Source organism: Afipia broomeae ATCC 49717 (assembly GCF_000314675.2).
GTDB classification, from domain to species: Bacteria; Pseudomonadota; Alphaproteobacteria; order Rhizobiales; family Xanthobacteraceae; genus Afipia; species Afipia broomeae.
Map to the genome: position 1 here is coordinate 145,001 of NZ_KB375282.1, position 55,777 is coordinate 200,777.

Annotated in this window: 58 protein-coding genes and 1 tRNA gene (2 of these 59 cut by a window edge); 29 read left to right on the plus strand and 30 right to left on the minus strand. The window is 62.4% G+C overall.

The window, feature by feature from the left end; genetic code table 11:
* Positions 1-187, plus strand: the 3' end of a protein-coding gene (locus HMPREF9695_RS00740; RefSeq protein ID WP_041710959.1) for a DUF5996 family protein. The gene continues 737 nt to the left of window position 1, outside the view; 187 of the gene's 924 nt are visible here — the last part of the coding sequence; its start codon lies off the left edge, out of view; the stop codon is at positions 185-187.
* A 304-nt stretch (positions 188-491) separates the two neighbouring features.
* On the opposite strand, the gene HMPREF9695_RS00745 is transcribed toward HMPREF9695_RS00740, so the two are convergent.
* The 7 genes from HMPREF9695_RS00745 to HMPREF9695_RS00775 form a co-directional block, all read right to left on the minus strand.
* The gene (locus HMPREF9695_RS00745) at positions 492-1,583 is read right to left on the minus strand and encodes a hypothetical protein (protein WP_006018838.1); all 1,092 of its coding nucleotides are present in this window, start codon (positions 1,581-1,583) and stop codon (positions 492-494) included.
* Between the two features lie 13 nt (positions 1,584-1,596).
* A complete protein-coding gene (locus HMPREF9695_RS00750; RefSeq protein ID WP_006018839.1) occupies positions 1,597-2,214 on the minus strand; it encodes a glutathione S-transferase family protein in 618 nt (205 codons plus the stop codon).
* A gap of 71 nt (positions 2,215-2,285) precedes the next feature.
* Positions 2,286-3,128: a fumarylacetoacetate hydrolase family protein gene (locus tag HMPREF9695_RS00755; RefSeq protein ID WP_006018840.1), complete on the minus strand. Its 843-nt coding sequence runs from the start codon at positions 3,126-3,128 to the stop codon at positions 2,286-2,288.
* 106 nt (positions 3,129-3,234) lie between these two features.
* Complete coding sequence (locus HMPREF9695_RS00760; protein WP_006018841.1) at positions 3,235-4,092, minus strand: MBL fold metallo-hydrolase; 858 nt, start codon at positions 4,090-4,092, stop codon at positions 3,235-3,237.
* Positions 4,093-4,182: 90 nt separating this feature from the next.
* Positions 4,183-4,968: an SDR family oxidoreductase gene (locus HMPREF9695_RS00765; protein WP_006018842.1), complete on the minus strand. Its 786-nt coding sequence runs from the start codon at positions 4,966-4,968 to the stop codon at positions 4,183-4,185.
* Between the two features lie 111 nt (positions 4,969-5,079).
* Positions 5,080-6,687, minus strand: a complete 1,608-nt coding sequence (locus HMPREF9695_RS00770) for a GMC family oxidoreductase (RefSeq protein ID WP_006018843.1) — start codon at positions 6,685-6,687, stop codon at positions 5,080-5,082.
* Positions 6,688-6,752: 65 nt separating this feature from the next.
* The gene (locus HMPREF9695_RS00775; protein ID WP_006018844.1) at positions 6,753-8,183 is read right to left on the minus strand and encodes a coniferyl aldehyde dehydrogenase; all 1,431 of its coding nucleotides are present in this window, start codon (positions 8,181-8,183) and stop codon (positions 6,753-6,755) included.
* Between the two features lie 323 nt (positions 8,184-8,506).
* On the opposite strand from HMPREF9695_RS00775, the gene HMPREF9695_RS00780 reads away from it, so the two are divergent.
* Positions 8,507-8,583, plus strand: a tRNA-Met gene (locus HMPREF9695_RS00780).
* A gap of 66 nt (positions 8,584-8,649) precedes the next feature.
* Here HMPREF9695_RS00780 and HMPREF9695_RS00785 read toward each other — a convergent pair.
* From HMPREF9695_RS00785 to HMPREF9695_RS00795, 3 genes are all read right to left on the minus strand, one after another.
* Positions 8,650-9,711: a ketopantoate reductase family protein gene (locus HMPREF9695_RS00785; RefSeq protein WP_006018845.1), complete on the minus strand. Its 1,062-nt coding sequence runs from the start codon at positions 9,709-9,711 to the stop codon at positions 8,650-8,652.
* A 301-nt stretch (positions 9,712-10,012) separates the two neighbouring features.
* Entirely contained in the window at positions 10,013-10,498 is a 486-nt protein-coding gene (locus HMPREF9695_RS00790) for a cupin domain-containing protein (RefSeq protein WP_006018846.1), read from the minus strand.
* A 109-nt stretch (positions 10,499-10,607) separates the two neighbouring features.
* Positions 10,608-11,132 (minus strand): GNAT family N-acetyltransferase, encoded by a 525-nt coding sequence (locus tag HMPREF9695_RS00795; protein WP_006018847.1) that lies wholly within the window; start codon positions 11,130-11,132, stop codon positions 10,608-10,610.
* 107 nt (positions 11,133-11,239) lie between these two features.
* Between HMPREF9695_RS00795 and HMPREF9695_RS00800 the strand changes: the two genes are divergently transcribed.
* The 14 genes from HMPREF9695_RS00800 (at position 11,240) to HMPREF9695_RS00860 (ending at position 21,863) form a co-directional block, all read left to right on the plus strand.
* Positions 11,240-12,481, plus strand: a complete 1,242-nt coding sequence (locus tag HMPREF9695_RS00800; protein WP_006018848.1) for an MFS transporter — start codon at positions 11,240-11,242, stop codon at positions 12,479-12,481.
* A gap of 186 nt (positions 12,482-12,667) precedes the next feature.
* Positions 12,668-13,264 (plus strand): superoxide dismutase, encoded by a 597-nt coding sequence (locus HMPREF9695_RS00805; RefSeq protein ID WP_006018849.1) that lies wholly within the window; start codon positions 12,668-12,670, stop codon positions 13,262-13,264.
* A gap of 75 nt (positions 13,265-13,339) precedes the next feature.
* Positions 13,340-13,714 carry a fluoride efflux transporter CrcB gene (gene crcB, locus HMPREF9695_RS00810; protein ID WP_006018850.1) on the plus strand — a complete coding sequence of 125 codons (375 nt, stop codon included), beginning with the start codon at positions 13,340-13,342 and terminating at the stop codon, positions 13,712-13,714.
* A gap of 13 nt (positions 13,715-13,727) precedes the next feature.
* Complete coding sequence (locus HMPREF9695_RS00815) at positions 13,728-14,321, plus strand: permease (RefSeq protein WP_006018852.1); 594 nt, start codon at positions 13,728-13,730, stop codon at positions 14,319-14,321.
* Entirely contained in the window at positions 14,318-14,815 is a 498-nt protein-coding gene (locus HMPREF9695_RS00820; protein WP_006018853.1) for a hypothetical protein, read from the plus strand. The genes HMPREF9695_RS00815 and HMPREF9695_RS00820 overlap by 4 nt, the downstream gene beginning before the upstream one ends.
* A gap of 133 nt (positions 14,816-14,948) precedes the next feature.
* Positions 14,949-15,146: a hypothetical protein gene (locus tag HMPREF9695_RS25380; RefSeq protein WP_083875139.1), complete on the plus strand. Its 198-nt coding sequence runs from the start codon at positions 14,949-14,951 to the stop codon at positions 15,144-15,146.
* A 2-nt stretch (positions 15,147-15,148) separates the two neighbouring features.
* Complete coding sequence (locus HMPREF9695_RS00825; protein WP_006018854.1) at positions 15,149-15,904, plus strand: metal ABC transporter ATP-binding protein; 756 nt, start codon at positions 15,149-15,151, stop codon at positions 15,902-15,904.
* A gap of 7 nt (positions 15,905-15,911) precedes the next feature.
* A complete protein-coding gene (locus tag HMPREF9695_RS00830) occupies positions 15,912-16,781 on the plus strand; it encodes a metal ABC transporter permease (protein ID WP_006018855.1) in 870 nt (289 codons plus the stop codon).
* Positions 16,782-16,790: 9 nt separating this feature from the next.
* Entirely contained in the window at positions 16,791-17,693 is a 903-nt protein-coding gene (locus HMPREF9695_RS00835) for a metal ABC transporter substrate-binding protein (protein WP_006018856.1), read from the plus strand.
* A 51-nt stretch (positions 17,694-17,744) separates the two neighbouring features.
* Positions 17,745-18,797 (plus strand): CobW family GTP-binding protein, encoded by a 1,053-nt coding sequence (locus HMPREF9695_RS00840; RefSeq protein ID WP_006018857.1) that lies wholly within the window; start codon positions 17,745-17,747, stop codon positions 18,795-18,797.
* Positions 18,797-19,816 (plus strand): WD40 repeat domain-containing protein, encoded by a 1,020-nt coding sequence (locus HMPREF9695_RS00845; protein ID WP_006018858.1) that lies wholly within the window; start codon positions 18,797-18,799, stop codon positions 19,814-19,816. The genes HMPREF9695_RS00840 and HMPREF9695_RS00845 overlap by 1 nt, the downstream gene beginning before the upstream one ends.
* 16 nt (positions 19,817-19,832) lie before the next feature.
* The gene (locus HMPREF9695_RS00850) at positions 19,833-20,549 is read left to right on the plus strand and encodes an MgtC/SapB family protein (protein WP_006018859.1); all 717 of its coding nucleotides are present in this window, start codon (positions 19,833-19,835) and stop codon (positions 20,547-20,549) included.
* A 132-nt stretch (positions 20,550-20,681) separates the two neighbouring features.
* Positions 20,682-21,014, plus strand: coding sequence for a hypothetical protein (locus tag HMPREF9695_RS00855; protein ID WP_006018860.1), 333 nt, complete (start codon positions 20,682-20,684; stop codon positions 21,012-21,014).
* Between the two features lie 108 nt (positions 21,015-21,122).
* Positions 21,123-21,863: an acetoacetate decarboxylase gene (locus tag HMPREF9695_RS00860; RefSeq protein WP_006018861.1), complete on the plus strand. Its 741-nt coding sequence runs from the start codon at positions 21,123-21,125 to the stop codon at positions 21,861-21,863.
* Positions 21,864-21,938: 75 nt separating this feature from the next.
* Here the strand turns inward: HMPREF9695_RS00860 and HMPREF9695_RS00865 are convergent, their stop codons facing one another.
* The 7 genes from HMPREF9695_RS00865 to HMPREF9695_RS00895 all read right to left on the minus strand — a co-directional run bounded on the left by HMPREF9695_RS00865 (position 21,939) and on the right by HMPREF9695_RS00895 (position 27,944).
* A complete protein-coding gene (locus tag HMPREF9695_RS00865; RefSeq protein ID WP_051054983.1) occupies positions 21,939-23,333 on the minus strand; it encodes a homospermidine synthase in 1,395 nt (464 codons plus the stop codon).
* A 163-nt stretch (positions 23,334-23,496) separates the two neighbouring features.
* A complete protein-coding gene (rnk, locus tag HMPREF9695_RS00870) occupies positions 23,497-23,901 on the minus strand; it encodes a nucleoside diphosphate kinase regulator (RefSeq protein ID WP_006018863.1) in 405 nt (134 codons plus the stop codon).
* An 11-nt stretch (positions 23,902-23,912) separates the two neighbouring features.
* Positions 23,913-24,389, minus strand: coding sequence for a GreA/GreB family elongation factor (locus HMPREF9695_RS00875; protein WP_245258689.1), 477 nt, complete (start codon positions 24,387-24,389; stop codon positions 23,913-23,915).
* A 289-nt stretch (positions 24,390-24,678) separates the two neighbouring features.
* Positions 24,679-25,065 (minus strand): RidA family protein, encoded by a 387-nt coding sequence (locus HMPREF9695_RS00880; protein WP_006018865.1) that lies wholly within the window; start codon positions 25,063-25,065, stop codon positions 24,679-24,681.
* 73 nt (positions 25,066-25,138) lie between these two features.
* Entirely contained in the window at positions 25,139-25,741 is a 603-nt protein-coding gene (locus HMPREF9695_RS00885) for a GNAT family N-acetyltransferase (RefSeq protein ID WP_006018866.1), read from the minus strand.
* Between the two features lie 166 nt (positions 25,742-25,907).
* Positions 25,908-27,050 carry a type III PLP-dependent enzyme gene (locus HMPREF9695_RS00890; protein ID WP_006018867.1) on the minus strand — a complete coding sequence of 381 codons (1,143 nt, stop codon included), beginning with the start codon at positions 27,048-27,050 and terminating at the stop codon, positions 25,908-25,910.
* 633 nt (positions 27,051-27,683) lie between these two features.
* On the minus strand, positions 27,684-27,944 hold the full coding sequence (locus HMPREF9695_RS00895) for a hypothetical protein (RefSeq protein ID WP_006018868.1): 261 nt from the start codon (positions 27,942-27,944) through the stop codon (positions 27,684-27,686).
* Positions 27,945-28,074: 130 nt separating this feature from the next.
* On the opposite strand from HMPREF9695_RS00895, the gene HMPREF9695_RS00900 reads away from it, so the two are divergent.
* The 6 genes from HMPREF9695_RS00900 to HMPREF9695_RS00925 all read left to right on the plus strand — a co-directional run bounded on the left by HMPREF9695_RS00900 (position 28,075) and on the right by HMPREF9695_RS00925 (position 34,646).
* Positions 28,075-30,159: a M3 family metallopeptidase gene (locus HMPREF9695_RS00900; RefSeq protein ID WP_006018869.1), complete on the plus strand. Its 2,085-nt coding sequence runs from the start codon at positions 28,075-28,077 to the stop codon at positions 30,157-30,159.
* A 12-nt stretch (positions 30,160-30,171) separates the two neighbouring features.
* Positions 30,172-30,819 (plus strand): DUF1007 family protein, encoded by a 648-nt coding sequence (locus tag HMPREF9695_RS00905; RefSeq protein ID WP_006018870.1) that lies wholly within the window; start codon positions 30,172-30,174, stop codon positions 30,817-30,819.
* Positions 30,819-31,943 (plus strand): nickel/cobalt transporter, encoded by a 1,125-nt coding sequence (locus HMPREF9695_RS00910; protein ID WP_006018871.1) that lies wholly within the window; start codon positions 30,819-30,821, stop codon positions 31,941-31,943. Before HMPREF9695_RS00905 ends, HMPREF9695_RS00910 begins: the two co-directional genes overlap by 1 nt.
* 49 nt (positions 31,944-31,992) lie before the next feature.
* Positions 31,993-33,030 carry a ferrochelatase gene (gene hemH / locus HMPREF9695_RS00915; protein WP_006018872.1) on the plus strand — a complete coding sequence of 346 codons (1,038 nt, stop codon included), beginning with the start codon at positions 31,993-31,995 and terminating at the stop codon, positions 33,028-33,030.
* A gap of 186 nt (positions 33,031-33,216) precedes the next feature.
* A complete protein-coding gene (locus HMPREF9695_RS00920; protein WP_006018873.1) occupies positions 33,217-34,197 on the plus strand; it encodes an SPFH domain-containing protein in 981 nt (326 codons plus the stop codon).
* 5 nt (positions 34,198-34,202) lie between these two features.
* Entirely contained in the window at positions 34,203-34,646 is a 444-nt protein-coding gene (locus tag HMPREF9695_RS00925; protein WP_006018874.1) for an NfeD family protein, read from the plus strand.
* 99 nt (positions 34,647-34,745) lie between these two features.
* Here HMPREF9695_RS00925 and HMPREF9695_RS00930 read toward each other — a convergent pair whose 3' ends face one another.
* Positions 34,746-35,759 (minus strand): KpsF/GutQ family sugar-phosphate isomerase, encoded by a 1,014-nt coding sequence (locus tag HMPREF9695_RS00930; RefSeq protein ID WP_006018875.1) that lies wholly within the window; start codon positions 35,757-35,759, stop codon positions 34,746-34,748.
* A 250-nt stretch (positions 35,760-36,009) separates the two neighbouring features.
* Between HMPREF9695_RS00930 and HMPREF9695_RS00935 the strand changes: the two genes are divergently transcribed.
* The 3 genes from HMPREF9695_RS00935 to HMPREF9695_RS00945 all read left to right on the plus strand — a co-directional run bounded on the left by HMPREF9695_RS00935 (position 36,010) and on the right by HMPREF9695_RS00945 (position 40,373).
* Complete coding sequence (locus tag HMPREF9695_RS00935; RefSeq protein WP_208856375.1) at positions 36,010-37,671, plus strand: outer membrane beta-barrel protein; 1,662 nt, start codon at positions 36,010-36,012, stop codon at positions 37,669-37,671.
* 154 nt (positions 37,672-37,825) lie between these two features.
* Positions 37,826-39,313, plus strand: a complete 1,488-nt coding sequence (locus HMPREF9695_RS00940) for a sensor domain-containing diguanylate cyclase (RefSeq protein WP_006018877.1) — start codon at positions 37,826-37,828, stop codon at positions 39,311-39,313.
* Positions 39,314-40,169: 856 nt separating this feature from the next.
* Positions 40,170-40,373 (plus strand): hypothetical protein, encoded by a 204-nt coding sequence (locus HMPREF9695_RS00945; protein ID WP_006018879.1) that lies wholly within the window; start codon positions 40,170-40,172, stop codon positions 40,371-40,373.
* A gap of 229 nt (positions 40,374-40,602) precedes the next feature.
* Here HMPREF9695_RS00945 and HMPREF9695_RS00950 read toward each other — a convergent pair whose 3' ends face one another.
* From HMPREF9695_RS00950 to HMPREF9695_RS00965, 4 genes are all read right to left on the minus strand, one after another.
* Positions 40,603-41,931 carry a serine hydrolase domain-containing protein gene (locus HMPREF9695_RS00950; RefSeq protein ID WP_006018880.1) on the minus strand — a complete coding sequence of 443 codons (1,329 nt, stop codon included), beginning with the start codon at positions 41,929-41,931 and terminating at the stop codon, positions 40,603-40,605.
* Between the two features lie 146 nt (positions 41,932-42,077).
* A complete protein-coding gene (locus tag HMPREF9695_RS00955; protein WP_006018881.1) occupies positions 42,078-42,488 on the minus strand; it encodes a BA14K family protein in 411 nt (136 codons plus the stop codon).
* Positions 42,489-42,665: 177 nt separating this feature from the next.
* Positions 42,666-44,351, minus strand: a complete 1,686-nt coding sequence (locus HMPREF9695_RS00960) for a hypothetical protein (RefSeq protein WP_006018882.1) — start codon at positions 44,349-44,351, stop codon at positions 42,666-42,668.
* Between the two features lie 144 nt (positions 44,352-44,495).
* The gene (locus HMPREF9695_RS00965) at positions 44,496-45,605 is read right to left on the minus strand and encodes an ATP-dependent DNA helicase (protein WP_006018883.1); all 1,110 of its coding nucleotides are present in this window, start codon (positions 45,603-45,605) and stop codon (positions 44,496-44,498) included.
* A gap of 194 nt (positions 45,606-45,799) precedes the next feature.
* Here HMPREF9695_RS00965 and HMPREF9695_RS00970 point away from each other — a divergent pair, with 194 nt between their 5' ends.
* From HMPREF9695_RS00970 to HMPREF9695_RS00980, 4 genes are all read left to right on the plus strand, one after another.
* Complete coding sequence (locus tag HMPREF9695_RS00970) at positions 45,800-46,192, plus strand: DUF4345 domain-containing protein (protein WP_006018884.1); 393 nt, start codon at positions 45,800-45,802, stop codon at positions 46,190-46,192.
* Positions 46,193-46,212: 20 nt separating this feature from the next.
* Complete coding sequence (locus HMPREF9695_RS26550) at positions 46,213-46,374, plus strand: hypothetical protein (protein ID WP_006018885.1); 162 nt, start codon at positions 46,213-46,215, stop codon at positions 46,372-46,374.
* Between the two features lie 118 nt (positions 46,375-46,492).
* Positions 46,493-47,734, plus strand: a complete 1,242-nt coding sequence (locus HMPREF9695_RS00975) for an aminotransferase-like domain-containing protein (protein ID WP_006018886.1) — start codon at positions 46,493-46,495, stop codon at positions 47,732-47,734.
* A 5-nt stretch (positions 47,735-47,739) separates the two neighbouring features.
* Positions 47,740-48,291, plus strand: coding sequence for an SRPBCC family protein (locus HMPREF9695_RS00980; protein ID WP_006018887.1), 552 nt, complete (start codon positions 47,740-47,742; stop codon positions 48,289-48,291).
* Positions 48,292-48,458: 167 nt separating this feature from the next.
* Here HMPREF9695_RS00980 and flbD read toward each other — a convergent pair whose 3' ends face one another.
* From flbD to HMPREF9695_RS01020, 8 genes are all read right to left on the minus strand, one after another.
* The gene (gene flbD, locus HMPREF9695_RS00985) at positions 48,459-49,835 is read right to left on the minus strand and encodes a sigma-54-dependent transcriptional regulator FlbD (protein WP_006018888.1); all 1,377 of its coding nucleotides are present in this window, start codon (positions 49,833-49,835) and stop codon (positions 48,459-48,461) included.
* 68 nt (positions 49,836-49,903) lie between these two features.
* The gene (gene fliN / locus HMPREF9695_RS00990; protein ID WP_006018889.1) at positions 49,904-50,257 is read right to left on the minus strand and encodes a flagellar motor switch protein FliN; all 354 of its coding nucleotides are present in this window, start codon (positions 50,255-50,257) and stop codon (positions 49,904-49,906) included.
* The gene (locus tag HMPREF9695_RS00995; RefSeq protein WP_006018890.1) at positions 50,254-50,901 is read right to left on the minus strand and encodes a FliH/SctL family protein; all 648 of its coding nucleotides are present in this window, start codon (positions 50,899-50,901) and stop codon (positions 50,254-50,256) included. Before HMPREF9695_RS00995 ends, fliN begins: the two co-directional genes overlap by 4 nt.
* Positions 50,901-52,001, minus strand: a complete 1,101-nt coding sequence (gene fliG / locus HMPREF9695_RS01000) for a flagellar motor switch protein FliG (RefSeq protein ID WP_006018891.1) — start codon at positions 51,999-52,001, stop codon at positions 50,901-50,903. Before fliG ends, HMPREF9695_RS00995 begins: the two co-directional genes overlap by 1 nt.
* A gap of 6 nt (positions 52,002-52,007) precedes the next feature.
* The gene (gene fliF, locus HMPREF9695_RS01005) at positions 52,008-53,624 is read right to left on the minus strand and encodes a flagellar basal-body MS-ring/collar protein FliF (RefSeq protein WP_041710971.1); all 1,617 of its coding nucleotides are present in this window, start codon (positions 53,622-53,624) and stop codon (positions 52,008-52,010) included.
* 173 nt (positions 53,625-53,797) lie between these two features.
* Positions 53,798-54,073, minus strand: a complete 276-nt coding sequence (gene sciP, locus HMPREF9695_RS01010; protein ID WP_002714638.1) for a CtrA inhibitor SciP — start codon at positions 54,071-54,073, stop codon at positions 53,798-53,800.
* A 201-nt stretch (positions 54,074-54,274) separates the two neighbouring features.
* Complete coding sequence (locus HMPREF9695_RS01015) at positions 54,275-54,979, minus strand: flagellar hook assembly protein FlgD (RefSeq protein ID WP_006018897.1); 705 nt, start codon at positions 54,977-54,979, stop codon at positions 54,275-54,277.
* Between the two features lie 10 nt (positions 54,980-54,989).
* Positions 54,990-55,777, minus strand: partial view of a flagellar hook-length control protein FliK gene (locus HMPREF9695_RS01020; RefSeq protein WP_006018898.1) — the 3' portion only. It continues 742 nt past the right edge of the window; the window shows 788 of its 1,530 coding nt (coding positions 743-1,530); its start codon lies off the right edge, out of view — the gene reads right to left on this strand; it ends in the stop codon at positions 54,990-54,992.

Sequence of the window (55,777 nt, forward strand, 5' to 3'; positions counted from 1 at the left end):
TGCCGCCGCGCCGCTGCGGCCGCCGCAGGCGTCGTTCGATCCGAATCTTCAGGAGTTCGTTCTGGATTACGATGCGGTGCGGATGTCCGCCGATCCCGATGCGATGCTGCTCGCGTTTTTCCAGAGCACCTATGAGGCGGCCGCCAATGCCGGCAAATGGGACCGCGCCGCGCTGGAGCGGGCTTGACTTCTTTTGCCTGAGATTATATTCCTATTAAATACAGACCGCGATGTTTCATGAGCACCGCGGTTTGGCCCTGAGTGACGACGGTGGAGCGCCGGGAGGCGCAGCGCCTGTCGCATCAGGCGCGCGCGGCCCTCGCAAGGCTGCGCGGCGAACCCGATCGCAAGGGTTCGCCAAAGGTGCCTCGCAAGCACCTTGGCGCCTCCCGCCGCTCCACCGCCCGCTTGGCGGGATGAGCAGCTCGGACGCATTGATTTGCGCCGCGAGAGTAATTTCGTGCGCTTGCGCGAGAACGAGCGGAAAGACGCTACGCCGGAAACCGTCCGTCATCGGTCGCTGCAAGCGGCTTCTGTGTGATGGTCCATGTCAGCGGACCCGGCGCGCGATCTGAATCGGCCGAGAAATCCAGCGACAGGCGGCGGTCACGTGCAGTCATCAGGCCTTCGATCAATCCGCTCAGCGCGCGCAGGCACATCGGATGATAATCGGGAACGCCCGCGATCAGTCCCCATTGCCTCTGTGAGACCGTGATTCCGCCACGCGTCTGAGCGAGATCGGCCTCGTCGCCTTCGGCGCGCAGGAATTCGAGCAGGAAGGCGCCGAAGCCTTGCGGACCGGCGTCATGTGCTGCGGGGAAACTTGCGGCGATGTCGGGGTAGAACTGCATGCCGACGAGCTTGCCGGTCAGATACAACAAATGACCCGCATCGGAGGGGCTGAACTGGTTGACGATCACCGGCAGCGCGGAGCGGACATATTCCATCGCATAGTTGCGGTAGGCTTTTTCCAGCCGCGCGCGCGGCCATGTATCGGTCGTGAGCTTCGGCGCAGCAGCCGGATCGAACAGCGGGGCTTCGAGATGCCGCGCGAATACCAGCCGCTCATCGGGCCGAAGATCGCGGTCATATTCGTAGTAGAAACCTTCGAGCCCGTTCTGGCCGTCGACGGTCTGCTTGGTGCAGACAAAGCCCATGCGCGGATTGTTGAGTGAAACACCGTTATGGGCGTGCCAGCCGCGAAGCATCCCGGCGGACACTTCGCCCGGAATCGCGCAGATCGCGGTGCCACGCCAGACCCAGCGCGGCGGCGGATAGCGGATCCAAGCCTTGCGATCGGACTCGCGCATATACTCGACGTTCACGCCGCCGATCTGGTTGCTGAGATAATGATACTGCGCGGCGGCCACCGCATGCGGCGCCTTGCTCAGGCCGAACTTCTCGATGCCGGCAAGAAAGCGCTCGTGGTGCTGGCGCCGGAAAACGCGGAACACAAACGCCGCGGCGTCGGCGGTGCTGCGCCGTGTCACCAGCGACATGATCAGCCCGGTGAAATAGGCGTGGTAGAGATCGGCGACCGCGTGCCAGGCTCTGAAATCGGTGTCGTCTGCGCGGTCGCTCATCGCCCGTCCTCGATCAGGCCGGCGGCGGAACGGTGCTCTTCACGGAGTCTCGCTGCATCATTTTTTCATGGAACGAGTCGAGCTTCGGAAAGGTTTTGCGCCAGCCGCAATCGGGAAATCGGAAGTCGAGATAGCCGAGCACGCAGACGATGCCGATTTGCACGATGTCCAGCGGGCGGGTCAGCACGTCGGGATGCGCCTCGTAGCGCGCCAGACCATCCCATGCGCGCTTGAACTGATCGTCCGCCCATCCGGCCCAGAGCAATTCCTTCGGCCGCAGCATTCTCTCGTAGCGGCACAGCAGCAGCGCATCGAGCATGCCCTGTAGAATGGAATGGTCGGTCTTGACCTGCCACTTCGCGGGTCCCGATGCGGGGATCAGCTTCCCGCCGCCGAGTTCGTCGAGATACTCGGCGATCACGTAGGAATCCACGATGACCTGACCACTGTCGAGGATCAGCGCCGGAATCTTGCGCAGCGGACTGACGTTGCGTGCGTATTCTTCGTTCTCGGTGACCGGGATCGCCTTGATCGGAACGATAAACTCGATCCTGTCGAACAGCCCAAGCTCCATGGCGGCGATGCGGATCTTGCGTGCGAACGGCGATGCCGGCGAATAGGCAAGCTTCATGGAGCGTCCCTGAATCCGAGAAATGAGCAACGGCTCCGGCGCGCACGCCGGAGCCATGAACGTGTTGGCGATCAGGCCGCGACGATTTCCTGACGCTGCGCGCCGAGGCCATCGATGCCGAGGGTGACGACGTCGCCGACATTGAGGAATTTCTGCGGCTTCATGCCCATGCCGACGCCGGGCGGCGTGCCGGTGGTGATGATGTCGCCGGGATACAGCGTCATGATTTCAGAGACGTAGGACACGATCTTCGCCACACCGAAGATCATGGTTGCAGTCGAACCGGTCTGGCAGCGCGTGCCGTTGACATCGAGCCACATGCCGAGTTTCTGCGGGTCGGGGATTTCGTCGGCTGTCGCAATCCACGGGCCGACAGGGCCGAAGGTGTCGTGGGACTTGCCCTTGGTCCACTGTCCGCCGCGCTCGATCTGAAAGAACCGCTCCGAGACATCGTTGCAGACCGCATAGCCCGCGACGTGCTTCAGGGCGTCGGCTTCGGTGACATACTTTGCCTTGGTGCCGATGATGATCGCGAGTTCGACTTCCCAGTCGAGCTTGGTCGATCCGCGCGGCTTTTCGATATTGTCGTTCGGCCCGCAAAGGCTGGTGTTGGCCTTGATGAAAACGATCGGCTCGGACGGGATTGCCATGCCGGCTTCGGCGGCATGGTCGGCATAGTTGAGGCCGATGGCGACGAATTTGGTGATGCCTGTGACCGGAGAACCGAGGCGCGGATTGCCATCCACCAGCGGCAGCGACGCCGGATCGACAGCGGCGATCTTGGCAAGAGCGGCGGGCGAGAGCGCATCGCCATTGATATCCTTGACCAGAGCCGACAGGTCGCGAATGCGGCCCGAGCGGTCGAGCAATCCGGGCTTCTCCTGGCCCATGGCGCCATAACGAACCAATTTCATAGGCAGTTCCTCTTTGTTTTCGTCCGATAATTCATTCGTCGGATGTTTCATGCGACACGGCGCGGGGAAATTCAACCTTTAGAGGCGTTGTGCAGCGCCCTCATTTTCAGGGGCTCTCTGGGGCTGCAATCAGCCTGAAGGCATCGCCGTCGCGCACGATGTGTCCGGGGTCGTAGTGACCGCCGAATACCAGCGTGGGCGTGTCCGCAAAGCGCGAAAACAGCATTTTCCGGGCCTCAATGGACTGGATCGGATCGGAATCCGCCGTCGATGACCAGTCGAGGTGCGCCATCTGGCAGGGATGGTGGGCGACGTCGCCGGTCAGCAGCGCCTGCTGGCCGTCGGATGTGACGAGAACACTCATGTGGCCGGGGCTGTGTCCGGGGGTTGCGATCAGCGATACTTCGTCACCTATGCGGTGATCGCCGCCGATCAGATCGGCGCGTCCGGCATCGACGATCGGTTGCACCGAATCCTCGAACACCGCCTTGTGTTCGCCAGCAGGACTGTGCGCGGCCCAGTAATCGTATTCGGTCCTGCCGAACAGATAGCGGGCATTGGCAAACGTCGGCACCCACTTGCCGTCGACAAGCTTCGTATTCCAGCCGACATGATCGACATGAAGATGCGTGCAGAGAACCGTATCGATCGTCTCCGCCGGATAACCCGCAGCAGCGAAGTCATTCAGGAACGGCCTGTCGAGATTATTCCACACCGGTACGGATCGGCCCGTCTTGTTGTTGCCGATGCAGGTGTCGACAATGATTTTGTTCGTCGGCGTCTCCACGATCCACGACTGCACATTGAGCCTCAAGCGGCCTTCGGCGTTCGCATAATGCGGCACCAGCCATGGTAGCTTCCGGGCTTCTTCAGGTGTGGCCTGCGGAAGAATGAATCGCGTGCCGCCCGTCGCTCCGATTTCCACGACGTTGGTGATTTTGACGCGGCCCACGGTCCATTGCATCAAGCCTGCTCCCGGTCGCTTCGACGTATTGTTTTCACCCTCGGGTTTTCAACCCGAGGGTTTGTTCTGCGTTGATCGCGTGGGGCGCGCTTACATCGTGCCCGGATAGGCGCCGCCATCGAGCAGGATGTTCTGGCCGGTGATGAAGCCGGACTTGGCGCCGCACAGGAACGCGCAGGCAAGACCGAACTCCTCCGGATCGCCGAAGCGTCCGGCCGGGTTCTGCTTGGCGCGCTGCTTCAGCAGATCCTCGACGGAAATGCCTTGCGCATCCGCGGCCTTCTGCGCAATCGGCCCGCGAATGCGGTCGGTGTCGAACGGTCCCGGCAGCAGGCCGTTGATGGTGACATTGGCGATCACGGTCTTGCGCGCGATGCCGGCGACGAAACCGGTGAGACCGCTGCGCGCGCCGTTCGACAATCCCAGCACGTCGATCGGCGCCTTCACCGCGGCGGATGTGATATTGACGATGCGGCCGAACTTGCGCGCCATCATGCCGTCGACTGTCGCCTTGATCAGTTCGATCGGCGTCAGCATGTTGGCGTCGAGCGCCTTGATCCAGTCGTCGCGGGACCAGTCGCGAAAATCGCCCGGCGGCGGCCCGCCGGCGTTGTTGATCAGGATGTCCGGATCGGGACAAGCCTTCAGCGCGGCTTCGCGTCCGGCCGGTGTGGTGATGTCGCCGACGACTTCCGTCACCGTCACCTTGGGGCTGGCTTTGCGAATGTCCGCTGCGGTCCTGGCGAGGGCTTCCGCGCCGCGCGCCGTGATCGTGACATGCACGCCTTCATTCGCGAGCGCGATCGCGCAGGCGCGGCCCAGACCCTTGCTTGCTGCGCACACAATCGCGCGCCGTCCTGAAATTCCGAGATCCACTGGTTACTCCCGTTTTTGCTGGGTTTCTTGTCTCCGCCGCAAACCGGTCACGGAACTGTCGGCGGTATTGGGTAGATAAGCCGTCATGCCTGATCTATGCGGCGCGCGCAATCAAGAGGCGCGCATCTCTGCCTTGATCATGTCGGCGGCCTTCTCGCCGATCATGATGGTGGGGGCATTGGTATTGCCGCCGATCACTTCGGGCATGATCGATGCGTCCGCGATGCGCAGGCCCTCGATGCCGTAGACCTTGAGCCTTGGATCGACCACGGCCATCGGATCATTGACGCCCATCTTGCAGGTACCGACCGGGTGATAGACCGTGTCGGTCCGCGCACGCAAAGCCTCGCGAATCTGGTCGTCGGATTCCACGCCGGCGGTGAACGGATCGGATGTTTGAAGGGCTTTCAGCGCGGGCGCATCGAGCAGGCGCTTGGTTGTCTTGAAGCCTGCGACCATCGCCTCGAGATCGTCGGGATCGCCAAAGAAATTCGGGTCGATGGCGGGTGGCTGCATCGGATCGGCGCTTTGCAGCCAGACGCTGCCGCGGCTTTTCGGCCGCAGCAGGCAGACGTGGCAGGAAAAGCCGCTGCCGAAGAACGGCGTGCGGCCATGGTTGTTCACCACCGCCATGCAGAAGTGCAGTTGAATGTCCGGCAAATCCAGATCGGGCCGGGTTTTGAGAAACCCGCCGCATTCGGCGATGTTCGATGTCATCGGGCCGCGGCGCTCGCGGCGATACTGGAAGATCGATTTGATGATGCGTTTGATGCCCGGAAGCGTCAATCCGGTGAAGTTCGGATTGTCCGAGCGGAAGCCGAACACGAAGTCCGGGTGATCGTGCAGGTTCTTGCCGACGCCTGGCAAATGATGCACCGGCGCGATGCCGTGCCTGGCGAGTTCGGATTGATCGCCGACGCCGGACAGCATCAGCAGTTGCGGGGTCTGGAAAGCGCCGAGGCCGAGAACGATTTCGCGCCGCGCCTTGACCTGCCTCGTCTCCTTGCCCCGGCGATACGCGATGCCGGTCGCACGCTTGCCGTCGAACAGGATGCGCGTGGCATGCGCGCCGGTGATCACATGCAGGTTCTTGCGTGTATCCATGAACGGATGGATGTAGCCGCGCGCGGCACTCCAGCGTTCGCCGTTCTTCTGCGTGACCTGATAAACGCCGAGCCCTTCCTGTTCCTCGCCGTTGAAGTCCTCGTTAATCCGGAACTGTGCCTCGCGCGCGGCCTGCAGGTAGATGTCCTGAACCGGATTGTCGGTTTGCAGCTTGGTGACGCTGAGCGGGCCGCCCTTGCCGTGATAGAAGCCGTCCAGTTCGTTGTTGTCTTCGGACCGCTTGAAGTAGGGCAGCACGTCGGCATACGACCATCCCGTGTTGCCGAGCGAGGCCCAGCGATCGTAGTCGGCCTTGTGGCCACGGATGTAGCACATCGCGTTGATCGATGACGATCCGCCGAGGCCCTTGCCGCGCGGCTGGTAGCCTTTGCGGCCGTTGAGGCCGGGCTGCGGGACCGTTTCGAACGCCCAGTTGTTGACCGGGCCGGACACCATGAAAATCAGCGCGCCGGGCGTGGTCACGACCCAGTTGTCGTCCTTGCCGCCGGCTTCCAGCAGCGCGACCGAGACATTGGGGTCTTCCGACAGGCGGCTTGCCACCGCGCAGCCTCCCGAGCCCGCTCCCACAACCACGTAATCGAACGTGTCCGCCATGATCTTCCCCCTGACAGCATTGTTTACGCCGGCATTGATGCCGGTCGTCTTGATCTGAAAAGAATTTACGACATGAAACGCAGCAGCTTGATCAGGCGCGCGATCCTGCTGCCATAGGGCGGGTACAGGTCGGCGAGCCGGTTGAACGGTGAGCGATAGAACACCGGCTTCATCTTGCTCAACGTGCGGAAGCCCCATTCGCCGTGATAGGCGCCGGTGCCTGATGCGCCGACGCCGCCCATCGGCTGATTGGCCTGCACGAAATGAAACAGGCAATCATTGATGGTGACACCGCCGGAGACGGTGCGTGCGAGCACCTGATCCCGCGCGGCGTCGTCCTTGCCGAACCAGTACAGTGCCAGCGGACGATCATTGGCGTTGATATGAGCGATGGCTGCGTCGGTGGTATCACAGGCGAACACCGGCAGGATCGGCCCGAAGATTTCCTCCTGCATCACCTTCATGTCGGTTGTGGCGCCGCTGATGAAAGTTGGCGGGAATTTCCGTTGTGCTTTCCACGCCGGATTGTCTGCGCTCGCCGGCTGCACGATTTTGCCGCCCCGCGCGGCGGCGTCCTGAACAAGGCTTTCGAGCCGGGCGTAATGCTTGTCCGAAACGATCGAGGTGTAATCCTTGTTGTCGGGGCTGGTGCCGAACATCCGCGCGACCGCGCTGTTCGCCCTGGCGACGAACTCGTCCATGTTGCCTCGTGCGATCAGGACGTAATCCGGCGCGATGCAGGTTTGTCCGGCGTTCATCAGCTTGCCGTAGACGATCCGCTCGGCGGCTTCGTTGATGTCGGCGGACCGATCGATGATGGCCGGCGACTTGCCGCCGAGTTCGAGCGTCACCGGCGTCAGGTTGCGGCCCGCGGCCTCGGCGACCAATCGCCCGACGCGGGTCGAGCCGGTGAAGATCAGATGATCGAACGGCAGCGCCGCGAACCGCTCGGATATATCGCCGTCGATGCCGGTGACCGTCACCTCGGTATCGTCGAATTTTTCGGCGATCAGCTTCTGTAGCAGCGCGGAAAACCGCGGCACCAGTTCGCTCGGCTTGATCATCACGCGGTTGCCGGCGGCGATGGCCGCGACGGCAGGGGCGAGCGTGAGCTGCAATGGATAATTCCACGGCGCGATGATGCCGACCACGCCGAGCGGCTGCGGCAGCAGTTTGTTCTTCGCCGGGAAGTATTGCAGTTCGGTCACGACATGCTTCGGCGCCATCCACCGGCCGAGATTTTTGGTCGCGTGCTTGATCTCCGCGAGGACGAACAGCGTCTCGGCGATCAGGGTCTCCGTCCTGGAGCGATTGCCGAAATCTGCCGAGATCACCTCGTCGAATCGGGTTTCATTCTCCACCACAAGGGCGCGCAGCCGGGCGAGCCGGTCGCGGCGCTCTGCAAGGGAAGGTTCTGCCGCACGCGACAGCGCCACGGCGCGGCGGAACACATCCTCGATGGCGCCTGCGGCGGGATTCCTGACGGCCTGATTCATTGGTCTCCCCGGGTTTCCTCGTGGCCGGCTTTTGGATGCCATGCCTTATTTGGATTGACTGAAGGCTGATATGTCGCGGCCCTGTTGGCAAGCCCGCTTGGACCCAAGCCGCAGAAACGCCGTGGCATCAGTCCCTTGGACGGCCGTCATAAAATCGTGAAAAAGATCGCCCGCAGGCCTTTCCAAAGCGGGGTGTCGTTGGTACATACGCCTCGCACCACGGGCGTCTTGCCCTGGTAGCCTTCTCTCGCCTCCGGACGGGTTGGAACGACGCTTTTGGCGTTGAACTGTCGTCGGTCGTGTGAAGGTGCGCACCGGTTTATCGCGGGGTGGAGCAGCCCGGTAGCTCGTCAGGCTCATAACCTGAAGGTCATAGGTTCAAATCCTATCCCCGCAACCAAACAAAAAACCCTTCCAGATCAATGATCTGGAAGGGTTTTTCTTTGGCCGGTTACGGCAGCGGCCGCTATCCTGCGGATCCACCCGGCACGATCTTCTCGCCCAGTTTCATATCGACGACTTCGACCGTACGATCGATATCGGCATTGGGCATTCCAAGCTGATGCGAGATCAACTTCACCAAGAGATCGACCCGCTCAATGAAAGGCGCGCCGCTGGCCACCGCGCGTGCGGCTGACGACGGCTTGAGCAGGCTTTCCGCGGCCTTGGCGTATTTCTCGAACGGCACCTGATCTTCCGGGTCCGCGCCGAGCTTTCGCGCGACCGCATCGACATGGTTGTAGATCGACTTCGAGAGATTCAGATCGCCATGCACGGCCTCGCGGATCGGCTGGGGATCGTTGGGCGTGATGCAGCGATAGTTTCCGGTCAGCAGCATCGACCACTTCGCCAGCGGGACGAACAGCGAGTCGAACACCTTCAGCTTCACCGGAACGTCCTTGCCGTCGAGCGTCACCGCGTCGATATCGGCTTCGAGTTCGCGCAGCAGTTTGTTGTGCGCGTCATCTGCAAATGTCGCAGCCTTGAAATTTGTCGGCAGGCCGACATGAAGGACATTCGCCGGCTCCTCCGGCGGACGGAAGGCCTGCGGATCGGGCGAGCAGAGCGTCACCAGGCCCGGCTCAAACCGTTCCCAGACCTGCGCATTGGTGTAGGCCTCTTCGAGGTCCATGCTAGCCAGAGCGTCGATCCGCTTGAGATAGGGCAGCGGCGGCATGTTCATGATCGACAGACACGGCAGCTTCGCCGCGGCGATCTTGATCATCAGAACGCGGATCGTGTGGTTGGTGTACTGCGGCTCCTGCATGGCAAGAGCGACGAGATCATAACGCGACAGATCGACCTTGTCGGGCGAGGTGGCATCCAGTTTCCCGGGCAGGTCGCGCGAAAAGATCGAGCGGTGCGCCGGTTCGCCGCGAAGCTGGATGCGGACTTCGGTGCCGTCACGGTTGATGAGTTCTGCGGTGTTCTTGCGGCAAACCAGCGTCACATTGTGACCGGCCATCAGCAGCTTTGTTCCCAGCAGCGAGCCGTACGAGGCTCCAAGAATCAGAATGTTGCGCGCCATGCTTGCTCGTCCTCAAAATTACGCCGTCACGTCTCAACACAAACCGGGCTGAGAGTGTCTGTCACATCAGAAGTCCTGCCGGGGCAAAGAACGGCGCAGGCCAGATCCTTAACATCGCAGGGGAAATAGCCCTTCGGGTGGAAGGGCGACCGTATCTAACGCAAGTTGGTATACATAACAATCATATACCAGCCCGTTTTGGGCCTTTTGGGCAGGCTATTGGCCGCGAGGGCCGTGTGGATTGTCGTGCGCCTGCCTCAGGAAAAAGCCGCCCGATTGGGGCGGCTTTTATTTGGTCTTGTCAGTTGGTTTTGCCGAATTGCGGCTCATCCGGTTTGCTGAAGGCGTTTCCGCTTGGTCCATATCCCGTGATCTGGATGATCGCGCCTTCCTCGCGCGTGCCGTCCCAGTGCACCTTGCCGTTCGGATGCATCATGTAGGCGCCGGTCTTGAGCGGGATTGCCTTCTGCGGCTCGAACGCTTCGCCTGTGCCGGTGTACCAGGTGCCGGACAGCACCACGACATGCCGGTCTTCGGGATGCTTGTGCGGCTTGCTCATGATGCCCGGTGGCCACTTGATGCGCAGCACATAAATGCCGGGCTTCGAGGGATCGCCGAACAGTGTCGCCACCTCGACGCCGACACCGAACGGATTCTTGTACTGCTCTTCGCCCTGCTTGATTCGAATGAAGCCATCGGCATCTGTTTCGGCCTGCGCTGCCGGCTGAAACATCATCGCGACAGCGGCACATCCCGCGATCGTCAAAGCAGTTCTGATTTTTTTCATGGTGGTTCGCTCCCTTGCTTTTCTTGTTGTGAAGGGAGGCTAGCCCGGCCTTTCAGAACGGGCAATGGAGAGAGCCCTTTTTAAAACTCTTCAGGCGTATTCGCTTCGCTCACCAGGGCAGGCCGCAGAGGTCGATCGTGCCTTCGCGCAGCAGGCGCTTGATCTTGAAGACATAGGGCGCCATCGCCGTGAACGGCGCGCGTCCGCCGGGCTGCTCTGCGTACACGGTGCCGTTGAAAGTCTGCCAGCCGAGTTTTTCGTAAAATGCAGTGTTGTGCGGTTCGCAGAACAGCATTCCGAAGTCGGTGGCACGTTCCTCGGTCAGGGTGTGGATCGCCGCATTGATGGCGAGCGTCGCGTAGCCGCGACCGCGGCGATCCTCGCGCGTCGCCACGCCGCCGATTCCGCCGATGATGACCTTGCGGCCGTTCCAGGTGCCGGTGCGGCGATAAATCCCGGCATGGCAGACGACATCGCCGTCCAGTTCGATCATCACCCGCAGGTCGGCATGGGCGAAGACGATGTGGCCCCACGGTGCTGCTTTCACGACCTCCGGCGGCCAGACCGCCGACAACAGCGGCTTGACCGCGGGCCACGCCGTATTACCGGTCGCGATATCGATTTCGATGCTCATCCGATCGCCTTGTCCTTGGGGCGCGCACATCAGCCTTGTTCTTTGCGCAGATGTAAAATGCCGATTCCGATGCGACTATGAACGCCATATCGGGAGAATTTTCTACAATGCAGGCCTCTCAGCTCAGCTCCTACCAGAAGTGGTCGATCCTGATCGGCGCATCCGTCATGTTGAGCCTGTCGATGGGTATGCGGCAGAGCTTCGGGCTTTTCCAGCCCTCGATCCTGCATGATACCCAGATCACCAGCGCCGATTTCTCGCTGGCCACCGCGATCCAGAACATCATGTGGGGCATCACCCAGCCCTTCGTCGGCATGTTCGCCGACCGCTACGGCTCCCGTTACGTGATGCTCATCGGTGTCCTTGTCTACATTCTCGGCCTCGTCACCATGATCTTCGCGACCACGGCGCTGGCCTTCACGTTCGGCTGTGGCATCTGCGTCGGCATCGCGCTGTCGTGCACGGCGTCGAGCATGAGCATGACCGTCTCGGCGCGGGCGGTGTCCGCGGCCAAGCGCAGCGTCACCATGGGCGCGATTTCCGCCGCCGGTTCGATCGGTCTGGTGATCGCCTCGCCATTGGCCCAGACCCTGATTTCGACATCCGGCTGGCAGATCGCTCTGGTCGGTTTCATCGGTCTGGCCTGTGTCATGCTTCCGTCAGCCTTCAGCGCGGGCAAGGCCGACAAGATCGAGATCGACAAGGCGGACGATGTGAACCAGTCGCTTGGCGCGGTGGTCCAGTCGGCGCTCGGACATTCCGGCTACGTCATCATGGCGCTCGCGTTCTTCGTGTGCGGGCTGCAGCTTGTCTTCATCACGACACATCTGCCGAATTATCTTGCGATCTGCGGCCTTGATCCGTCGCTCGGCGCAACGGCGCTGGCGCTGGTCGGGCTGTTCAATGTGTTCGGGTCCTACGCGTTCGGCTGGCTGGGAGGACGTTATCCCAAGCAACTGCTGCTCGGCGGCATTTACATTGTGCGTTCGCTTGCGATCGCGGTGTATTTCCTCCTTCCCGCCACGCCGACATCGACGCTGATTTTCGCGGCGGTGATGGGCTCGCTCTGGCTCGGGGTTGTGCCGCTGGTGAACGGTCTCGTCGCGCAATTGTTCGGACTGCGCTACATGGCGACCCTGACCGGTATCGCCTTCCTCAGCCATCAGGTGGGATCGTTTATCGGCGCCTGGGGCAGCGGCCTGATTTTCGATCGTCTCGGCAGCTATGATCTGGCCTGGAAGGGCGCGGTTATCATCGGCCTGATCGCGGGGTCGTTCCAGATGCTGATGAATGTGCGGCCGCCGAAGGCCAAGAACGAACTGGCCGGAGCGCTGCCCGAGGCTGCTTGAGAAGGCCGCTTAAGAGACTGTCCGAATAAGGCGATTTGTAAAAACGATGGTCCGGCACTACCCGCTCTGCGGGGCGATCCGGCCATCATCGCGATTCAGTGCGGCAACCCTGTTTCCCTCTCCGGGAAACCTTCTATAGTGCGCCGCGTTGACACCTCGTCACCCACAATTTCCGGAAGTTGACCCATGACCTTCACGCTCGCGAATTTGCCTTACGCTCATGATGCGCTCCAGCCGTACATGTCGAAGGAGACGCTCGAATATCATCACGACAAGCATCACCAGGCTTACGTGACCAACCTCAACAATCTGATCAAGGGCACCGAGTTTGAGGGCAAGTCCCTTGAAGACATCGTGAAGGGCTCGTTCGGCAAGAACGCGCCGATCTTCAACAACGCCGGCCAGGACTATAACCACAACCATTTCTGGAACTGGATGAAGCCCAACGGCGGTGGCGACAAGCTTCCCGGCAAGCTCGCCAAGAAGATCGACGAGGATCTCGGCGGTCTTGAGAAGTTCAAGACCGACTTCATCGCGGCCGGTGTCGGCCAGTTCGGCTCGGGCTGGGCGTGGCTTTCGGTGAAGAACGGCAAGCTCGAAATTTCCAAGACGCTGAACGGCGAAAGCCCGCTGGTCCATGGCGCGACGCCGATCCTCGGCGTCGACGTGTGGGAGCATTCCTACTACATCGATTACCGCAATCGCCGCCCTGACTATCTCAAGGCGTTCGTCGATCACCTCGTGAACTGGGAATACGTCGAGTCCCTGTTCGAGAAGGCCTAAGCGGCGCATTAAACTCAAGGGGCCGCAATTTGCGGCCCCTTTTTTAGAACGACATTCAGGCGAACCTGAATTCCCATGAACTATGTTCTTGTCTTTGTCGGCGGTGGTCTGGGCGCGTCGCTTCGCCATGCGGTCAATGTCGGCTGCGCCCGTGCATGCGGCCTCAATTTTCCCTACGGCACATTCGTGATCAACATCACCGGCTCGCTGGTGATGGGGCTCATCGCCGGTTATCTCGCCTTCAAGGGTGAGGCATCGCAGCCGTGGCGGCTGTTCGTCATGACCGGGATTCTCGGTGGCTACACCACGTTTTCGGCATTCTCGCTCGATGCGGTGACGCTGTATGAGCGCGGCGAAATGGGACTGGCCCTGTTCTACGTGGTCGGATCGGTGGTGCTGTCGATTGCGGGACTCATCGGCGGTCTCGCGCTGGTCCGGCATTTCGCCTGAGCGAAAGTTCTTCTTGTCCAAACTCCCGAAAACCGAACCTGCCGACGACGAAGAGGGCGCTGAAACCGTCTCGCGCAGCAAGCGCAAACCGTTCGGCTGGTCGACGTTCATCATCGCTGCGCTTGTGGTGATCAGCGCCGCGCTGGTGTGGCGGCGCGACGGCCTCGACGGCGTCTGGACCATCCTTTCCCACGATGTCTCGCTGTTCGGCGAGATCATGCCGCGCGTCCTCGCCGGCTGCCTGCTCGGCGGGTTGATCGCCGCCGTGCTGCCGCACGACAAGGTATCGAAATCGCTCGGGCCTGAATCCGGCCTGAAGGGTTTGCTGATCGGGACGGCGTTCGGCGCGATCCTGCCCGGCGGACCGTTCACCGCCTATCCTGTCGCCAGCGCCTTGCTCGCAGTCGGTGCGGATTTCGGTGCGACCATCGCCATGGTGGTGAGCTGGACGCTGATCGGCTACGGCCGCGCGGTGGCGTGGGAAATGCCGATCATGGGCGCGGACTTCACGCTCTGGCGCATCGTGATCTCGCTGCCGATGCCGATCCTCGCCGGCGCGCTCGGGCGCTTCGTCTATGTCCGCGTGCGGCACAGGTTCAAGCTGTGACCGCGCTGATCATCGACATCCTGCTGTGGGGCTCGCTGGTCGGCGTGAGCGTCATTGCGTGGCGGCAGGACAAGACCGTGCTGGGCTCGGCGCTCCGCAACGGCGGGATGGATTTCATCAACATTGTGCCGCGCATTGCGCTCGGCGTGATCGGGTCAGGATTCATTGCCGCGATCATCCCGTCGGAAGCGATCGTCGGGGGGCTGGGGCCGGACACCGGATGGCTTGGCGTCGCCACCGCGGTGGTTGCCGGTGCAGCGACGCCGGGAGGGCCGGTGGTCGGCTTTTCGATCGGGGCGGTTGCGCTCAAGAGCGGCGGCGGAACCCCACAGGTGGTCGCCTATGTCGTTGCCTGGGCCCTGTTTGCGTTCCAGCGGGTGATCTTGTGGGAAATCCCCTTCATGCCGGCCCGGTTTGTCTGGTTCCGGTGCGTGGTGTCGATCCCGTTCCCGTTCCTGGCTGCCGCCATCGTGATGGTGGTTGGTAAGCCTTGAAGCCGTAACGGCCCTGTGGAGGTCCAGAAGGCTTGCGGGCCTGTGGACGCGGGTTATGTTATAATATAACATTTCTGAGCAATTTGAGGGGTCCAGCGCCTCTCAGCCTCACTGGACCTGGAAAGCGGACCTCATGGCCCATTCGCACGGGCATTCCCACCCTCACCACCATTCACACGGTTCTCATCCGCACAGCCATGGCCCGGCATCGCCGCATCCGGCCCAGCCGGTCCATTGGTCGATCCTGCGGATGACGCTGGCGGCACGACTGACAGCCGCCGTGGCGATCAGTGCCGGCTTGTGGGCCGTGGTGCTGCTGGCGATGAGGTGAGCATGTCGGCGCAACTGACATTCCGCGACGTCACGCTGGGCTATGACCGGCATCCGGCTGTGCATCATCTGAGCGGCGAGGTCGCCGCCGGTGCGCTGGTGGCGGTGGTCGGGCCAAATGGCGCCGGCAAGTCCACGCTGTTTCGGGGCATTGTCGGCATTCTCAAGCCGCTGGCAGGGGTCATCGGCCTCGGCAGCCTGAACCCGCGCGACATCGCCTATCTGCCCCAAACCGCCGACATCGATCGCAGTTTCCCGATCTCGGTCTACGATTTCGTTGGCGCGGGCCTCTGGCGCCGCAAGGGCATTTTCGGCGGGCTCGGCAAGCACGAGCAGCATCGAATCCGCGAGGCGTTGGCAGCGGTGGGATTGAGCGGCTTCGAGAACCGTCCGATCGGAACACTGTCCGGCGGGCAGATGCAGCGCATGCTGTTTGCCCGAGTGCTGTTGCAGGACGCGCGCGTGATCGTGCTGGATGAGCCGTTCAACGCCATCGATGCGAAAACCTCCGCCGACCTGATTGCGCTGGTGCGGCGCTGGCACACCGAGAAACGCACCGTCCTGGCGGCATTGCACGATATGGAACTGGTGCGCGCGAATTTCCCCGAAACACTGTTGCTGGCGCGCTCACCCGTGGCGTGGGGCGCGACGCCGGATGTACTGACGGCCGAAAATCTTCTGGCCGCGCGTCACATGTGCGAAGCGTTCGATGATGCGGCTGTGCCGTGCGCCGAGCACGCACCGTCGCAGGCGGCGTGAGTTTGTCATGATCTATGACGCGCTGATCGCGCCTTTCATCGAATTCGAGTTCATGCGCCGCGCGCTGGCCGGCGTGATTGCGCTGTCGCTCGGCGGCGCGCCGATCGGCGTGTTCCTGATGCTGCGGCGGATGAGCCTTGTCGGCGACGCCATGGCACACGCGATCCTGCCTGGCGCGGCGGTCGGCTTTCTGCTGTCGGGTCTCAACCTGTTCGCGATGACATTCGGTGGCCTGATTGCTGGCTTTACGGTTGCGCTTCTGTCGGGCCTTGTCGCGCGCAGCACCGAACTGAAGGAGGACGCCTCGCTGGCAGCGTTCTATCTGGTGTCGCTGGCGCTCGGCGTCACCATCGTTTCGGTCAAGGGCACGAATATTGATCTGCTGCATGTGCTGTTCGGCAACATTCTGGCGATGGACGACCAGACGCTGCTGGTGATCGCGTTCAACGCCACCATCACGCTGCTTGTGCTGGCGGTGATCTATCGCCCGCTGGTGATCGAGTGCGTCGATCCGGTGTTCCTGCGCACCGTGAGCCGTGCAGGCGCGCCCGCACATCTGGCGTTTCTGGCGCTCGTCGTCATCAATCTGGTCAACGGCTTTCACGCGCTGGGCACGCTCCTTGCGGTCGGCTTGATGATTTTGCCCGCGGGCATCGCGCGGTTCTGGTCACGCGATATCACCGGCATGATTGGCATTGCGGTCGCAAGCGCGGCGCTGTCGGGTTTTGCGGGGTTGCTGGTGTCGTTCCACACCAAGGTGCCGTCGGGACCGGCGATCATCCTCGTCTGTGCTGGTCTCTATGTCGTGTCGGTCCTGTTCGGGAGCGTCAGCGGTCTGGTGCGGCAGCTCTTTCCGGGCCGCCATCTCGAAGCGTGAGGAGAGACTGTGCTTCGATTTGTATCCATCTTTGTTGTTGCTCTGGTCGCGCTCGTAGGTCCCGCCTCTGCGAATGCTGATGCCGCACGCCTGAACATCGTCGCGACATTTTCGATCCTTGGCGACTTAGCAAAAAATGTCGGCGGCGAGCGCGTGAACGTGACGACGCTGGTTGGACCCAACAGCGATACTCACGTCTATACGCCGACACCGTCGGACGCGAAAAAGATCACCGACGCCAAGCTGGTGATCGTCAATGGCCTCGGCCTCGAAGGCTGGCTGCCGCGTCTGGTCAAATCGTCAGGCAGCAAGGCCGCGACCGTTGTCGCCACCAAAGGCATCGCCACACGCAAGATCGAGGATGGCCACAGCCATGATCCTTCCGATGCCGACCCGCATGCCTGGCAATCGGTGGTCAACGCAAAAACCTACGTCACCAACATCCGCGATGCGCTGATCGCCGCGGACCCGGCGGGAGCGGAGGCCTACAAGGCCAATGCCGCTTCGTATCTCTCAAAGCTCGATGCGCTGGATCGTGATGTCCGGGAAGCGGTGGCAAAAATTCCACCCGAGCGGCGCAGCGTGATCTCGACCCATGATGCCTTCGGCTATTTTGCCGCCGCCTACGGGATCAAATTCATCGCCCCGCAGGGCGTCTCGACCGAATCCGAGCCCAGCGCCCGCGACATTGCAGCCATCATTTCCCAGATCAAAAAGCAGAAAATTCCGGCTGTTTTTCTGGAAAATGTCAGCGATCCTCGCCTGATGCGGCGGATCGCCGCCGAGACCGGGGCCAATATCGGCGGAACGCTCTATTCGGACAGTTTGACCGACGAAAAGGGCCCGGCCCCCACTTACATTGATATGGTCCGGCACAATATAAAGGCCCTGACGAGCGCGCTTTCGAGCTAGGGCAGGGGCCACCCCGCCGCCGGGCGTGTTCCTGATTTGCCTGGAGATTCCATGTCTGAAGCCGCTGCCAACAAGATCCCCGTGACCGTTCTCACCGGCTACCTCGGTGCGGGCAAAACCACGCTGCTGAATCGCATCCTGTCCGAGAACCACGGCAAGAAATACGCCGTGATCGTCAACGAATTCGGCGAGATCGGCATCGACAACGATCTGATCGTCGGCGCGGACGAGGAAGTGTTCGAGATGAACAACGGGTGCGTCTGCTGCACGGTGCGCGGCGACCTCGTGCGTATCATCGACGGCCTGATGAAGCGCAAGGGCAAGTTCGACGCTATCATTCTGGAAACCACCGGTCTCGCCGACCCGGCGCCGGTGGCGCAGACCTTCTTCGTCGATGAAGACGTGCGCGAGAAGACCATGCTTGATGCCGTGGTGACGGTGGCCGACGCCAAGTGGCTGAGCGACCGCCTCAAGGATGCGCCGGAAGCCAAGAACCAGATCGCGTTTGCCGACGTCATCGTGCTGAACAAGACCGATCTTGTGACCAAGCCGGAACTGGCCGAAGTCGAGGCCCGGATCCGTGCGATCAATCCCTATGCGACGCTGCACCGGACCGAACGTGCACAGGTGAAACTGTCGGATGTGCTGGAACGCGGCGCGTTCGATCTGGACCGGATCCTCGAGATCGAACCGGAATTCCTGGACGACGGCGGTCACGACCACGATCATCATCACCATGATCATGATGGCCACGACCATCATCACGACCATGGTCATTCCCACGGCGGCATGAAGCACTATCACGACGAGGACATGCAGTCGCTGTCGCTGCGGACCGACAAGCTGATCGACCCGACCAAGTTCATGCCGTGGCTGCAGGAACTGGTCGCCAAGGATGGCGAGAAGATCTTGCGCTCCAAAGGCATTCTCTCGTTCAAGGGTGATGACGACCGATATGTGTTCCAAGGCGTCCACATGATGCTGGAGGGTGACCATCAGCGGAAATGGCGCAATGACGAGAAGCGTGAAAGCCGTCTGGTGTTCATCGGCCGCGAATTGCCCGAGCAGGCGATCCGCGACGGCTTCGCGAAAACCATCGCGTGATGAAAGACTTCAATCCGGCCCCGGAAACGGCCTCCATCGTTTCCGTCACTGATCGCGTCACCAACGTGAAGCTCGATGCGCCTGCGACTGCCGTGCATTTTCTCGGCGACGTCGCAGCGTTTGTCGGCGCGGAAGAGAGCGTCACCTTCGCGGGCAGCGACGGCGAGGCAACGCCGGTCGCAGTGCACGGCGGCGGCATCCTGTGCTCGGCCTCAGACGGCAAGCGCATCGTCATGGGCGGCGATGACGGCAAGCTGATCTCTCTCGATGCCAAGTCGAACATCGTGACGCTCGCCACCGATCCCAAGCGCCGCTGGATCGACAATGTCGCGCTGCATTCCGATGGCGCAGTGGCGTGGTCGGCAGGAAAGACGGCTTATGTGAAAGCGCCGAAGGGCGACGAGAAGTCGCTCGACGTGCCATCGACCGTCGGCGGGCTGGCCTTCGCGCCGAAGGGCGTCCGGCTTGCGATCGCACATTACAACGGCGTGACGCTGTGGTTTCCCAACATGGGCGCGAAGCCCGAATTTCTGGAATGGAAGGGCTCGCATCTCGGCGTCACTTTCAGCGCCGACAACCGCTTTCTTGTCACCTCGATGCATGAAGCGGCGCTGCACGGCTGGCGGCTGGCGGATTCGCGCCATATGCGGATGACCGGATATCCGGCGCGGGTGCGTTCGATGTCATGGAGCGCCGGCGGAAAATTCCTCGCCACCTCCGGCTCGGATAGTGTGATCCTGTGGCCGTTCGCCAGCAAGGACGGCCCGATGGGCAAGGAGCCGGGAATGTTGGCGCCGCTGCAGGCCAAGGCGACGGTGGTTGCATGCCATCCCAAGGACGATATTTTCGCAGTCGGCTACAGCGACGGTACCATCCTGATGGTGCGCATCGAGGACGGCGCGGAAATCCTGGTGCGCAGGAATGCGGGCGAGCCGGTGGCCGCGCTGGCATGGAATGCAAAGGGATCGCTGCTGGCCTTTGCCAGCGAAGACGGCGACGCTGGACTGCTCACGCTGTAGTGAGTAAGCAATCGTCATGCGGTTCCTGACGACATTCCAGGTTTTTGATTTTCTCGACACTCTCGTCAGCCTGACGGCGGCGTTCGTGCTCGGCACCCTGATCGGCGCCGAGCGTCAGTACCGTCTGCGCACAGCGGGACTGCGCACCAATGTGCTGGTCGCGGTGAGCGCGGCGGCTTTTGTCGATCTCGCCATGCAGCTCGCCGATGCCGACGGGGCCGTGCGCGTGATTGCCTATGTGGTGTCGGGGATCGGCTTTCTCGGTGCCGGCGTGATCATGAAAGAAGGCATGAATGTCCGCGGCCTGAACACGGCTGCAACATTATGGGGCTCGGCGGCGGTCGGGTGCTGCGCGGGGGCTGATATGCTGGCGCAGGCGGTGACGCTCACGGCCTTCGTGCTGGCGGGCAACACGCTGCTGCGGCCGCTCGTCAACGCCATCAACCGCAGCCCGCTGGACGAGCGTGCGTCGGAAGCGACATACGAAATCAGGCTCACGGTGGATACTGAATCGATGGACGCGGTGCGTGACCTTCTGGTCGAGAGACTGGAGGCGGCAAATTATCCGGTCAGCGACGTCAATGTGATCGAGCGCGCGGAAGATGTCGTGGAGATGGTCGCCACCCTGGTGAGTACTGCGGTGGACGCAAAGGAACTCGATGCGGTCACGGCCGATCTTGCGCGGCGGCCGGGCGTTCGTCACGCGACATGGGACGTCAGCACCAAGGACTGATTACGTGCGTCTGCCGGGTTCCTTTTTTTCAATCACAATTCATTGAGTGCGACATCGCGCACGCGGGCATATCCCGGAACCATCGTTGTGACCATCCGTTGGCTCTTGCAATGGCAATCAACGGGTGCCGAGATGACTCCTGATCACAAGCGGGCCAATCGAACCGATCTCATCCTGTCCGCGATCCTGATCGCCGCCGGTCTGACGCTGTCCGGAATTTCGCTGATGCAACTGGCATCACGCGGCGAGATTCATCTGGCGCAAACAACGCAGCCGACGGAATCTCAGCCTTTGGTTCCGGCCGGAAAAAGTGATGGCCCGGCGGAATCGATGCCGGGCGGCACAAGGCCGACAACGCCTGCGCCAGAACCAGCGCGGCCGAATGCCGACGCACAAAAGGCGGGCGCGAAACCCGCGCTGCCGCCCGCCCCTGCGGAAAAGACCGGTGAGCCGATCAAGAACTAGTTTATCGCGCCGGAAACTTTTTGCCGCTTTTTGAGCCTCGCCAGCGCTTGGATCCGCAGCCATACTTGTGCCGCGACAAATGTGACGCACAGATATGGGGCATCAAAGATGAAAATCGATGACGTCAGGCGCACGGCCTATGCCATGCCGCTCACCAATCCTTCGTTTCCGCCCGGGCCCTATCGTTTCTTCAATCGCGAGTTTTTTGTCATCACCTATCGTACCGATCCCGAGGCGTTGCGGGCAGTCGTGCCCGAGCCGCTCGAGGTGACTGGCGATCTGGTGAAGTATGAATTCATCCGCATGCCCGACTCCACCGGCTTCGGCGACTACACCGAAACAGGTCAGGTGATTCCGGTTCGCTTCAAGGGCGAAGAGGGCGCCTACGTCCATTCGATGTATCTCGACGATGATGCGCCGATCGCGGGCGGACGCGAACTATGGGGATTTCCCAAGAAGCTCGCGTCACCAAAGCTCGTGGTGGAGACCGATGTCCTCGTCGGTACGCTGCACTACGGTTCTGTACTCTGCGCCAGCGCGACCATGGGCTACAAGCACCGCGCGTTTGACCACGATACTTTGGTGAAGGGGCTGGCAGCGCCGAACTTCATGCTGAAGATCATTCCGCATGTGGACGGGACACCACGCATCTGCGAGCTGGTCCGCTATTATCTGGAAGATGTGACGCTGAAGGAGGCCTGGACCGGCCCGGGAGCGCTGGGCCTGTTTCCCCATGCACTCGCCGATGTCGCGCGCCTGCCGGTGCGGGAGGTGGTCTCCGCGCTTCACTACAAGACCGATCTGACGCTGGGGCTCGGTACGGTCGCGTTCGACTATCTGGCGAAGTAAAGGCGAGATGCGACGCTCAAGAACAAATGGCCGGGGCAAGCCCGGCCATTGCAACATTCCAGATCCGTCAGGTGTTCACCGGACCAGAACGTTCTTGAACTGCCAGGGATCGCTGGTGTCGATGTCTTCCGGAAAGAGACCCGGCCGATCCGTCAGCGGCGTCCAGTCGGTGTAGTAACCCTTCACCGGGCCGAGATACGGCATCTGGATTTCCAGCAGGCGGTCGAAATCCATCTCGTCGGCTTCGACGATGCCTTCGTTCGGGTTTTCCAGCGCCCACACCATGCCGCCGAGTACGGCGGAGGTCACCTGGAGGCCGGTGGCGTTCTGATAGGGTGCGAGTTTGCGCGTCTCCTCGATGGAGAGCTGCGAGCCATACCAGTAGGCATTGTTGTCGTGGCCGAACAGCAGCACGCCGAGTTCGTCGATGCCGTCGACGATCTCGTTTTCATCAAGGATGTGATGCTTCTCCTGCATCTTCGCCGCGCGGCCAAACATTTCGTGCAGCGAGAGCACAGCGTCATCGGCGGGATGATAGGCATAGTGGCAGGTCGGCCGATACATGACCGTGCCCGATGCGTCGCGCACCGTGAAGTAGTCGGAGATCGAGATCGACTCGTTATGGGTGACGAGGAAGCCGTATTGCGCGCCGCGGGTCGGGCACCAGGTGCGCACGCGCGTGTTGGCGCCGGGCTGCATCAGATAAATCGCCGCGCCGCAGCCGGCTTCGTGGGTGTGTGCGTTTTCCGGCATCCACTTTTCATGGGTGCCCCAGCCGAGTTCGGAGGGCTGCACGCCTTCCGACAGGAAGCCTTCCACCGACCATGTGTTGACGAACACATCCGGCTCCTTCGGCTTCTTCGAGCGCTGGGTGTCGCGTTCGGCGATGTGGATGCCCTTGATGCCGGCCTGGCGCATCAGGTCCGCCCATTCAGCCTTGGTCTTCGGCTTCGGGGCATTGAGCTTGAGGTCGGAGGCGACGTTCAGCAGCGCCTGCTTGACGAAAAAAGAGACCATGCCGGGATTGGCGCCGCAGCAGGAGACGGCCGTGGTCGAGCCTGGCGGACGAGCCCGCTTGGCGGCCAGCGTGTTCTCGCGCAGGGCGTAGTTGGAGCGCGCTTCCGGGCCCTTCGATGCGTCGAAGTAGAAGCCCAGCCAAGGCTCATTGACGGTGTCGATGTAGAGCGCGCCGAGCTCGTTGCAGAGCTCCATGATATCGGTGGAGCCGGTATCGACCGAGAGATTGACGCAGAAACCCTGGCCGCCGCCTTCGGTGAGCAGCGGGGTCAGCAGTTCGCGGTAATTGTCTTTGGTCACGGCCTGCTGGATGAAGCGCACATTGTGCTTTTCGCAATGCGCCTTGCGGCCTTCATCCTTGGGATCGATCACCGTGATGCGCGACTTGTCGTAGTCGAGATGCCGTTCGATCATCGGCAGCGTGCCTTTGCCGATCGAGCCGAAGCCGACCATGACGATGGGGCCGGTGATGCGCGCGTAAACGGGGAATTTGCTCAAAATCAGAACTCCGGGTCACAGGGAAATGCTGCCGCGCAGAAGAACTACGGCAACTCAGGCGTGGCGGCAACGGTGCTTTGCCGCCGGGATTTTCATAAAGGTGTCTTATGACGCCGTGTTATCGGGGCTGCTGAACCCTGAGCACGGTCAGCGAGCGCCAACGCCCCCCGGGTGTCTGGAACTCGATGGTCTGTCCCACCGACAGGCCGATGAGGGCGGCACCGATCGGGGTCAGAATCGAAATCCTGCCAGCATCGACGTCGGCAGCCTCGGGATAGACCAGCGTCACCGCTCGCTCCTGCAGGCTGATGTCATCCCGGAAGGTCACCTCTGAATCCATCGTGACAAGACCGGGCAGCAATCGCGCGTCTGGCAGGATTTCTGCGCGCTCGATTTCCCGTGCGAGGAATTCGGTGGTCTGCGGATATTTCTCGGACGCGGCCTCGGCAATGTTGCGAAGCCGATTGGCGTCGCACATGCGCAAGGAAATCGGGGGCAGTTCGGGCTGCAAGTGGCTCACCATGGTATTCTCCTTCAAGCTGCTGTTGGACCGGGCCGGTCGGGATCGTTGCCGCCGCCGCGCGCGGCGAATTTCATGGCGCGGTGTTGCTGCAGCGAAACGACGCCGGCCGGCGGGTCGAGATTTTCGACTGTGACGATGTGACGAACACCGTCGATTCCCACGTAGGGCATGCTCGATCCGGCATGCAGACCGATCAGCGCCGCGCCCAGCGGCGACAGCACCGAGACATGCAGGTGGCTGCTGCGGAATTTCGCAGGCAGAACCAGCATACGGCTATCCAGCGGCATTCCTTGGTCGGCGCGAAACGTGACCCAGTCGTCGAGACGCACGCAGCGCAACGGCGCCGTGTCGTGAACGTCCGCGCGGTTCAGTTCCGAAACCAGAAAACTGCTCACCGGGTGGCGCTCCTCGAGTGCCCGAACCGCGATCTGTCTCAGAAGATAAAAGTCCTCCGACGCGATGCTGATCGGAGGAACAGGTGCCGACATCATGACGTGCCTCACAATGAAATCGCGCGGCACGGATGTGCCGAGCGATGCCCGTGACCAAAATTCTATGAATGGGGAAGTGCGAACGATAAACGACCCGGGACGGCGCTGACGCGCGTCCGCCCGGGTCACCTTCGGGTTTGAAGGCGACCTGCGTGAAGCAGCAATCGGTTGTTACAAACGTTCGACATGATGGTCTTAAGCTATGGCGTGCGGCAGGAAAGTCAACGCACCAACTGCGACATGTTGGCTCGCATGCAAGCCAACATGTCATGCGCCGTATCGATTATCAGCTACGGCGCTTCGCGGTGACCTCGATCTCAACCTTCATTTCCGGCTTGTAGAGCGCGGAGACCGCAACGATCGTCGCGGCTGGACGGATGTCGCCGAGCGTTTCGCCGCACACGGCGAACACCGCGTCGAAATCCTTGGCGTCGGTGACGTAGTAGGTCGCACGCACGAGATCGGCCATCTCGAAGCCGCCTTCCTTCAGCGCGATGCCGATGGTCTTGAAGCAGTTGCGGGTCTGCTCGGCCACGTCTTCGGGCAGGACCTTTGTCACAGGGTCATAGCCTGTGGTGCCGGCGACGAAACACATGTCGCCCTCGACCACGGCGCGGCTGTAGCCGGCGATCTTCTCGAAGGGCGATCCGGATGAAATCAGGCGGCGGGACATCGGCAGTTTCCTTGTAACAGCAAAATTGCGGGGCTTATTTCAGGCCCCGCAATGCCGGGTCTTTGCGCTCAAATCAAGCGGCCTGGATGAGAAGCTTTCGCGCCTTGCCGTTCACACGCGGCGCAGGGCGGCGCAGCTTGTCGCCGGTGGCGACAATCATGCCGAAGGCGTCGTCCAGTGCGCCTTGGCGCAGTTCGACGGCGAGCAACCGCTCGCGCTCGAACGGGCCGGGCAGCGCAAGCTCGCCGGTCTTGTCGGCCGAAAAGCCAAAGCGGGCGTAGTAGGCCGCGTCGCCGCGCAGGATCACCGCGCCATGGCCGCGCGCCTTGGCGGCAGCCAGTGCATGCTCCATCAGCGCCGCGCCGACGCCGAGCGAGCGGCACGGCGCATCCACGGCCAGCGGGCCGAGCACGAGCGCCGGGATGCCCCCGGCGCTGACGTGCCACAACCGCACGGTGCCGACCACACGGCCCTCACGCACCGCCGTGAAGGCGAGGCCTTCGGCGGGCGCGCGTCCGTCGCGCAGGCGCTGGCAGGTGCGGGCAAACCGGCCTTCGCCGAAGCTCGCATCCAGCAGCGCTTCACGCGCAACGACGTCCGAGGCTCGTTCCGCACGGATCGCGAACGGAGCGGCTTCGAGGGTGAGGGCAGTGGTCTTTTTCCAAACAGCAGTCATGGCACGTCAGTCCCCACTCCAGACGGCAAGGCAGCCGCGGAGCGTTGTCAGCAAAATAGCGATGTGACGGGATGGGAGCCGGCGGACCGGCTCCCGTTTTCTCGAAAGAACCGGATGCGCTCGGGCGCAAAACCGGTCCCCACTTTTGCTAGCGCATCCGGCTAGATCAGATGTGGTAGGTCTTCAGCGGCGGGATGCCGTTGAAAGCCACCGACGAGTACGTCGACGTATACGCACCCGTGCCTTCGATCAGCAGCTTGTCGCCGATCTCGAGCGTGACGGGCAGCGGGTACGGCACCTTCTCGTACAGCACGTCTGCGGAGTCGCAGGTCGGGCCGGCGAGAATGCACGGAGCCATATCCGCGCCGTCATGCGGCGTGCGGATCGCGTAACGGATCGACTCGTCCATCGTCTCGGCGAGGCCGCCGAACTTGCCGATGTCGAGGTAGACCCAGCGGTTCTCGTCGTCGTCGCTCTTCTTCGAAATCAGAACGACTTCGGTCTCGATGATGCCCGCATTGCCGACCATGCCGCGGCCCGGCTCGATGATGGTCTCCGGGATCTGGTTGCCGAAGTGCTTGCGAAGCGCACGGAAGATCGACCGGCCGTACTGCACCACCGGAGGAACGTCCTTGAGGTACTTCGTCGGGAATCCGCCGCCCATGTTGACCATGGACAGGTTGATTCCACGCTCGGCACAGTCACGGAACACCGTCGAGGCCATCGCCAGCGCACGGTCCCACGCCTTCACCTTGCGCTGCTGCGAGCCGACATGGAACGAGATGCCATATGGCTCCAGGCCCAGACGCTTGGCGAGTTCGAGCACGTCGACAGCCATTTCCGGATCGCAACCGAACTTGCGCGACAGCGGCCACTCGGCGCCTGCGCAATCGTAAAGAATGCGGCAGAACACCTTCGCGCCGGGTGCAGCACGGGCGATCTTCTCGACTTCGGCGGAGCAATCGACCGCGAACATGCGGATGCCGAGCGCGTAGGCGCGCGCGATATCACGCTCCTTCTTGATCGTGTTGCCGAACGAGACGCGGTCAGGCGTCGCACCGGCGGCCAGCGCCATTTCGATTTCGGCGACGGTCGCGGTGTCGAAGCACGAGCCCATCGAGGCCAGCAGCGACAGCACCTCAGGCGACGGGTTCGCCTTCACCGCGTAGAACACGCGGGAGTCCGGCAGCGCCTTCGCGAAGGTCTGATAGTTGTCGCGCACGACCTCGAGGTCGACGACGAGACATGGCTCGGTGTCGAGGCCCTCGCTGCGGCGGTTGCGCAGGAATTCCTGGATACGATCGGTCATAGCACCCTCCCAAACGGCCCTGCGACGGGACGTCCAAAAATGATGTCGGTATGAGCGATAAGCCTTTGTCGCGAGATGGAAGCGCGACAGAGCCTAAAACTCAGACCAAACTGTGCTGCCGTGGATTGGTTGGGAAAGCTCCCGCCCGCACACCTGGCAATGAAGGACAAGCCTTTTCAGTAGCCCGCGCCGGCGGTGGAATGCCGGTAGAGACCAAAAAAGCCCGATCCGTCGTTGCTTTAAGTCGCGTCCCCCGTTGAGAGCGGGGTGCGCCGGTTCGCCTCCGGCTGCCAGTCACGGTTGCAAGGAGCAAAGTCACCTTCAACGGCATCTCTGGAGAGAGATGCTGGCCTCTTAGTCTGAGCTAAGCGACCCTCGGCTTCTTCGTCCCTTGGCGGCTGTCCGGCCTCTTGTCCGGATACCTACCGACTGACACACGACCACAGGCACGTGCGAAATTGGGCAAGGGTGAAATATGAGTTTTGACTCGGGGGTGCAAGTTTTTTTTTGCCCGCGAGACAACTTTCCACGCATCGTGATCGAAATGCCGCGCGCGGGTTAACGAACTGAGAGAAAGATGAATGCGCGTTAATTTTTCGGCGTGCAAGAAGCGCCTGCGGCGCAGCCGGAATCTCAGATCTTGCGGGTGAAGGGCTCGACGCGCTGAGCGCCGCGCACGAAGGCGATCATGATCGCGACGCCGATCAGGAAGAGCACGATCTGGACGATGTGCGCGGCGGTGTCGCTGAGGCCGAACAGGATCGCGAGCGCCCAGCCGCCGGCGAAGGCCGCACCGAACACCTCGGCGCCGATCAGGATGGCGGCGCTGATGACGGTGATGACGCTGGGCCACGCGATTTCGCGGGCGTTGGCTTCGAGCTTCTTGGCGTTCATGACTTTGTGATCCCGTTTCGGGCCGCAATCTCTGCGAAATCGGCGCGTCAATCAAGCGGCAAGGGCGCAAAAAAGCCCCACCGGATGCTATAGAGAATGCCTTGGAAATCGCTGGAAATAAGGCCTCACCATGTCAGAAGCGTCCTCAACGGCTGTCGACTCCCATACCAACCCGCTGCTGGCGGCCTGGCAGACACCGTTCCAGACGCCGCCCTTCGCCGACATCCGTCCCGAGCACTTCCTGCCGGCCTTCGACAAGGCTTTTGCCGATCACTCCGCCGAGATCGAGGCGATCAAGGCGAACCCGGCCGAGCCGACGTTCGAAAATACCGTCACCGCGCTAGAGCGCGCCGGCAAGCTGCTCTCCAAGGTGTCGGCGGTGTTCTATGACCTCGTGGGGGCCCACTCCAATCCCGAGCTTCTTAAGATCGAGTCCGAAGTGGCGCTGAAGCAGGCGCGGCACTGGAATCCGATCTCCATGGATGCCGCGCTGTTTGGCCGCGTCTCGAAGCTGCGCGACAAGGCGGCGTCGCTCAATCTGACGGGTGAGCAGGCGCGGCTGCTGGAGCGGACCTGGACCAGCTTCCATCGCTCCGGCGCGGGCCTCAGCGAGGCCGCCAAGGCCCGGACCGCGGAGATCAACGAGCGGCTGGCGCATCTGGCGACATCTTTCAGCCACCATCTGCTCGGCGACGAGCAGGAGTGGACCATGGAGCTGGGCGCGGACGATCTGGCAGGCCTGCCGGACAGCTTTGTCGCCGCCACGAAGGCTGCGGCGGACGAGCGCGGCATGCCCGGCAAGATGGTGGTGACGCTGTCGCGCTCCTTCGTTGAGCCGTTCCTGAAGGATTCCGCCCGCCGCGATCTGCGCGAAAAGGTCTACAAGGCCTTCATCGCGCGCGGCGATAACGGCAATGCCAACGACAACAATGCCGTCATCTTGGAAGTGCTCAAGCTGCGCGAGGAGCGGGCGAAAATCCTCGGCTATCCGAGCTTCGCCGCCTACCGGCTGGAGGATTCCATGGCCAAGACGCCGGAGGCCGTGCGTGGCCTCTTGGAGCGGGTCTGGAAGCCGGCCCGTGCCCGCGCCATGGCCGATCGCGACGCCTTGCAGGCGCTGATCGCCGAGGAGGGCGGCAACTTCAAACTCGCCGCCTGGGACTGGCGCTACTACGCCGAGAAGCTGCGCCAGCGCCGCGCCAATTTCGACGACGCCGCGATCAAGCCATATCTGACGCTCGACAACATGATCGACGCCGCCTTCGACGTCGCGACCCGGCTGTTCGGGGTGACCTTCGTTAAGCGCAAGGACATCCCGGTCTGGCATCCGGACGTGCGGGTGTGGGAGGTCAAGGACGCCATGGGCAACCACAAGGCGCTGTTCTATGGCGACTACTTCGCGCGGCCCTCCAAGCGTTCCGGCGCGTGGATGACGTCGCTGCGCGACCAGCAGAAGCTCGACGGCGATATCGCGCCGCTGGTCATCAATGTCTGCAACTTCTCCAAGGGCACCGACGGCCAGCCGTCGCTGCTGTCGCCCGACGATGCCCGCACCTTGTTCCATGAATTCGGCCACGGGCTGCATGGCATGCTGTCGAACGTGATGTACCCGTCGCTGTCCGGGACCAGCGTGTTCACCGACTTTGTCGAACTGCCGTCGCAGCTTTACGAACACTGGCAGGAACGGCCCGAGGTGCTGCAGAAGTTCGCGCGGCACTATCAGACCGGCGAACCGTTGCCGGAGGATTTGCTCAAGCGCTTCATCGCCGCGCGCAAGTTCAATCAGGGCTTTGCCACGGTGGAGTTCGTGTCGTCGGCCCTGATGGATCTCGAATTCCACACCCAGCCGGCGGCGTCGATCACCGACGTACGTGCGTTCGAGAAGCAGGAACTTGAGAAAATCGGCATGCCTGCCGAAATCGCGTTGCGCCACCGGCCGCAGCAGTTCGGTCATATCTTCTCCGGCGATCACTATGCGTCGGGCTACTACAGCTACATGTGGTCCGAGGTGATGGATGCGGACGCGTTCGGCGCGTTCGAGGAAGCGCATGACATCTTCGATCCGGCGGTCGCGAAGCGCTTACATGACGACATTTATTCGTCGGGCGGATCACGCGATCCGGAAGATGCCTACATTGCCTTCCGCGGACGCAAACCTGAACCCGACGCGCTGCTGCGCCGCCGGGGTCTGCTCAACGAACCTGAAGCCGCATAGGACCGGATAACGATGCGTCGTCTTATTCAGTGTTTCTTCGCTATGGCTATGCTGGCAGTCACCGCCGGTGCGGCGCAGGCGCATCCGCATGTCTGGATCGTGGCCAAGAGCGAAGTGATCTACGCGCCGGACGGATCGATCACCGGCATACGTCACGCATGGACCTTCGACGACATGTTCTCGACCTATGCCTTGCAGGGCATCGAGAGCAAGACCAAGGGCGTTTACACCCGCGACGAGCTGAAACCGCTGGCGCAGACCAATGTCGAGTCGCTGAAGGAATATGCCTTCTTCACCTTCGCCAAGGCAGGCGGCGCGGGCAGCCAGAAGAAGGAAAAATTCAACGATCCGATCGACTACTATCTCGAATACAAGGACTCGGCGCTGACGCTGCACTTCACGCTGCCGTTCAAGGCGCCGGTCAAGACTTCCGCGCTCGCGCTGGAGGTGTTCGATCCGTCCTACTTCATCGATTTTCAGTTGAACGAAAAGGACCCGGTAACGCTGGTCGGCGCCCCGGCGACCTGCAAGCTGACGGTCCAGCGTCCGACCGACGGCAGCGCGCAGGCGCAGAAGCTCAACGAGGACACCTTCCTCAACGGCGATAATTCGAACTATGGCGCGATGTTCGCGAACAAGATCGCGGTGGATTGCCCCTGATGGATATCTCTCGTCTCATGCTGAAGCGGATCGCGATGGCCGGTGTTGTGACGCTGGCTCTCGCGGGTCTGGTTGATGTCCTGCTGCATGCGGCGTGGGCGCAGAACCCGTTCGGCGCTCCGAAGGGAGCCGTTGCCGAGCCGCAGGTCGGCGGCATCATCGGATGGCTGCTCGCCAAGCAATCCGAATTCTATCTCCAGATGTCGAAGACCATTCGTGCCGCCAAGACCGATGGCAGCGCGGTGTGGGCGCTGCTCGGCATTTCCTTCGCCTATGGCGTTTTTCATGCGGCCGGCCCGGGACACGGCAAGGCGGTGATTTCGTCCTACCTCGTCGCCAACGAGGAGACGGCCAGGCGTGGCATCGTGCTGTCCTTCGCCTCCGCCCTGATGCAGGCGCTGATGGCGATTGCCATCGTCGGCATCGGCGCAGCCGTCTTGAATGTGACAGCGGGTCAGATGTGCGGCGCTGAGCGTGTCATTGAAATCGCCAGCTACGGTCTGATCGCGGCGTTCGGTGCGCGGCTGGTCTGGAGCAAAGGCGGCGGATTTTTCCGCGCGCTGCGGTCATGGCGCGGTGCGCCGTCGCCGCTCGTTCCTGCGATGGCGCATGCGCACGGTCACGATCATGCCCATCACGATCATGGGCATTCCCACGATACGCATGAGCGAGTTGCCCACGGTCACGCGCATGCCCACCACCATGATCACAATCATCCGGATCATGTTCACGATGAGCACTGCGGTCATTCCCATGGCCCGGAGCCGAGCGCGCTGGCCGGCCCCGGCGGCTGGTCGCGCGGATTGAGCGCGGTTCTGACGGTTGGCATCCGGCCGTGCTCCGGCGCAATTCTGGTGCTGGTGTTCGCTCTGGCGCAGGGCCTGTTCTGGGCCGGCGTGGCGGCAACGCTGCTGATGGGGCTCGGCACCGCGATCACCGTCTCGGCCATCGCGATCATCGCGGTATCGGCCAAGGGGCTCGCCGGCCGGATGGCTGCCGGCCGCGATGGCGGCGGGGCGATCCTGCTGCGCGGGATCGAGTTTGGCGCCGCGGCCTTGGTGCTGCTGTTCGGCGTCGGCCTGCTGCTGGGATACATTGCCGCGGAACGCGTCACCTGTTTCTGATCCCGGTCGCCTTGACAACATTTCTGCAACGCGCGATGCCAGACCAATCATGACAGCCGTCATTCCCCTCGATGCACATCGGCCCGCCGCGCAACCGGCGCGGTCGCGCGTCGGCGTGCTGCTGGTCAATCTCGGGACGCCTGACACAGCCGACGCGAAGGGTGTCCGCGTTTATCTGCGCGAGTTCCTGTCCGATCCGCGCGTGATCGAGAACAACGGATTGATCTGGCAAATCATTCTCAACGGCATCGTGTTGCAGATTCGTCCGGCCAAGAAGGCCAAGGATTATCTGAAGATCTGGAACACCGAGAAGAACGAGTCGCCGCTCAAGACGATTACGCGCGGACAAGCCGAGAAGCTGGCTGCGTCGATTGCGGATCAGAAGCATGTCGTTGTCGACTGGGGCATGCGCTACGGCAATCCGTCGATCAAGTCGCGGATCGATGCGCTGATGGCGCAGGGCTGTGACCGGATTCTGGTGATGCCGCTCTATCCGCAATATTCAGCGTCGACCTCGGCGACGGTGGTGGACAAGGTTGCCGCCGCGCTCAAGGACATGCGTGCACAGCCGACGGTGCGGTTCACGCCGCCGTATTATGACGACCCGGGTTACATCGATGCCCTTGCGGTCTCGATCGAGCGTCATCTGGCGACGTTATCTTACAAGCCTGAGACCATCGTGGCGTCGTTCCACGGCATGCCGCAGTCGTATATCGACAAGGGCGACCCCTATCAGGCGCAGTGCGTTGCGACGGTGAATGCGCTGCGCACGCGCATGGGTCTCGACGAGAAGAGTTTGATGCTCACCTTCCAGTCGCGGTTCGGGTATGAGAAATGGCTGCAGCCCTATACCGCCCAGACTGTCGAACAGCTTGCGAAGGACGGTGTGCGGCGGATTGCCGTTGTAACGCCGGGCTTCGCGGCCGACTGCATTGAAACGCTTGAAGAGATCGTGATGGAAAATGCCGAGATCTTCCACAAGGCGGGTGGTCAGGAATTCTCGGCCATTCCGTGTCTCAACGACAGCGACGAGGGCATGGATGTGATCCGCCAGGTCGTGCTGCGCGAGCTGCAAGGCTGGATTTAAAGGGCTGGACCTGAGCGGCCGCGATTTAATCGCCCGGCCCGCCCGTTTCAAGGCGCGACTTTTCCTCTCTTTCGAACCGCATCCCCGCTTAAATCGACCAAGCGACGGAGCGGTTGTCGCGTGCCCGTGCTAGGCTGCCCGCATCTCAGGTCTTGCGCTTCGTGGGTTATTTGCAGGGAGTTTTAAATGTCCGGTTTCGATATTTTTGCGATCGCGTTCGTTCTGCTGGTGATCTTCACGCTGTTTGCCGGCGTGAAAACGGTGTCGCAGGGCTACGACTGGACCATCGAACGGTTCGGTAAATACACCCGCACATTGGGTCCGGGCCTCAACATCATCATTCCCTACTTCGACCGCGTCGGGCGTAAGGTGAACATGATGGAGCAGGTGATCGAGATCCCGCAGCAGGAGGTCATCACCAAGGACAATGCCACCGTCACGGTGGATGGCGTCACCTTCTACCAGGTGTTTGATGCCGCCAAGGCAAGCTACGAAGTCTCCAATCTCAATCAGGCCATCGTGACGCTGACCATGACCAATATCCGCTCAGTGATGGGCTCGATGGATCTCGATCAGGTGCTGTCGCACCGCGATGAAATCAACGAGCGGCTGCTGCGCGTGGTCGATGCCGCCGTTTCGCCGTGGGGCGTCAAGGTCAACCGCATCGAGATCAAGGACATTGTTCCGCCGCACGATCTGGTCGAGGCGATGGGCCGGCAAATGAAGGCCGAGCGCGTCAAGCGCGCTGACATTCTTCAGGCCGAGGGCCAGCGGCAGTCTGAAATCCTGCGCGCAGAAGGCGCCAAGCAGTCGCAGATTCTTCAGGCCGAAGGCCGCCGAGAGGCTGCATTCCGTGATGCCGAGGCTCGCGAACGCGCGGCGGAAGCCGAAGCGAAAGCGACGGAGATGGTCAGCAATGCCATCGCCAGCGGCGATGTCGCTTCGCTCAACTATTTCATCGCGGACAAGTACATCAAAGCATTTGGCCAGCTTGCGGAGTCGCCGAACCAAAAGATCATCATGCTGCCGATCGAAGCGACCGGCATGCTCGGGTCGCTTGCGGGCATCGGAGAGATCGCAAAGGCGACCTTTGGCGAGAGCGCGACGTCCGCTGCCGCAGGAGTTCGCCGTCCGCCCACCGTGCCGAACACCAATCCGAAAGCGTGATCGATATGGTGGAACTCCTGTCGAAACTCGGGACGTGGAACTGGCTCATCATCGGCCTGGTGCTGATGTCGATCGAGACGTTTGCGCCCGGCGTGTTCATGCTGTGGCTCGGCCTTGCGGCGCTGATCGTCGGGCTGCTGTCATTTGGCATCGCGTGGTCGTGGCAGGCGCAGGTCATTGCGTTTGCCGCGCTGTCGATCGCGATGGTGCCGCTGTGGCGATACTACTCGGTACGAAATGCCCGGCCGACCGACAAGCCGTTTCTCAACAGGCGCGCGGAAGGCCTGATCGGCCGCGTCTTCACGCTCGAGAAGCCAATCGTGGACGGCGTCGGCACGGTGAGGATCGACGATACGGTCTGGCGCGTTTCGGGCCCGGATGCACCTTCCGGCAGCCGTGTGAAGATCGTCAGCGCCGATGGGGCGAGTCTGAAAGTCGATGCAGCCTAGGTTCAATTGCCGTCATTGCGAGGAATATGGCGGCGAAGCAATCCAGTTTTATCCATAAGATGGATTGCTTCGCTTCGCTCGCAATGATGGCAAGGGATGTTACGCTACGCCTGCGCGCAGAATATCGTGCAGATGCACGATCCCGACAGGCGTCCTGCCCTCGGTCACGATCAACGCGGTGATCTTTGATGCGTTGAGAATTTCCAGCGCCTCGCTGGCAAGCAGATCCGGGCTGATGGTCTTTGGATTTTTCGTCATCACCTCGTCGACGCTTGCCGTCATCAGGTCGGGCCGCATGTGACGCCGTAAATCGCCATCGGTCACGATGCCGGCGATCTCGCCGCGCGCATCGACGATGCCGACACAGCCGAAGCCCTTGGACGTCATCTCCACCAGCGCGTCGGACATCTTGGTGCCGAGCGGCTTCACCGGCACCGCCTCGGCCTTGTGCATTAGGTCGCGCACAAATTTCAGCATGGCGCCGAGCTTGCCGGACGGATGCAGGGCGCTGAAATCGAGCGCGGTGAAACCTCGGCTTTCCAGCAGCGCCACGGCAAGCGCGTCGCCGAGCGCAAGCTGCATTAGCGACGACGTGGTCGGGGCGAGATTGTGCGGGCAGGCCTCGCGCGCCTTCGGCAAGGTCAGCACGATGTCGGCGGCGGCGCCCAGCGTGGAGTCCGCCTCCGACGTGACCGCAATCAATCCGATCCGGAAGCGGCGCGAATAGTTGATCAGGTTCTTCAGTTCGGCGGTTTCGCCGGACCACGACAGCGCCATGATGACGTCGTCGGGCGTGATCATGCCGAGATCACCGTGGCTGGCTTCCGCCGCGTGGACGAAGAATGAGGGCGTGCCGGTGGAGGCGAAGGTCGCCGCCATCTTCTTGCCGATGTGGCCGGATTTGCCGAGGCCCGTCACGATCAGGCGGCCCTTGGCGTCGCGGACGCGCGCGATAGCGGCATCGAAAGCCGCCCCGAGATCCGACTGCAGGGCGTTCACGAGTGCGGTGATGCCGCTCGCCTCGGCATCCAGGGTGCGCAGCGCGGACTCGATGGCGGCAGATGCCGCGCGAGTCGCGGAAGGGGTCGCCGTCCGCGGTTTTGAAGTGGCCATGCGTGATTCCGGTTGAAGAGGGACGGCAGCGCGACGCGCGCGCCAATCCGGGACATTTCCTAGCACATTCAAGCGCCTGAGGCGACGCGCCAAGGCCGCCCGCAACGCTCCGTTAACCATAATTGTTTTAACTCTGTTAACGGCGTTCAGCAACGCCGGACGGCAGCGTTTTTGGCCGCCAATTGCTTGAAGTTGTTTCGTTTTCCGGCGCGGTCCCAAGTGGCTTTCGGGGCTGGGAGAAGAGTGAAAAGTGCAGGGCTCACAGCAACCTGTCCGGTTGTGGGATCATCGCTGGCGCGCGTCCGGATGGCGCGTGCTGCCGGTGTGCTGCGTGCTGATCCTGTGGAACCCTGCAACGGCGCTCGCGCAGGCGCTGACCCCTGACATGATGAACCCGGCGCAGGGCGGTTTTGCGCCGCCGGACAAGTCGCTGCTTCGCAAGACGGCGGACAACGGGGCCGACGACGACACGTCGAAGCGCAGTGCCAGGGCGCCGTCGCGGATCGGAGCGATTCCGACCTACGGTGTCCCGCCTGCTTCAGGGGCGGCGGATGTCGGATTCGACTCGCTCAACCGCACACGCAAGAAGCCGAAACTTTATCCCGGCGCACCGAAGCCGAAGATCGCCGGTCCCGGCAATCCGCCGCCCGCCGCACCGAAAGCAAAGATCGCTGCGCCGGTTTCGCAATCGGTCGCCGGCACGTTCCCAGGCCAGCCGCAACGCCGCCGCCTGAAGGTGGACGACGATCCGTTCGCCAATGTCGGCTTCCACACCGGCACGTTTCTCACCAAGGCCGCGGTCGAGCTTTGGGGCGGCTACAACACCAATCCGGGCCGGATAACCACGCCGAAGGGCTCGGCGTTCTACACGGTCGCGCCCGAATTGCTGATCGCGTCCGACTGGGAGCGCCATTCGCTGATCGCGGATCTGCGCGGCTCGTTCACCGGTTACGAGGCGACATTTCCGCCAACCGCCAGCGGGCCGTCGCCGGTGCCGACCAACATCGACGCGCCGACCTTCAACGGCAAGATCACGGGCCGCGTCGATGCGGCGCGCGACACCCGCATCAATACCGAACTGCGCATGCGGGTCTTCACCGACAATCCCGGCTCGCCGAACATCCAGGCGGGTTTGGCGCAATATCCGCTTGCAACGAATATCGGCGGCACCGCAGGTGTCGAACACGATTTCAACCGGTTGACGGTTTCCGTCGCCGGCCTCGCGGACCGAACGACCTATCAGCAGTCGAAGCTCACCGACGGCTCGACCTTCACCAACGACGACCGCAACTTCAACCAGTTCGGCGGACTTGGGCGCGTCAGCTACGATCTGATGCCGGGCCTCAAGCCGTTCGGCGAGTTCTCGGCCGACACGCGTCTTCACGACGTGAAGTCCGATCGTTCCGGCTATCAGCGCGATTCGACCGGTGGCTACGTGAAGGCCGGCAGCTCGTTCGAGTTTTCGCGGCTGCTGACCGGCGAGGCCGCAATCGGCTATTCGCGGCGCACCTATCAGGATACGCGCCTCACCGACATGAAAGGCCTGCTCACCAGCGCGTCGCTGATCTGGACTGCGACCGGGCTGACCACGGTGCGGTTCGATGCGACATCCTCGATCGACGAGACCACGCTGCCCGGCGTCTCCGGCGTGATCTCCCGCGATTACTCGCTCCAGGTCGATCATGCGTTCCGGCGCTGGCTGATCGGCACGGCGAAGGTCGGCACCGGGACGTCGGACTACGACGGCACCCGCTTCGACCGGCGCTACTTCGTGGAAGGCGATCTGGTCTACAAGCTGTCGCGCACGTTCCAGATCAAGGGACAGGTGCGGCACGACTGGTTGAACAGTTCGGCCATCGGCGCGAGCTCCGCCGCGACCGTGGTGATGCTCGGCATCCGCGTGCAGCGCTAGCGGCACTCGCCTGCGGATATGCTTCGTTGTCCGGTCGCTCCATTCCGACGCAATCCGGAAATATTTCGTTAACTCCGAACAATATGAAACCAATCATCTAAAGGCCGCCGCAACGAATTGAGCGCATTCAGACACGCTCAAGGGAAAGGGTGCGATGCGGTTGCGATTACCAATGGGTCAGCCGGGGCGAAGTTCGGCCAAGCTGCTGGTGTGGTGCTCGATTGCGACGATCGTCGGCTTCTCGGCGGTCTGCGGCAGCATGATGCTCGACATGCGCCGCAGCGAGCAGGCGCTGGCGCTGCGATCCATGGAAAACCTCGCCACGACGATCGATTCCGATATCAGCCGCAACATCGAACTCTACGATCTGTCGCTGCGCAATGTCGCGAACAACATGATCGAGCCGGAACTCGCCAGCGTCAGCAAGCGGTTGCTCAACCTTATTCTGTTCGACCATGCCGCGACCGCGAAGCACTTTGGCGCGATCCAGGTGTTCGACGCCGCGGGCAATCTCCTCCACGATTCCGCGACGGACGATCCAAAGCCGGAAAATCGCTCCGACGAAAACTATTTCTCGGTGCACCGGGATAACCCCAATGCCGGTCTGTTGATCAGCCGGCCAGGTCTGCATCGCGGTGCTTACGCGATCGTTCTCAGCCGCCGGATCACAGGCAGGGACGGCGCCTTTCTCGGCGTGGTTGTTGGCTCGTTGCGGTTCAGCTACTTCCACGACCTGTTCGAGCGCCTCAGCCTTGCAGCGGAGGATGTTATCAGCGTTGTCCGGCGGGATGGCGTGGTGATCATGAGGACGCCGTTCGATCTGGATGTGATCGGCAGGGACCTGAGCCAGAGTCCCGGTGTCAAACGTGTCCTCGAGGAGCAGAGCGGAACATTTGAAGGGGCCGGCGCGATCGATCCGATCCAGCGTCTCTATGTTTGGCGCGACAGCAGTCATCCGCTGGTCGTTATCGTCGGCAAATCCTGGACTGACATCTTCGCCATCTGGCGCAGCCAGGCGCTGCGGGTCGGCGTGATCATGCTGGCGCTGATCGCATTCGTCGCCGGAGCGACAATGATGCTGGCACGGGAAATCAAGCGGCGCGGGCGTGCCGAGGACAAGCTCGCAGAACTCGCCATCACCGATGCGCTGACCGGACTCAGAAACCGCCGCAGGTTCGATCAGGTCATCGAGCAGGAATGGCTGCGGGCGCGGCGCCGTCAGGAGCCGCTCGCGCTTCTGATGATCGACGCCGACCACTTCAAGACCTACAACGATATGTTCGGGCATCAAGCCGGCGACCAGGTATTGGTGCGGATCGCAACCAGCATCGCGGGCGCGGTCGAGCGTGCGAGAGATTGCGCCGCGCGTTACGGCGGCGAGGAATTCGCGGTGCTGCTGCCGGGGCTTTCGGCCGATATGGCGCTTGCGATCGGTGAAAACATCCGCACCAGTGTGGAAATGCTGTCCGCGGATAAATGGGCCACCACCGTCAGTGTCGGTGTGGCGAGTGTCGTGCCGAATGAAGCTATGCAGCCGGCGCACCTGATCGAAGCGGCCGACAAGGCCCTGTACGAAGCCAAGTCGCGCGGCCGTAATCAGTCGGTGGTGACGCCGAGAGTGCATCTGTCGCGCGTCGCGTAACGGATTCAATTTTCAAACAGCATGCGCGTGTGGGCTTGCTCCATTCGCGCCAACGAAAGGCGTGCGCATTCGCTCTCGCGCATCGCGCGAGGTGAGCTTTCGTTCTGCCCCTAGAAATTTGAGGGGCATGGAGCGCCGCGAGGCGCACCTTTGTATCGTCTCGCTTCCGGCATCGCGTGCGAGGCGATGTGAGGTCCGAAAGCGCATCGCCTTGCGGCGCTCCATTGCGGCGATTTTGGGCGAGGGGACCGTACTTCCGGGTGCGGACGGGGGAGGTTACTCGACCCCTGATCCGGACGGCTTTCGCCGCCTTCGTCCGCTCCGCGTCCAGCCGGCGAACGGCAGAGCCACATAGTTGGCCCGGACGGTGACCCCAGCCTCCCGGACGCGTGTGTGCGAGACACGCGCGCAGGCGCCGCATCCTGCTCCGCTTCAAAGCGCCCTCGAGAAGCGCCCCTCACGAACAGGACGTGACGAACTTAAGCGCGCTTCAGAACACGGGGACGCGTATCCCCATCACGAAATGTTTCGAGGTCGGATTTCCCCACTCGTCGCTCCGGGGCGCGCGGCTTCGCGCGAACCCGGAGTCCATATCGTGATTCAAAGCAGTCATGGATTCCGGGCCTGCGCCAACCGGCGCATCCCGGAATGACGGTGAGATACTCGCGCGAAGACGCGCGCCCCGGAATGACGGGTGTGCGGCAACGGGACGGCGGCCATCAAGCGGTGTGTAAACCGGACCGGCTCTTGACATCACGATCGCCAAAAGAACAAATAGGGAACACAAAATCAGACCGCGACTCGCCGGGCGCTGTGTCCGGTGTGGCGGAATCTCTGCCAGCATCGGAGAGCCATCATGTTCACACCGGCCACCCAGCAGGACATCGACCGTTACGACCGGGCCGTCGACAGTGCGATCGCGACCTGCGGCGGCGATCTGCGCGGCGCGCTCAAGGCGCTGATCATCGCCAATGAATATCTGGAGGAGGAGTTACGGCAGGTGCTGGATGCGGTCGAGGCGCATGCCGTGAGCGCGATGCCGCGTAGGGAAGTGGCTTAGTAAGGCTCCGGCAGACAACGAGGGAGCTATCCAAGATTATGATGTCATCCCCGCGAAAGCGGGGATCCATCATCACGGAGCTTTCCATTTTGCGAGAGATGCCTGAGCGATCATCCCGCCATCATCTCGGCATTTGATGGTTATGGGTCCCCGCTTTCGCGGGGACGACACTGTTGTTGCATCAAGACGCGTGCAGAATTGCGCGACTGGCGATCTTAAGGACAGACGCCTACTTCATCAGCTCTTTCGCCAGCGCCATGTACATCGGCAGCGAGACCGGATCGTTGGCGGCGTTGGCCGCCATCGGATGCGAGGCGTAGCGGGCGATCACCATCTCCGCGGTCGGATCGACATAGATGCTCTGGCCATAGATGCCGCGCGCCGTGTAGGCGTTGTGCTCGTTGTGGGTGATCCACCACATGTCGCGATAGGACCAGCCCTTCAGCAGCGTGTAACCGGCCTTGGCGAAGTCCTCCTTCTTGCCGCCCTGTGTGACGTCGGCGACGGCGGCTTCAGGAATGACCTGCTGTCCGTTGAACTTGCCCTTGTTGCGCATCATTTCGCCGAAACGCGCGAGGTCGCGCAGCGCGGTGTTGTAGCCGCCGCCGCCGGATTCGGTGCCGACGCTGTCGACCATGAAGTAGCCGTCCTGCTCGGCGCCGAGCTTCGACCAGATTTCCGACGACAGCAGCGCCGCCAGAGACTGGCCTGAGGCGCGCTTGACGATCCAGGCCAGCACTTCGGCGTTCGCCGTCTTGTAAGCGAAAGCCTGTCCATGCTCGCCTTCCTTGTTCAGCTTGACGAGGAAGTCGTAGAAACTGCGCGGCCCCTGATAACCGGGCGCGATCGGCATCATGCCGCCGGCGCGGGCGTAGTCGAACACCTCGGCGTTCGGATCGGAATAGTTCTCCGAGAATTTCACGCCGATGGTCATGTCCATCACCTGGCGCACGGTGGCGTCGCCATAGGCCGTGTCCTTCAGTTCGGGCACATACTTCGTGACAGGGGCCGCGGGATCGAGCTTGCCGTTGGCCGCGAGCACCGCCGCCAGCGTGCCGACGAACGACTTCGTCACCGAGAACGCGATGTGCGGCAGTTGCGGGCTGCCTTCCCCGAAATACTTTTCATAGACGATCTTGCCCTTGTGCAGCACGACGATGCCGTCGGTATAGGTCAACTGCATTGCGTCGTTGAAGGTGACGGCCTTGCCGTCCATCGTTGTGATGGCGACGGCGCCGAGATCCTTTTCGGCGCGCGGCAGCGGCACGACGGGTCCTTCGCCGCGCGACACTGTCGCGGTCGGCACCAGTTCGCGGAAGTGGCTGAACGACCAGCGCGTGTTTGGGAAACGTGACGACGAGCCATCGATAAAGCGGATGGTCTTGTCCGGCGGGGGCGGAAAGCCCTGCATCAGGCCGAGCGTTTTCGGATCGGTCTGCGCCGCCGTCGGAAGCGGCTGGGCGGTTTGCGCGTTCAGGGCCGTCGAAAACAGTGTGCCTGCTCCCGTGAGCGCGAGCAGGGCGGCGGCATATCGTGCGGCGTGCGTGCGGATGGTCATGGCATTTCCCCGGCAGTTATTCTTGTTGGCGGCGAAGCCTAACCGAGCACCTCATCGCAAACCACATATATTGGGGCGTTGCGTGCAACAAAAAAACCGCGAGACGAATGTCTCGCGGTTGGTCGTGATCGCTCAGGGCGAAAAACTTACGGGCAGGGATAGCGGTTGCCGTCGTTGTTGAGATAGGTGCCCGATGCGGGATCGTAGGAGCGATAGCGCTGCGCGCAATAGGCTGCATTCTGCTGGGCCTGCGCCTGCGACGACGCAATGGCGCCGCCGATGATCGCACCCGCGGCGAGGCCGATGCCGACGCCTGCGGCCGTGCTGCCGTAGCCGCGCCGATAGTAGCCGCCGCGATAGCCATAACGGGGACCGTAGCCGTAACGCGGGCCGTAGCCACGGCGAACGGGATAGTACTGAACGTTCTCAACGTTGCCTGAGGCCGCGCCTGACAGCATCGTGTTGTTCATCAGCGGTGCCGCGGCTGCGGGCTGCGCGACGGCGAGGGCTGCCGAACCGGCAAGAAGTGCGGCTGCGAGAAGTTTTGTTGTTCGCATGTATTTTCCTTCAATGCGCGTAAGGAGGTGAGGTGGATATTTGAAAATGCGACGTCGCGAGGCGCGACTGTCTCTGGGGTGGGAGATGGTAACCCTTTGTGGTCCAAAAGGTTCCGTATCATCGCACCTCGATGGCGAGGGTCGGACACAAGTCCGTGTGCCCTCTCTGCGAACGGGTCATTCTTCCGGTTCGCGAATGCGGCGGCGATCCTTCACGACACCGATCGTGACGCCCATGCGCTCGACCCTGGCGATGACTTTTCCTGCGAGAATGCGATCGCAGTTCATGTGCGTCGGCGCGATGTAGAAATCGGCAAGACGCCAATCGCTCATCTTGATCCATTGCAGGTTCGGCCGCGCATACTCCTCATAGGAGACGCGCTCGCCGCACACGGCGACGCGGTAGGTTTTGGTCTGCGCGGTCGCGGGCTCGGTGCGGTCGAGGAAATCGTGAAGCTCTTCGACGGCTTCCGGCATGCTGTTGACCCAGTAGTCGGTGACGAAGCGGCGCGACGCGCCTTCCAGCCCGCCGACGAGCTGGTTGTAATAGAGATACTCGTACGGGTGCAGATGATACAGCTTGCCCGCGGTCCACGTGAAACAGGTCGCAACGACCGCCAGCCACACGATCAGGACATTGCGATGCAGACGCGCGAGCGCGCCGATGGATGTGCTCAGGCCGATGCCTGCGAGGATGGCGATGGCGGGAAACACAAACAGGAAGTGCCGGCAGCCGTCGAATGCCGGTCCTTCCACCACGACCTGGCAGGCCACCGGGAAAAACGCCGTGAAAGCGACGATGCCGATCTCACGGCGCCGGCGGCCTGGAAAACCGCCGGCACGCACCGGCAAAGCCAGCAGTGCGAGCGAAAGGAGCATGCCGCCAAGCGTCAGCAGCGGCAGCCGGATGGCGATGTAGGTCGGCACGTAGGCGCGCGGCACATCGGCCATCTCGTAGACCTGGCCGAACAGGATGGTGCGGATGTGATAGTGAAATTCGCCGAACGACATCAGCCCGCGGACCGGATTGAGCGGTGAGAGCGCCGCCCACGGCCATGCAGCGATCATGATGAGATAGGCGATCACCAGCGCAGGCATGAACCAGAGCACCGAGCGCAATGCGAACCGTGTGCGCTCCTGCCAGTGACCGATCACAGGGCGCGGCAGATTGATCAGGATCGTAAGGCCGAGATATCCCACCATCAGCAGGCTGAGCGATCTGATGCCGAGCGCCGCGCCGGTCATGATGCCGAAGCCGATCACGTCGCGCATACGCGGCGTCGGCAGGTCGCGGCCGGCGCGGATCAGGAAGAACATCGCGCCGGCCATGAAGGAGGCGAGCGGGATGCCTTTGGTGTGGTTGTACATCGCGCCATACCATGAGCCGCACAGCGCAAGCGCAATGATGGCGAAGAAGGCGGCGCGCGGCCCGGCGATCAGCCGTGTGGCGGCGCCCGCGGCGGCGATCCCGCCGATGCCGATCAGCGCACACAGCAGATGGCGCAGTTCATACTGATCGACCGGGATGATGGCGCTTAAGCCAAGCCCCAGGAGATCGAACAATCCGCCGTAGAGATAAAGATTGTCGAGCTTGAACAGCGACTGGTCGGTGAAGCCGCTCTTGTAATAGGCGATGATCAGCTCGCCGTAGCGGTGCTGCACGCCTTCGTCGTTGGAGATCGCGTAATCCTGGAAGGTCCAGATCGCGACGACGACAAGGGCTGTCAGTGCCGTGCAGGAGGCGAGATCGAAGACATTGCGGCGGCTGATCCAGAGCGCATAACGCTTCAGCCGCTCGCCAAGGCCGGCGCCGGCGAGATTGCGGCCGGAAATATCCAGCCCGCCACTTACGGAATCGGTCATCCCCCTGCGTCCTCAGCCCCTTCGCCATGCCCCCATGACGATGCCGGCGTCTGTGGCCGGCTTGGGTTGACCATAGGTGCTAATGATAGGACCGCTCAAGAAAATTGCATTTTGCGATGCGAGATGGAGCATCGGAAAAAAGTATCAGACAACCACCGTTAACCGTTTTGCGGCGCGGGTGATGCCGGTGTAGAGCCAGCGCGCGCGGCTGTCCTGGAAGGCGAAGCTTTCGTCGAACAGCACGACGTCGTTCCACTGCGAGCCCTGGGATTTGTGCACGGTCAGCACATAGCCGTAGTCGAACTCGTCATAGGGCCGGCGCTGTTCCCACGGGATATCCTCGATCCCGCCGCTGAAGCAGTCCTGCCGCACCGAAACCTTCGTGACCTTCGCGCCGAATTCCTCGTCCGGCGACAGCCGCATGGTGAGAATCTTCGACTTCGACGGTGTGCGCGATTTCACGCGCCAAAGTCCGCCGTTGAACAGCGCCTTCTTGCGGTTGTTGCGCAGGCAGACCAGCTTGTCGTCGGCCACCGGCAACGGATCCTCGATGCCCTGCTTCTGCCGAACGCGCATGTTGTACGCGCGCCGCGTGTTGTTGCGGCCGACCAGAACCTGATCAGCGCCCATGACGCGGTCGGGATCAAGCGCGTCGCGGCGCACGACCTCGCTTTCGCCGAAGGTACCGAGATCGAGACTGCGGCCCTCGCGCACCGCCATCGACATCCGCACGATCGGATCGTCCTGCGCCTGACGGTGCACCTCGGTCAGCATCGCATCCGGCTCGGCATCGGTGAAAAAGCCGCCGCCCTGGATCGGCGGCAACTGCGCCGGATCGCCCAGCACCAGCAAGGGGCAATCGAACGACATCAGGTCGCGGCCGAGTTCCGCGTCGACCATCGAGCATTCGTCGATCACGATCAGCTTGGCCTTGGAGGCGGGCGCGTCGTCCCACAATTCAAAGCTCGGCTGCTCCTCGCCGGATTCGCGGGTGCGGTAGATCAGCGAATGAATGGTGGAGGCATTGTCGCAACCCTTGTTGCGCATCACCAGCGCGGCCTTGCCGGTGAAGGCTGCGTATTTCACGTTGCCGTTGACGCCCTCCGCAATATGCCGCGCCAGGGTAGTCTTGCCGGTGCCGGCATAGCCGAACAGCCGGAACACCGGCGGCGTGCCGTTCTTGCCCGGCTTGGCCTTGAGCCAGTCGGCGACGGCGCGAAGCGCCTGATCCTGATGCGGCGTGAAGGAGGTCATCGTGATGTGCTGGATACTTCAAATAAGACGAACCGCAAGCGGATAAGGCGCCGCTGGCGGGGCAGATGTGCATACCTGACTCGCGGCCCTTATGATGACAAATTATGCGGAGTTTCGTGACGAAACATCCGTCGCCATCGCCGCCGCTTCTCATATATGGTTCGGCCTGAAGATCCCAAATCGACCGGTGCGCCATGGAACGGCTTTTTCTTCAGATTGCCACCGCTTTCAGCGCGCTGGTGCTGCTTGGTCTTGGACTGTGCGGGGTGGCTCTCGGTGTTCAGTTTCTGCATGGCGTCGGCACCATCACGGTCGATAATTACTTCCGGCTTCTCTCGGGAATGATGGCCGGAATGGGTTTCGTGCTTCTGGCCTCGATCCCTCATGTCGAGCGGTATCGCGAGCGGTTCGGAATTCTGACCTTCATGATCATGCTCGGCGGTCTGGCGGAGCTTTATGCGGTGGTGCTGCACGGCGTTCCGAGCGTCGGCGCGATGTTCGGCCTGTTCATGTCATTGATTTACGCGCCGCTGCTGTGGCTGCTGCAACGGCATGTCGCCAGACGCGCCGCACCGGGTGCGCACTGACAGGCGCAGAACGAACGCACATGGCGAGAATCTTCAAGCGCGTGTTTATCGGACTTGTTGTCGCATTTGTTGCGGTGGTGTTCGGTCTGTTTGCCTACAATTTCTATCTCCGATCCACGGCGGGTGACGATCCCGCGCCGCCGGTGATCTATGAGCGCTCCAACCGGCCGTCCCGCGCCTGAAGCTCTGCGGCGCGATGCCGGTTGCGCCCCGACAGTCCATATCTGTAAGTTAACGCCACGCTGCGCCTAGCTGGCGATGGGGGTGTCCCCGAAACAACAATAAACGGGGAGACGCGCCATGAGTTCTGCTGAAAATTCGTTCGACTTCACGCCGCTGCTGGCCAGCGGATTGCCGCCTGCGGCTGCGAAATGGAACGGCTTCCCGAAGTACAATTTCGTCGGTGGCAACAATGACGCCGATCAGGTGCCGGTCGACCGGCTGCTGGCGGCATCGACCGCGGTGCTGAGGCGGGAAGGTGCGACACTCGCGACCTATGGGCTCAACAGCGGACCGCTCGGCTACCGGCCCTTGCGTGAATTCCTTGTCGGCAAGCTCAGGCGCGATGCGGGCATTACCTGCACCGCCGATGAAATCCTGATCACGTCGGGCTCGCTGCAAGGCCTCGATCTGGTCAATGCGCTTCTCACATCGCCGGGCGATACCGTGCTGATCGAGCAGGAGTGCTATCAGGGTTCGATCACGCGGCTGGTGCGGCGCGGGGTCAATATCGTCGGCATTCCGCTTGATGATGATGGCATGCGGATCGATGCCGTTGCCGCGGCGCTTGCGGATTTGAAGGCGAAAGGTATTCGGCCGAAATACATCTACACCATTCCGACGGTGCAGAATCCGACCGGCACCATCATGAGCGAGCAGCGGCGCGCCGAATTGCTGAAACTGTCCGAAGAGTACGGCGTGCCGGTCTTCGAAGACGATTGCTACGCCGATCTGATCTGGAACGGCAAGCGCCCGCCCGCGCTCTACGCCATGAGCAGGACCGGCGGCGTCATCCATATCGGCTCGTTCTCCAAGTCGGTCGCGCCGGCGTTGCGTGTCGGTTACATCGTGGCGCCTTGGGCGGTGCTGTCGCGCATTCTGCCGATCAAGACCGATGCGGGCTCCGGAGCGCTTGAGCAGATGGTGCTCGCGGAATTCTGCACCGCGCATTTCAGCGATCACGTGCCGAAGTTGGCGCGGGGGTTGCGCGTCAAGCTGGAAGCGATGATGGAGGCGCTGGCCGAGCAGTTCGGCACCGCCGCCGAATTCGACGATCCGCCGGGCGGAATCTTTCTCTGGGTCAAGCTGCCCGATAACGTCGATACGATGAAGCTCTATCAGGCGGCGCTGGCGTCGGGCATTGCGATCAATCCGGGTACGGAATGGTCGGTCAACGCGGGGCACAGCAAGAGCCGGTTGCGGCTGTGTTTCGCCAGTCCGTCGGTGCAGGAGATCCGCGACGGCGTTGCGGCTCTGGCCGAGGTGTGCCGCAGGGAATTCGGCGTGCCCAGCCGCAGCGCGAATGTGGAACGGACGAGTTAACTCTCATGATGCAAAAGATTCTGATCGGTCTGATTGCGATGATCGGATCGTTTCTCGCGCTGATCTTGCTGCAGCCGTCGGACTACCAGATTGCGCGGACGACGACGATCTCCGCACCTCCGCAGGATGTCTTCGCGCAGATCGACGATTTCCATCGCTGGCAGGCGTGGTCGCCTTGGGCGGAGCGCGATCCAAAGGCAAAGGTCTCGTTCGACGGTCCCGCCAGCGGCAAGGGTGCAGTGTTCGCCTGGTCGGGCAACAACGAGGTCGGCGAGGGACGCATGACGCTGGTGGAAAGCCAGCCCGGCGCGCTTGTGAAAATCAGAACCGATTTTGTGAAGCCGTTCGTCGGGTCCAGTTATTCCGACTTCACATTGAAGGGGGAAGGCGAGGGCACCTCTTTGACGTGGAGCATGTCCGGCCAGAACGATTTTATCGGCAAGGCGATCTGTCTCTTTGTCAGCATGGACAAGGTGCTGGGCGGCGAGATGGCGAAGGGACTCGCGGGCATCAAGCGGATCGCAGAAGCGACCGCGAAAAAGCCGGCGCAGAATTAATCTGCGCCGGCAAAATGGCTTTCCCTCCGCGTCGTCTCCGCGAAAGCGGGGTTCATTTTAGAATCGTCATGGCCGGGCTTGACCCGGCCATCCATCTTTATAAACGCATTTTTTTTGAAGAATGATGAATGCGCGGGTCAAGCCCGCGCATGACATCCTTCGATTATTCACGCCGCTGCGACACCGCGCAGTTCGCCGGAGCCCGGCGGCGGGATCGGCTGGCCGTCGTCGGCGTATTCGTTGAGCTTGTTGCGCAGGGTGCGGATCGAGATGCCGAGAATGTTCGCGGCATGGGTGCGGTTGCCGAGGCAATGCTTCAGCGTTTCAAGGATCAGGTCGCGCTCGACGTCGGCCACGGTGCGGCCGACCAGCGCGCGGGTGACCTGCTCGGCGGCGAAGGTCGCATGCGCCACGGCGGGCGGCGTCTTCGCCGTGTCGAGGCGATCGCCGTCCGGCGAGAGAATGGCGTCTGGCCCGATCTCGTCGCCGCTCGCCATCAGCACCGCGCGGTGCATGGTGTTCTCCAACTCGCGGACGTTGCCCTGCCAGCGGTTGGTGGTCAGCACGCGGCGCGCTTCCGCCGAAATCGGCCGCAGCGGCACGCCGTTGGCGTCGGCATACTTCTTGGCGAAATGTTGCGCCAGTTCGAGAATATCGGCGGGGCGGTCACGCAGCGCCGGAATTTTCAGGTTCACGACGTTGAGCCGGAACAGCAGGTCCTCGCGGAATTTGCCTTCCTTGACGGCGTCGGCGAGATTGCGGTTCGAGGTTGCGATGATGCGAATGTCCACCGGCACGGGCCGAGTGCCGCCGACGCGGTCAATGACGCGCTCCTGAATCGCGCGCAGCAGCTTCGACTGCAGGCGGACGTCCATTTCCGAGACTTCGTCCAGCAGCAGCGTGCCGCCGGTGGCTTCCTCGAACTTTCCGATGCGCCGTGCGATCGCTCCGGTGAACGAGCCCTTCTCGTGGCCGAACAGTTCGGACTCCAGAAGGTGTTCCGGGATCGCGGCGCAGTTGATCGAGATGAACGGCTTCCGGGCGCGGTTGGAGCGGGTGTGGACATAGCGCGCCAGCACCTCCTTGCCGGTGCCGGATTCGCCGGTGATCATCACCGAAGCGTCGGAGCCTGCGATCTGCTGCGCCAGCTTCACCACGCGAGCCATGGCGTCGTCGCGGTAGATGAGATCGCGCGAGTCGTTGGCGACCGCGGCCAGCACCGCCGCGATCAGTTCCGGATCGGGCGGCAGCGGGATGTATTCTTTCGCACCGGCATGGATGGCGGCGACCGCGGCGCGCGCGTCGGTGGTGATGCCGCAGGCGACGATCGGAACATGGATATGTTCGGCCTCCAGGCGGATCACGAGATCGCGGATGTCGAGGGCGACATCGACCAGCAGCAGGTCGGCGCCCTTGCCGCCGCGCACCACACGCATCGTCTGTTCACTGTCTTCGGCGTGGGTCACCGTCGCGCCATTCTCCATGGCGATCTTGGTGGCGGTGGTAAGCTGGCCCTTCAGTGTGCCAACGATGAGAAGCCGCATGGTGGTCTCCTGTTATTAAGTCTTGCGAGTGGTCCGGGCCATTTTCGGCCTCGGTTTGCTCAAATGGGTCAGGCGCGTTCCGCCTTGATGATTTCAGTCATGGTGACGCCGAGCTTGTCTTCGACGAGAACGACTTCGCCGCGCGCGACCAGCCGGTTGTTGACGTAGATGTCGATGGATTCGCCGACGCGGCGGTCGAGTTCGAGCACGGTGCCGGGGCCGAGCCGCAACAGATCGGCGACGTCCATCTTGGAGCGGCCGAGCACGGCGGACACCTGAACCGGAACGTCGAACACCGCCTCGAGATCGGCGGCAATTCGCCCGGCATGATCGTCGTCATCGTAATAGTTCTGATCGTTGGCGACCGGCGTATCGGCGGCGTTGAGATCTGGAAGCGGGACGGTGCTGTCTGTGTCGCTCATGGTCGGTCCTCATGGCCGGGAAGCACGGCCTGATTGCGGGACGCGAGATAGCGCCCCACGAGTTCATTGATCTTCGCATCGATGGTGGCGCGATCCAGCGTCACGCCGCCGTCGGCCCATTCGATCTTGCAGTCGCCGCTGGCGATGTCCGGCTCGGCCAGGATCACGAGCTTACCTTCGAAACCGTTGCGCTTCGCCAGTTGTTCGATCTGCACACGGGCGGCGTCGTAGAGCGCGTCGTTGATCCGCACCACGATGTGCGGGGTCGAGGTCAGATGCCGGAAGCAGTCGCTGACCAGCGCCATGACTTCGGTGAGCGGTTCGGCGGCGATCATCTCCGCGCACAGCTTGCGGGCGACCGACAGCGCGACATCGACGGCTTCGGTCTCCATCCGCTCCTCAATGGTCGAGAACCGGCCGGCGATGGCCCTGATCGAAATTCCGATTTCCTCCAGCGCCAGCGCCGCGCGCCGGTCGCTTTCCGCCTTGGCTTCATGCCGCGCAGCCTCATAACCGGCGCGATAGGCGCGTGCTTCCGCGTCGGCCAGTTGCTGGGCGACTTCGGCGGCGGTGGCCGCGCGTTCCTTCGCGACGTCCGGTGCGGCGAAGTCGAGATCGAACAGGAATTTTGCGGGGGCGCCCATCAGTACACCAGCTCGTCGTCAGCACGGTTCTTCTGCAGCATGATTTCGCCCTTGGCCGCGAGATCCTTGGCAAGGTTGACCAGCAGCGCCTGCGCCTCGTCGACGTCGCGCAGGCGAACGGGGCCTGCCGCGGCCATGTCGTCCAGCAGCATCTTGGCGGCGCGGCTCGACATGTTGCCCATGAAGAAGTCGCGCACGGTCTCGTTGGCGCCCTTGAGCGCGATGCCCAGCTTGTCCTTGTCGACATGGCGCATCAGCGTCTGGGCCGATCCGGCGTCGAGCTTGACGAGGTCGTCGAAGGTGAACATCAGCGCCTTGATGCGCTCGGCCGCTTCGCGGTTGTCTTCTTCGAGCGAGGTGATGAAGCGGGTTTCGGTCTGGCGGTCGAAATTGTTGAAGATTTCCGCCATCACCTCATGGGCGTCGCGGCGGCGGGTTTGCGACAGGTTCGACATGAATTCGACGCGCAGGGTCTGTTCGACGCGTTCGATGACTTCCTTCTGAACCGCTTCCATCTTCAGCATGCGATTGACGACGTCGAGCGCCATGTCCTCGGGCAGGATCGCCAGCACGCGCGCGGCGTGTTCGGGCTTCAGCTTCGACAGCACGACGGCGATGGTCTGCGGGTATTCGTTCTTGAGGTAGTTGGCGAGAACCTCCTCCTGCACGTTGGAGAGCTTCTCCCACATGTTGCGGCCGGCCGGGCCGCGGATCTCGTCCATGATGCCGTGGACCCGGTCCGAGGGCAGGTATTGCTGCAACAGCCGCTCGGTGGCGTCGAAGTTGCCCATCAGTGCGCCGGATGCCGACATCCGCGAGACGAATTCCAGCATCAGGTCTTCGACCACATCGGCTTCGACGGTGCCGAGCGAGGACATCACCAGCGACAGCTCGCGGACCTCGTCGTCGTCCAGCATCGACCAGATCTTGCCGCCGTACTGTTCGCCGAGCGCCAGCATCATGATGGCGGCGCGCTTCGGTCCCGACATGGGCTTGGTCTTGGCGCGGCCGTTCTGGCGGCTGGCCAGGGTGGCGACGACACCGGCGATGTCGCTGGTGTTCTGGGCGTTGTTGTTGGTGAGCGCGGGTGCGTTTGCCATGTCGGATCAGGTCGGTTCTGAAAGCCACTGACGAATGATGGAAGCTGTTTCGTTCGGGTTGCGGTCGGCGAGTTCGCCGACGCGGTGCACGGACTGGGCGTGGACCTGGCCCTGGACCTGCGCGACGTCGATCATCTGCGCGGTCGCGTTGCTGGCGATCTGCGGCTGCGGATTGGTCGGCGCCGGCGGGGTTTCCGGCAGGGCCGGGAGCGGAGCATGGGCGGCGGCGGCATCTGCGGCGAGCACGCGCTTGAGCAGCGGGCGCACCACCATGAACACCACGATAACGCCCAGCACGAACATCACGCCGAGCTCCACGAAGTACATGATGTCGTCCTTGGTGAACTGGAACATGCCGAGCAGGCTCTTCGGAGCCTCGGCCGGGATCACCGACGGCACGTCCGCGAAGCGCAGGTTGACGATCTCGACCTGATCGCCGCGCTTCTGGTCGAAGCCGATGGCGGAGCGGACCAGTGCGGCGATGCGGTCGAGGTCTTCCTTCGCGCGGGCCGCGTAAACCACCTCGCCCTTGTCGTTCTTGCTGTAGCTGCCGTCGACCAGCACCGCGACCGAGATGCGGTTGACCCGGCCGGCTTCGGTGACTTCCGTCTTGGTGACGCGGGAAATCTCGTAGTTGTTGATTTCCTCGCTCTTCTTGCTCTGGTCTTTCGCGGTGGCGCCGCCGCCCTGGCCCTGGGCGCCGGGCAACTCGTTATTGACAGTGACCTGGCCGTCGTTGGCGCCCGCAGTCGCGGCGGATTCCTCGCGGGACTGGCTGGAGCGCAGCACGCGGCCCTCGGGGTCGAACTTGTCCGAGGTCTGGGTGATCTTGTTGTAGTCGAAATCGGCGGTGAGCTGGACGCGGGCGCGGCCGGAGCCGACCACCGAGGAGACGATGGCTTCGACCTGGTCGCGCATGCGCTTCTCGAACGACGCGCGGCGCTCGTCGCCGCTGCCGCTGTCGCCTGCGCCGTCGCCGGCGGCGCCGTTGGCCAGCAACTGGCCGGCTTCGTCGACGATGGAGACCCGCTGCGCCTTCATGCCGTTCACAGCGGAGGCGACGATATGACGGATGGCGCGGACCTGCTGCGGTTCGAGTGCGCCGCGGACCCGCAGCACGATCGAGGCGGACGGCTCGGGGGTTTCGCGGGAGAACAGCGGCCGCTCCGGCAGCACCAGATGCACGCGCGCGGCCTGAATCCGGTCGATTGCCTTGATGGTGCGGGCCAGTTCGCCTTCGAGGGCGCGCAGGTGGTTGATGTTCTGGACGAAGCTGGTGGAGCCGAGGGCGTCGGACTTGTCGAAAATCTCGTAACCGATGCCGCCGCCCTTGGGCAGGCCGCCTTCGGCCAGCTTCATGCGCAGCCGGGTGATCTTGTCCTTCGGCACCTGGATGACGGCGCCGTCGTTCTTCATTTCATAGGGAATGCCCTGGCGTTCCAGATCCTTGATGATCGCCGAGGAGTCTTCATAGGTGAGGTCGGTGAAGAGGGTGGCCATCGGCGGCGTGGTGACGCGCATGATGACAAAGCCGAAGAAACCGACGAGAGCCAGCGTTACGGCGGCCATAGCCGCCATTCGCGCCGCGCCCAGACCTTTCAGGAAGGAAAACAAACCCTGCACGAACCACCCCAGAGATTCGGCTCACACGCCGACTGGGCAGAATTTGCCTATCTATGGTTTCCATATGGTTAACGACGGTTAACGGGTGAGGAGAAAAAGCGGAAATGCCAAAAACCGGCTTCCCGTAAGGGAGCCGGTTTTCGGAAAATTGCGATGAAATCGGGGAGAAGGGCTTACTGGCGGTACTGCTGGATGCGGGTGGTGCGCAATCCGGCCAGACCGTGCTGGTCGATGGAGAACTGCCAGGACAGGAATTCGTCAACTGTCAGGGTGTAACGGCTGCAGGCTTCCTCAAGGGAGAGGAGACCTCCGCGGACCGCGGCCACAACCTCGGCCTTACGGCGGATAACCCACCGTTTGGTACCGGGCGCGGGAAGATCCGCGATCGTCAGCGGACTGCCATCGGGCCCGATGACGTACTTCACCCTCGGGCGGTGGGGTTCTGTCATGGTGTACTCACAAACTCGAAACAACTGAACTCGTGGGAACAAGCTACCCCCGGCGGCTTAAAATTTACCTAAACCCAAGCCTCCAATACGATTCTCCTTCGATCTGCCCAAAACGGGACAGGCCGGTCCCGTGAGGGACCAGCCTGTGGATATGAAAAGTCTCAGTCAGGAATTGCGCCGCGTCAGCGGATTGTCACATCGTCAGCTCGACGCGGCCTGCTTCACGACACGCTTGATCTGATCGACCGTGTAGTTCTTGCCGCCGATCGACAGCAGCGCCGGGCTTGCGGTGAGGTCGACGGAATCAACGGTACCTTGAACCTCGGTCGAGATCGCAACGTCCTTGCCGCCGGCATCCTTGGCGGTGACTGTCATCTTGTAGTCACCGACCGGCCACTTGGTGCCGTCATTGCCCTTGCCATCCCAGACGAAGCTGGAATTTCCGGAGCCGATGGCGAAGCTGCCGGTGTAAGCGGTCTGACCCGCTGAGTTGGTGATGGTGATGGTCGCGCTCGAATTCTGCGGCGCGTTGAAATTCCAGGTCGCGTTGCCGTCGAAATGCGCGGTGCTGCCATCGACGGCCACGGTCTGGCCGACGAACACCAGCGCCTGCGTCGACTGTGCGCTCTGTTCGATCTTGACCAGCGATTCAAGCTGGCTGTTCGACTTCAATTGCTGTTCGACCTGCGCAAACTGCACGAGCTGCTGGGTGAACTGGTTGGTATCCAGCGGATCGAGCGGGTTCTGGTTCTGCAACTGCGTGGTCAGCAGCATCAGAAAGGATTGAAAATTATCCGCAATGCCGGTCGAACTGCTGTTGGTGTTGCTCGAATTCGAACCGGACGAATTGTTTGTCGCGGGCGCCGACGTCGGTATCGTCGGCATGGTTGCTGCATCGACCGCCATGATGGTCTCCTCAAATCCTGATGTCGACGCCGCTGCTCGCTCCGAGCATGCGGCCGTAGGTTCGTCCTGCGACCTGTGCGGGGACGGCGTCTTCTTCGGTGATGACAACGCGCTGCGAATTGCGGCCGGAGCCGTTATCGCCATCGCGGCCTGAGGACGACTGGTCGCGCAGGCTGAACTGCAATCCCGAGTCGCCGGTCTTCAGGCCCGCGTCCTCCAGCGCCTGCTGGAGCCTCGGCGCGTCGTTGCGCAGCATGTCGAGCGTCGCCGGCCGTTCCACCGTCAGGTGCGAGGTGACATTGCCGTGCTTGTCGACGTCGAGGCGCACATCGATGCGGCCGAGCTCCGCCGGGTCGAGACGTATTTCAAAGCGGCTGTTGCCGCCCGCCGCGCGCAGCGCGATGTCAGCGGCAAGGCCGTTCAGCGGCACCGGCGCGCTGTCGGCGAGCGTTGTATTCGCCGCGGGTACGGGGATCGCCGTGAGATTGGCGGCGTGGACCTGAACCAACGATTGAACCGCGACAGGTGGCTGCAAACCGGGTTCGGTCTGCAGCGCCGGCTGCGGCGCGGAAGCAGCAGTGCGGTGCTCGGCTTGCGGCGTTGCCTTGGCAGCGTGTTTCGTTGGCTCGGCATCGGTCGTACCGGATTCCGCAGCCGCCTTGTCATGCTGCGCCGGCTTGTCGTCTGCATTCGATGCAGCGGTCTCCGGCTTGACGGTCTGATCCGGCACCGGCTTGGCCGATGGATCGGCAGCCTGCTTGCCGTCCTTGCCATCCTTTGCGGGCGCGGTCTCCGTCG

Coding starts and splice junctions, on each gene's coding strand:
- HMPREF9695_RS00850 (WP_006018859.1), top strand. CDS start 19,833: ATGCGGTTCCTGACGACATTCCAGGTTTTTGATTTTCTCGACACTCTC.
- HMPREF9695_RS00950 (WP_006018880.1), bottom strand. CDS start 41,931: ATGACCATCCGCACGCACGCCGCACGATATGCCGCCGCCCTGCTCGCG.
- HMPREF9695_RS00800 (WP_006018848.1), top strand. CDS start 11,240: ATGCAGGCCTCTCAGCTCAGCTCCTACCAGAAGTGGTCGATCCTGATC.
- HMPREF9695_RS00750 (WP_006018839.1), bottom strand. CDS start 2,214: ATGAAGCTTGCCTATTCGCCGGCATCGCCGTTCGCACGCAAGATCCGC.
- HMPREF9695_RS01015 (WP_006018897.1), bottom strand. CDS start 54,979: ATGGCGGTCGATGCAGCAACCATGCCGACGATACCGACGTCGGCGCCC.
- HMPREF9695_RS00795 (WP_006018847.1), bottom strand. CDS start 11,132: ATGAGCATCGAAATCGATATCGCGACCGGTAATACGGCGTGGCCCGCG.
- HMPREF9695_RS00745 (WP_006018838.1), bottom strand. CDS start 1,583: ATGAGCGACCGCGCAGACGACACCGATTTCAGAGCCTGGCACGCGGTC.
- HMPREF9695_RS00980 (WP_006018887.1), top strand. CDS start 47,740: ATGATGCAAAAGATTCTGATCGGTCTGATTGCGATGATCGGATCGTTT.
- HMPREF9695_RS00845 (WP_006018858.1), top strand. CDS start 18,797: ATGAAAGACTTCAATCCGGCCCCGGAAACGGCCTCCATCGTTTCCGTC.
- HMPREF9695_RS00960 (WP_006018882.1), bottom strand. CDS start 44,351: ATGACCGATTCCGTAAGTGGCGGGCTGGATATTTCCGGCCGCAATCTC.
- HMPREF9695_RS26550 (WP_006018885.1), top strand. CDS start 46,213: ATGGCGAGAATCTTCAAGCGCGTGTTTATCGGACTTGTTGTCGCATTT.
- HMPREF9695_RS00830 (WP_006018855.1), top strand. CDS start 15,912: ATGATCTATGACGCGCTGATCGCGCCTTTCATCGAATTCGAGTTCATG.
- HMPREF9695_RS00790 (WP_006018846.1), bottom strand. CDS start 10,498: ATGAAAAAAATCAGAACTGCTTTGACGATCGCGGGATGTGCCGCTGTC.
- HMPREF9695_RS00905 (WP_006018870.1), top strand. CDS start 30,172: ATGCGTCGTCTTATTCAGTGTTTCTTCGCTATGGCTATGCTGGCAGTC.
- HMPREF9695_RS00945 (WP_006018879.1), top strand. CDS start 40,170: ATGTTCACACCGGCCACCCAGCAGGACATCGACCGTTACGACCGGGCC.
- HMPREF9695_RS00840 (WP_006018857.1), top strand. CDS start 17,745: ATGTCTGAAGCCGCTGCCAACAAGATCCCCGTGACCGTTCTCACCGGC.
- HMPREF9695_RS00900 (WP_006018869.1), top strand. CDS start 28,075: ATGTCAGAAGCGTCCTCAACGGCTGTCGACTCCCATACCAACCCGCTG.
- HMPREF9695_RS00920 (WP_006018873.1), top strand. CDS start 33,217: ATGTCCGGTTTCGATATTTTTGCGATCGCGTTCGTTCTGCTGGTGATC.
- HMPREF9695_RS00875 (WP_245258689.1), bottom strand. CDS start 24,389: ATGTCGGCACCTGTTCCTCCGATCAGCATCGCGTCGGAGGACTTTTAT.
- HMPREF9695_RS00825 (WP_006018854.1), top strand. CDS start 15,149: ATGTCGGCGCAACTGACATTCCGCGACGTCACGCTGGGCTATGACCGG.
- HMPREF9695_RS00930 (WP_006018875.1), bottom strand. CDS start 35,759: ATGGCCACTTCAAAACCGCGGACGGCGACCCCTTCCGCGACTCGCGCG.
- HMPREF9695_RS00955 (WP_006018881.1), bottom strand. CDS start 42,488: ATGCGAACAACAAAACTTCTCGCAGCCGCACTTCTTGCCGGTTCGGCA.
- HMPREF9695_RS00770 (WP_006018843.1), bottom strand. CDS start 6,687: ATGGCGGACACGTTCGATTACGTGGTTGTGGGAGCGGGCTCGGGAGGC.
- HMPREF9695_RS00885 (WP_006018866.1), bottom strand. CDS start 25,741: ATGACTGCTGTTTGGAAAAAGACCACTGCCCTCACCCTCGAAGCCGCT.
- HMPREF9695_RS00755 (WP_006018840.1), bottom strand. CDS start 3,128: ATGAAATTGGTTCGTTATGGCGCCATGGGCCAGGAGAAGCCCGGATTG.
- HMPREF9695_RS00855 (WP_006018860.1), top strand. CDS start 20,682: ATGACTCCTGATCACAAGCGGGCCAATCGAACCGATCTCATCCTGTCC.
- crcB (WP_006018850.1), top strand. CDS start 13,340: ATGAACTATGTTCTTGTCTTTGTCGGCGGTGGTCTGGGCGCGTCGCTT.
- hemH (WP_006018872.1), top strand. CDS start 31,993: ATGACAGCCGTCATTCCCCTCGATGCACATCGGCCCGCCGCGCAACCG.
- HMPREF9695_RS25380 (WP_083875139.1), top strand. CDS start 14,949: ATGGCCCATTCGCACGGGCATTCCCACCCTCACCACCATTCACACGGT.
- fliN (WP_006018889.1), bottom strand. CDS start 50,257: ATGAGCGACACAGACAGCACCGTCCCGCTTCCAGATCTCAACGCCGCC.
- HMPREF9695_RS00965 (WP_006018883.1), bottom strand. CDS start 45,605: ATGACCTCCTTCACGCCGCATCAGGATCAGGCGCTTCGCGCCGTCGCC.
- HMPREF9695_RS00890 (WP_006018867.1), bottom strand. CDS start 27,050: ATGACCGATCGTATCCAGGAATTCCTGCGCAACCGCCGCAGCGAGGGC.
- HMPREF9695_RS00785 (WP_006018845.1), bottom strand. CDS start 9,711: ATGGCGCGCAACATTCTGATTCTTGGAGCCTCGTACGGCTCGCTGCTG.
- HMPREF9695_RS00925 (WP_006018874.1), top strand. CDS start 34,203: ATGGTGGAACTCCTGTCGAAACTCGGGACGTGGAACTGGCTCATCATC.
- HMPREF9695_RS00975 (WP_006018886.1), top strand. CDS start 46,493: ATGAGTTCTGCTGAAAATTCGTTCGACTTCACGCCGCTGCTGGCCAGC.
- HMPREF9695_RS00880 (WP_006018865.1), bottom strand. CDS start 25,065: ATGTCCCGCCGCCTGATTTCATCCGGATCGCCCTTCGAGAAGATCGCC.
- HMPREF9695_RS00775 (WP_006018844.1), bottom strand. CDS start 8,183: ATGAATCAGGCCGTCAGGAATCCCGCCGCAGGCGCCATCGAGGATGTG.
- HMPREF9695_RS00865 (WP_051054983.1), bottom strand. CDS start 23,333: ATGGTCGGCTTCGGCTCGATCGGCAAAGGCACGCTGCCGATGATCGAA.
- sciP (WP_002714638.1), bottom strand. CDS start 54,073: ATGACAGAACCCCACCGCCCGAGGGTGAAGTACGTCATCGGGCCCGAT.
- HMPREF9695_RS00940 (WP_006018877.1), top strand. CDS start 37,826: ATGCGGTTGCGATTACCAATGGGTCAGCCGGGGCGAAGTTCGGCCAAG.
- HMPREF9695_RS00895 (WP_006018868.1), bottom strand. CDS start 27,944: ATGAACGCCAAGAAGCTCGAAGCCAACGCCCGCGAAATCGCGTGGCCC.
- fliG (WP_006018891.1), bottom strand. CDS start 52,001: ATGGCAAACGCACCCGCGCTCACCAACAACAACGCCCAGAACACCAGC.
- flbD (WP_006018888.1), bottom strand. CDS start 49,835: ATGCGGCTTCTCATCGTTGGCACACTGAAGGGCCAGCTTACCACCGCC.
- HMPREF9695_RS00760 (WP_006018841.1), bottom strand. CDS start 4,092: ATGCAATGGACCGTGGGCCGCGTCAAAATCACCAACGTCGTGGAAATC.
- HMPREF9695_RS00970 (WP_006018884.1), top strand. CDS start 45,800: ATGGAACGGCTTTTTCTTCAGATTGCCACCGCTTTCAGCGCGCTGGTG.
- HMPREF9695_RS00995 (WP_006018890.1), bottom strand. CDS start 50,901: ATGGGCGCCCCCGCAAAATTCCTGTTCGATCTCGACTTCGCCGCACCG.
- HMPREF9695_RS00805 (WP_006018849.1), top strand. CDS start 12,668: ATGACCTTCACGCTCGCGAATTTGCCTTACGCTCATGATGCGCTCCAG.
- HMPREF9695_RS00860 (WP_006018861.1), top strand. CDS start 21,123: ATGAAAATCGATGACGTCAGGCGCACGGCCTATGCCATGCCGCTCACC.
- HMPREF9695_RS00910 (WP_006018871.1), top strand. CDS start 30,819: ATGGATATCTCTCGTCTCATGCTGAAGCGGATCGCGATGGCCGGTGTT.
- rnk (WP_006018863.1), bottom strand. CDS start 23,901: ATGGTGAGCCACTTGCAGCCCGAACTGCCCCCGATTTCCTTGCGCATG.